Consider the following 57671-nt stretch of genomic DNA (forward strand, 5'->3'; position numbering starts at 1 on the left):
CGCCTCGCCGTCGCCGAGCACCACCGCGTCGAGGAAGTCGGCGATGGGTTCGGGGTTGAACGCCGAGTGGCCGCCGGCGAGGACGACCGGGTGGTCCGCCCCGCGGTCGGCGGAGCGCAGCGGGATGCCCGCGAGGTCGAGGGCCGTGAGCATGTTGGTGTAGCCCATCTCGCTGGCGAAGCTCAGCCCCAGCACGTCGAAGGCGCCCACGGGGCGGTGGGCGTCGACCGTGAACTGGGGGATCCCGTGCTCGCGCATGATCCGTTCGAGGTCGGACCAGACGGAGTACGTGCGCTCGGCGAGGACCCCCTCGCGCTCGTTCAGCACCTCGTAGAGGATCTGCACGCCCTGGTTGGGCACGCCCACCTCGTAGGCGTCGGGGTACATCAGCGCCCACCGGACCTCGGCGCCGTCCCAGTCCTTGATGACGGAGTTCAACTCGCCGCCCACGTACTGGATGGGCTTCTGCACGCTGGCGAGCAGCGGTTCGAGCCGGGGGAAGACGGATTCGACGGGCATTGGTCGGGCCTTTCGCACGCGGGTCCCCGGACGGCCGGTCTCCGGCGGAGGGCCGGCCCTGCCGCCGATGCGGATCCGGCTCGTCCACGCCGGATCCGCCCAGGCTAGCCGTTCCCACCCCAGGGCTTTCCCACCCTCACTCGAAACCGCGGTCTCGCGCGTGGATGCCCAGGACCAGGCCGACCGCCACCAACTGGGCGATCGCCGCCGTTCCCCCGTAGGACACGAACGGCAGCGGGAGCCCGGTGATCGGCATGATGCCCAGTGTCATCCCGATGTTGATGAAGCTCTGGAAGGTGAGCCACGCGGCGACGCCGACGCACACGAGGCGGCCGTACGGCTGCTCGCACCGCGCCGCGATGCGCAGGACCCGCCAGATGACGGCGCCGAGCAGGCCGATGATGAGGACACCGCCGATGAAGCCCAACTCCTCGCCCGCGACGGTGAAGATGAAGTCGGTGTGCTGCTCGGGCACGAAGCGGCCGCTGGTCTGCTCGCCTTTGAACAGACCGGTGCCGTGCAGGCCGCCGGAGCCGATGGCGATGATGGCCTGGTTGGCGTTGTACCCGGCGCCGCGCGGGTCGGCGGCGGGGTCGATGAAGGTGGCGAACCGCGCGAGCTGGTAGGACTTGAGCAGCCCGAACCACCAGACGCTGCCGGCCGCGAGCAGCCCGCAGCCGATGAGGCCGATCACCCACCGCACCGGGGCGCCCGACAGGGTCAGCATCGACAGGTAGATGACGCCGAGCACCATCGCGGTGCCGAGGTCCGGCTGGGCCAGGATGAGGCCCATGGGCACCGCCAGCGCCACCAGGCTGGCGAGGACGTCGCGGGTCGTGGGCGCGCGCTCGCCGTCGCGCGGTTCGCCCAGGAGCATGCCGACCCCGAGGATCAGCCCGATCTTGGCGACCTCGCCGGGTTGGGCCTGGAAGCCGCCGATGACGATCCAGGAGCGGGAGCCGTTGACGACGGCGCCGAGCGGGGTGAGGACGAGGGCCAGGCCCACCGCGGCGACCACGAACACGATCGGCGCGTAGGCGCGCGGTTTGCGGTAGTCGACCGACGCGACCAGCAGGCAGCCGACGAACCCGATGCCGAGGTTGATCAGGTGCCGTTCGACGAACGTCGCCGCTTCGGCCTGGTCGACGTGGCCGAGTGTGGACGCCCACACCAGCAGCGTCCCGAGCAGCGAGAGTGCGGCGACGGCGAGCAGCAGCACCCAGTCGACGCGGCGCGGCACGCCCGCCGCCATGAGGCGGGCCGCGCGCCCGGGCGCGCGGATCGGCGCCAGGTGCGTGACGGGGTCGACCTGCGCGGGTCCTCCCTTCATCACGGGCGGAACCCTTCGGGGAGGTCGACGCTGCCGTCGGGTTTCACGGCGGGCAGCTCCTTCGGCGGTGCGCCGTCGGGCATGGCCGGTTCGGTCTTGCCCTTCTTGGGTTTCGCCCCCTTGGCGCCCTCGGCGTCGTCGGTCTTCGGGGCGAAGCCGTAGATGCCGTCGTAGATCTTGCGGACGACGGGGGCGGCGTTGGTGCCGCCGGTACCGGACTGGGAGAGCAGCGCCACGACGGCGAACTGCGGGTCGTCGGCAGGGGCGTAGGACGCGAACCAGGCCGAGGACTCCTTCCCGTTGCTGGAGGCCGAACCCGTCTTGCCGGCGATCGGCACCTGGTCGAGCGGGAAGTCCGTGAACGCCCCGCGGGCGGTCCCGCTCTTGGGCACGTCGCGCAGCGCGGTCTGGAGGTACTTCAGCGTCTCGTCGCTGATCGGGAGCTTGCCGGCCTTGACGGGTTCGACGGGGTCGACCGTCTTGCCGTCGGCCGAGACGAACGCCTTGGCGACCCGGGGCTCGTACAGTGTCCCGCCGTTGGCGATGGCGGCGTAGGCGCGCGCCAACTGCAACGGGGTCACCAGCACGTCGCCCTGGCCGATGGCGAAGTTCGCCGCGTCGCCGGCCCGGTACACCCAGCCGTCCTTGCACTGCTCCTTGGCGACCTGGAGCAGGTAGCCGTCCTGGGCGCCGCCTTCGCCCCGGCCGCCCTTGGCGAGCTTGCAGTTCGCCTCCCTGGTGGTCTCCCAGTAGTCCTTCTTCCACTCGCGCGAGGGGATGCGGCCGGCCGACTCGTGCGGCAGGTCGATCCCCGTCGGCGCGCCGAACCCGTAGCCCTTCGCCATGCGGGACATGGAGTCCTTGGGGTTCTTGGGCTTCATGCCGCCGTCCTGCTTCCACATGTCGTACGCGAGCTGGTAGAAGACGGTGTTGCAGGAGACCTCGATGGCCTTGCGCAGGCTGATGGAGCCGTGCGCGCCGCCCTCGTAGTTCTCGAAGGACCGGTTGCCCACCATCACCGAGCTGGGGCAGTTGTAGATGCCGTCGCGCGACGACCCGTTCTCGACCGCCGCGGACAGGGTCGACACCTTGAACGTCGACGCCGGGGGGAACTCGCCCTGGACCGCGCGGGAGGTCAGCGGCTGCCCGGCGTCCTTGCTCAGCAGGTCGTTGTAGGTCTTCTGGTCGATGCCGCCCTCCCAGACCTTGGGGTCGTAGGTGGGCACGCTCGCCATGGCGACGACGCGCCCGGTGCGCACGTCGAGCACGACGCTCGCGCCGGAGTCGGCGGGTTTGCCCTCGGCGCGGGCCTTGTCGAGCCCTTCGGCGAGCGCCTCCTCGGTGATCTTCTGGACCTTGGCGTCCATCCCCGTCACCAGGTGCTGGCCGGGTTCGGGCGCGGTCTCCTTGACCATTCCGGTGACGTTGCCCTTGCTGTCGACGGCGAGCTTGCGCAGGCCCGCTTCGCCGCGCAGCCGCTGGTCGTAGACTGCTTCGAGGCCGTCGCGGCCCACCTGGTCGACACCGCTGAACTGGGTGCGCAGCTTGTGCCGCTTCTCCAGCTCGTCCTGGGTGACGGGCTGGAGGTAGCCGAGCACCTGCGCTGCGGCCTTGCCGCCGGGGTATTCGCGCTGCGCGTGCTGCTGGGCCGAGATTCCCGGGAACTCCTCCTGCCGCTCCATGATCTGGAGGGCGACCTTGGGTTCCACGTCCTCGGCGAGGGTGATGGGCTGGTAGGGCGACCCCGGCCAGCAGGGCCGCGACACTGTGGGGCCGCAGAGGCGGGTGCGGCCGCGCAGCTCCTTGTAGTCGGTGTCGAGCACCTCGGCGAGCCGGGTGAGGACGCCGGCGCCGCCGTCCTCCTGCTGCGCCAGCGCGTGGAAGTCGGCGGAGACCACGAGTTCGGTGTTGTTGCGCACGAGCGGGCGGCCGGCGGCGTCCAGGATCTGCCCCCGCGTCGCGGGGACCATCAGGTCCTGGGTGCGGTTCTCCTCGGCTGCCTGCTGGTAGTACGACGCCATGGGGACCTGGAGGTACCAGAGGCGGCCCGCCAGGACGACGAGCATCGCCACGATCAGTACCTGCGCGATGACCAGGCCGATGGTGCCGGGCGCGCCGCGGCGCGCCGGTGCGGTGGCGCGGTCGGGCAGGGTCGCGGAACGGCGCCGCGACGAGGCGCGTCGGAACGGTCTCACCGGGCGACCCCCCTGCTCAGCCAGGGCGCGTCGCCGATGGCGGCGAACTCGTCGTGGTCCATCCTGCGCAGCAGCCACAGCGCCGGGTACAGCACGAACGGGCTGAGGACCATGGTCATCAGCAGCGTGGCCGGGACGACGACGGCGACCGCTCCCAGTCCGACGCGCGGGTCGCCCAGCACCATGCCGATGAAGGCGAACCCCAGGCACACGGCGAGCGTGGCCCCGGCGGCGACGCCGAGCGGCCACAGCCACGAGCGCCCATTCGACTCGCGCAGGCTGCCGACTGCGTAGCCGGCCAGGCACAGCAGCAGCGCGTAGCGGCCGATCTCATGGTCGGCCGGCGGCAGGACGTCGACGGCGAGCCCGCCGCAGAACCCCGCGAACGCCCCTGCGGCGCTGGTGCCGCTCAGGGCGATCGCGACCACGACGAGGATCACCAGGTCGGGCGCCACCCCCCAGGGCAGCGGCAGCCGGTCGACCAGTGCCGTCTGGACCAGTACGGCCGCGATCAGCAGTCCGATCGCGGCGAATCCCCGTTTCACCGGTCCTCCCCTGAGCCGTCCGGGTCGCGCGGCCGGTCGGATTCGGCGTCGGCCGCCGGTCCGTCCTCGGCCGGGGCGTCCTCCTCGGACGCCTTCTTCCTGTCGGCCGCGGCCTTCTTCTCCGCCGCGGTCTGCTTCTTGCCGGCCTTCTCCTTCCCGTCCTTCTCCTTCGGGTCGCCGGGCTTGGGCGGCAGGACGGCGTCGCGCGGGTCCTCCTTCGGACCGGCGACGACCACGCCGACGATGTCCAGCGCGCTGACGTCCACGACCGGGGCGACCTGCGCGGTGCGGCTGAGCGCGCCGGGCGTGTCCTCGACCTTCTCGACCGTGCCGACGGGCACCCCCGGAACGAACGGCGCGCCGCCGTGCGACCCGAGGGTGACGATCCGCTCCCCCTTGCCGACCTTCGCCGAGGCGTCGAGCAGCTCGAAGCGCAGCGGGGCGGTCTCGGCGATGGAGCGCGACGCCCCGCTGATGGTGCCGATCTCCTCGGACCCCTCCAGCCGGGCGCCGACGGTGGACGCCCCGTCGGTGAGCAGCAGCACCGTCGAGGTGTCGGTCCCGGCGCGGACGACCCGGCCCACGAGTCCGTCGCCGTTGACGACGGTCTGGTCGCGGCGCACGCCGTCGCGGGTGCCGACATCGAGGGTCACCGTGTCGGCGTAGCCCTGCGGGGTCAGGTGGGTCACGGCGTTGGCGCCGACGATCTCGTAGCCGCCGAGGCCGGACAGGTTCAGCAGGCGTTCCAGCTCGCCCGAGCGGCCTTCGTCGCGCTCCTGGGCGCCGATCTGCCGGGTGAGTTCGGAGTTGCGCGCCTTGAGGTCCTCGATCTCCTCGCGTGCTCCGGGCGCCGCGAGCGCGGCGCGGTAGGTGTCGGATACCGGGCCGGTGACGGTGGTCACCGCTGCGGACACGGGCCCGAACACCGCGGCGCCCGCTGTGCGGGCGCCCTTGGTGACGGGGTCGCCGCCGCCGCGCGCGTCGAGCACGAGCAGCACGACGCAGGCGGTGAGCAGGACGCCGAGGACGACCCGCGACCGGGAGGCGTCGCGCATGTCAGGCGGCACCTCCCCTGGGCGCGCCGCCGAGGCGGCGGGGCGGGCTCCCCGCGCGCCGCGGCGCCATCAGCGCCGCCTTTCCGGGACGAGCACCTGGTTGAGGCGTTCGTAGTTCTCGACGCAGGTGCCGGTGCCGACCGCGACGGAGTCGAGGGCGTTCTCGGCGACGTGGATGGGCATCCCCGTCTCGTGCCGGAGCCGTTCGTCCAGGCCGCGCAGCAGCGCGCCGCCGCCGGTGACGGCGACCCCCCGGTCCATGATGTCGCCGGAGAGCTCCGGCGGGCATTTGTCCAGCGAGGTGCGGACCGCGTCGATGACGGCGGTGACCGGTTCCTCTATCGCGTGGCGGACGTCGGCGGCCGACATCACCACCGTCTTCGGGAGCCCGCTGATGAGGTCGCGGCCGCGCACCTCGGCGTGCAGCTCCTCGGAGCCGGTGGGGTACGCCGACCCGATGGCGACCTTCAGCTCCTCGGCGGTGCGCTCCCCGATCATCAGGGAGTACTCCTTCTTGACGTAGGTCATGATCGCCTGGTCGAGCTCGTCGCCGCCCACTCGGATCGACTGCGAGGTGACGATCCCGCCCATGGAGATGACGGCGACCTCGGTGGTGCCGCCGCCGATGTCGACGACCATGTTCCCGGTGGGCTCGTGGACCGGCAGCCCGGCGCCGATCGCGGCCGCCATGGGCTCTTCGATGATGTAGACCCGGCGGGCGCCGGCCTGGTACCCGGCCTCCTTGACCGCGCGGTGCTCGACCGAGGTGATCCCGCTGGGCACCGCGACGATGATGCGGGGCTTGGCGAAATGGCGGCGGCGGTGGATCTTCTGGATGAAGTAGCGGAGCATCCGCTCGGTGATCTCGAAGTCGGCGATGACGCCGTCCTTCAGCGGCCGCACCGCGTGGATGTTGGTGGGCGTGCGGCCGATCATCTGCTTGGCCTCGATGCCGACCGCGACGATGCGGCCGGTCGAGGTGTTCAGGGCGACGACCGAGGGTTCGTTGAGCACGATCCCGCGGCCCCGCACGTACACGAGGGTGTTGGCGGTACCGAGGTCGACCGCCATGTCGCGGCCGAGAAAGGAAAGGTTATTGGTCATGAATCGTCCTCAGCGGCACCAATCGGGTGCATCGCACACGGAGCGGTCAATACGGCGGCGATCCCACCTGGATGTGGATCCAGTACTCGCAATCGTAACGGTCCGGAGTTGAACGGTTACGCAAACACACCGAATTGTTGTCGTCGCCGAGGACGAAAAAGTGCCGGAGGCTACCCCTCCGGCACCGACCCCACCTGGGCGATCAGCCCAGGTCGGGGAAGAACAGCTTGATCTCGCGCTCGGCCGAATACGTGGAATCGGAACCGTGCACCAGGTTCGCCTGCACCTCCAGGGCGAAGTCGCCGCGGATCGTGCCGGGACCGGCCGCGACGGGGTCGGTGGCGCCGGCCAGCGCGCGGAACGCCTCGACCGAGCGCTCGCCCTCCAGGACCATGGCGATCAGCGGGCCGCTGGTGATGAACTCGACCAGGGAGGGGAAGAACGGACGGGAGGCGTGCTCCTCGTAGTGCGTCTTGGCGGTGCCCTCGTCCAGGGTGCGCAGTTCCATGGCGACGATCCGCAGGCCCTTGCGCTCGATCCGGGTGAGGATCTCGCCGACGAGGTTGCGGGCCACGCCATCGGGCTTGATCAGGACAAGGGTGCGCTCCACGGCAGATCTCTCCTCGGCTTCGAGCGGGTTTCGGTCATACGGGCCCCAAGATCCGGCGGTGTACCGGATGGGGTACTTCTGGTCGGCGCGCACCGGGCGGTGCCGGGCCGGCCCGCGGCGCGGCTCGGCGCGCGGGTGCCGGAACGCCCCGCGCCATGCACGGCGGGCGGCCGAGGAAACCCTACCGGTTCGGCCGCCCCCATCGGGTGCCGCGCCGAACACCCGCCGCGGGACCCACGGCACGGCGTCCCACGGACACCGCCTGGGCACTCACCGCCGCGTTGGCCACGGAACGGCATCACGGACACCGCCTCGCCCCCTACTCCCCTGCGAGGGCCACCGCAGCGCTCACGGCGTCCCACGGACACCGCCGCGGCACTCACTCCGCTGCGGGGACCGCCTCCGCGCGCTGCCGTTCGATCGCGTCGGTACTGCGGCCCAGCATGAACCCCGTGACCCACAGTCCCGCGAAGATGGCGGCGACGATCCACAGCATCGGCACGGCGAAGCTGCTCACCAGGAACGCGGCCTGGAGCACCCAGCCGCCCGCGTGCGCCCAGCCGTGCTTGCGCTGCAAACCGGCGAGCAGCACCGCGGCGACCGCCATCCCGCCCCAGACCAGGCCCGCGACGCCGGGCGCGACACCGCCCTGCATGATGGCGACCGGGATGGCGAGGCCGATGGCGACGGACTCCAGCACGAGCACGACAGCACAGATGGTGCGCACGGTCGGTCACTCCCCTTTCAGCAGGTGCACGGCGTCGCCCGCGGTGACGACGGATCCGGTGATCAGCACGCCCGTCCCGGTGGGCTCGCCGCCCTCCTCCGCCAGCGCGAGCGCCGCGTCGATGGCGTCGTCGAGCCGGGAAGCGGTGTGCACACGATCGGCCCCGAACACCGAAGCGGCGCGCTCGGCGAGTTCCCCGGCGCCGAGGCTGCGCGCCGCGGAGTTGCGGGTCGCCACGATCTCGCTGAGGACGGGTTCGAGCGCTTCGAGCATGCCGTCGACGTCCTTGTCGCCCATGATCGCGACCACGCCGACGAGCCGGGTGAAGGAGAACTCCTCCTGCACGGTTTCGACCACCGCCGCCATACCGGCGGGGTTGTGCGCCGCGTCGACCAGGATCGTTGGGCTGCTGCGCAGGACCTGCATGCGGCCCGGCGACTCGACCGCGGCGAACGCCGCCCGCACCAGCTCGCCGTCGAGGGCGTCGTCGCCCTCGGCGGGCGCCGCGAACGCCTCGACGGCGGCCAGCGCCACCGCGGCGTTGCCGGCCTGGTGCGCGCCGAACAGCGGCAGGAAGACGTCGTCGTAGCCGCCGCGCAGGCCCTTGAGCGAGAGCCGCTGTCCGCCCACGGCGACGTCGCGCTCGGCCACCCCGAATTCGAGGCCCTCACGCGCGACGGTCGCGCCGATCTCGGCGCAGTGCTCCATCAGCACCTCGGCCGCAGCCAGCGGCTGCTGGGCGAGCACGGCCACCGACCCCGGCTTGATGATCCCGGCCTTCTCCCCGGCGATGCCCTCGACGGTGTCGGGCAGGAACTCGGTGTGGTCGATGCCGATGGGCGTGACCACGGCGACGTCGGCGTCGGCGACGTTGGTGGCGTCCCAGGACCCGCCTATGCCGACCTCGATCACCGCGACGTCGACGGGGGCGTCGGCGAACGCCGCGTACGCCATGACGGTGAGCACCTCGAAGAACGACATGGCGACGTCGTTGCCGGAATCGACCATCTGCACGTACGGGATGACGTCCGCATAGGTCGCGACGAACGCCTCTTCGCTGATGGGCTCGCCGTCGATGACGATGCGCTCGCGCATGGTCCGCAGATGCGGGCTGGTGTAGCGCCCCACCCGCAACCGCCGCTCCCGCAGCAGGCCGTCGACCATCCGCGCGGTGGAGGTCTTACCGTTCGTCCCGGTCAAATGCACGACCCGGAAGTTGCGCTGCGGATCCCCCAGCAGATCCAGCGCCGCCCGCACCCGATCCAACGTCGGATCGATATCGGTCTCGACGGCCCGGGCCAGGATGGCGGCCTCAACAGCACGGTAATCGGGTATGGAGGTCACAGTCTTCCGAAGGTCAGGGTGGGTACGGCTGCCCCAAGTCTAATCCGCCCCCACCACCCGCCCCACGCACCCACCCCTCGTGCCATGAGCGCTGGCGGAACACACGAGGCTCAGTCCGGGGAGCCAACACCGCCGAGTTCGGCCAGGTTTCGCCGTGTCAGGACGGTATCGGGGTGGCTGTCTCCGAGAAGCCGCTCCTGATCTCCGAGCACGCTGCGGAGCCGTGCCTCGGCTTCCGCGCGAGCCCCGAGGCGACCTGCGATCCACGCGGTCGCATGGCGGGCACGAAGGGTATCCGGGTGCGTGGAGCCCAGCGAATGCTCGCGCGAGTGCAGGATGCGTTCATAAAGCGCCGCCGCTTCCGGGAGGTCTCCCTGCCGTTGCGCAATCCAGGCGAGGGCGAGGAGGGTCGAAAGGGTATCCCTGTGCTCCGAGCCAAGCATGCGCATCCGCATCTCGTACACTTCGCCGAATTCGGCTCTGGCCCGATCGAGTTCGCCGCGTTGTGCCGATATCCACGCCAGTCCCTGGCGGGCACGCATTGCCCCCGCGTGTTGCTGCTCGTTCCTCTTCGCGTGCAGTCGAAGCGCCAGTCGGTACTCGGCTTCTGCCGAATCGTGGTCGCCCATCTCTGCCAACAGCCATGCGAGCCCGCGATGGGCGGTGACCGTGTCGCCGTCCTCCTCTCCCAGGACACGGCGGCGGGCTTCGAGGATCGCGACGTACTCCGGATGTGCACGCTCCAACTCCCCGCGGCGAACCAGCGCAAACGCCAGACGGTGCCGGGTTCGCAGTGTGTCGGGGTGGTCGTCCCCCAACACGATGGACTGCACTTCGAGACCTGCGCCGTAGGCGCTCTCCTCCATCACCAGATCGCGGCCCTCGTCCATGTGGACGAGTTCGAAGGCGGCCGCCACGACAGCGATGGCCTGGTCGCCGAATTGCCGACGCGTCGTCTCTGCGACTACGGGATGCATCCCGACGGTCGGTTCGCCGTTGACCGAACTCATATCGATCAGGCTGCGCGAGGCGAGTTCCATCAACGCTCGATCGACGTCGGCGGCTGTCAGCGCTTCCGTACCGATATCCACGATGGATCCGGCAAGCCGCTCGGCCGCGAGCCGTCGGACGGGGACCCTGGCTCCTCGATGGCCGAGGAGCGCCAGGATCGAGAGCAGGGGGCGTGCATGCGAATGCTCCGGAATGAACGATGTCACCGAAAAATCCCAAACTCGTGTCAGTAGCGATTGCTGCTCGTCCGCTGTCGAACTCTCCGCACCTGAGGGAGTATCCGCATGTATCGATACCTGAAGGTGGGCCAGTGCCCCTTCGTATCCGTCAATCGCCAGCGGATGCTCTCGTATCAGCCTGCCGACGAGGCGGAGTGCCAGCCCGACGCCGCCCAGGAGTTCCGCAAGATCCCAGGCGGCCCTGGGAATCGGGGTTTCCGCATCCTGAGCGGCGACTGCCGCATGGTCCCGCAGGACGAGCACTGAATCAGTGACAGGCAACGGATCCACTGCGTGCATGCGGGCGGGGCGCCACACATCGTGCCGACCGACCCTGGAGGTCACCAGCGTCGTCCCCGCCATGCTCCCGCGAATCCAGCCCCTGCTTCCTCCGGGCACACCACCATCAGCGATATCGGCGACGTGATCAAGACTGTCGAATACCAGCAGCCACGGCTCAGGACTCGCATGCAGCCACTGCCAGGCCCAACGGCAGGCGCGCTGGGGCAAGCCCGAATAGTGGATCGCATCGGTCATGGAGCCGCCGAGTTCCACGGCAACCCAGAGCATCGACGCCATCATCTGCTCCGGATGCACCCAGAACACCGGAATACCCTGGCTTTCCGCCTGCTCGGCGAGTGCCTGCGCGACCGTGGTCTTGCCACAACCGCCGAGACCGTGCAGCACCCGCGGTACACCATCGGGTTCCGAGAGCAGTGCAGTCAGCTCGGCCATGATTTCGCGGCGGTCGCGAAGCGGACCTTCCAAATTAGGCGGGTCGAGGCTGACGTCATCAAGCCTGCCCGGCCCGGAGCCAAGGGGATCGCCCGCGGACGCAGCGTAGATGTGCACTCCGCCACGGATGCTTCCTGCCTGCACGAGATGGCCGCTGACGTTTCCGTGTGAGGCGTTCTCGGTCACGGTTCAGGTCACTCCCGCGCATCAATCCATGGATATGTCCATGATGACTCACCGCCGCTGACATGCCGACCTCGCCCGGCGCACCGCGGTTCCCCGACCCACTGGGCAGGGGAACAGCGGGCGGCCCACCGACCCGGTGGGGTGGTGGGCCGCTGCTGCTGTACCGGTCGGGGTCAGTAGGTGGGCTGGTTCTGCGGGTTGAGTTCGTCGTATTCGACGTCCTCGGCCTTCTTGAGGCGGCGGTCGTTGAGCTTCAGGACGTCGAAGCCCATGCGCATCTCGTTGGAGTAGACGTGGCCGTTGTAGTAGTACGCCGACCACGTTCCGCCGCCGAGGCCCTCAGGGTGCGGGCCGCGGTCGAAGTAGCCGATCTCCTTCGGCCGGGACGGGTTGTTGAAGTCGATGATCGACACGCCGCCCTGGTACCAGGACTGCACGAAGTAGTCCTTGCCCTTGACCGGGATCAGCGAGCCGTTGTGGGCGACGCAGTTCTCGGTGTCGGTCTGGTGGCGGGGCAGCTTGAAGTAGCTCGCGAACTTCAGCTCGGGGCCCTTGCCCTTTCCGACGTCGCCCTTGAGCCGGTAGATGGCGTCGGCGCCGCGCTCGGGGCCGACCTCCTCGTTGCAGGTGGCCGCGCCGCCGCCGCCGAGTTCGTCGGTGAAAAGGACGGCCTTGGCGTCGTTGGTGAAGGTCGCCGAGTGCCAGAACGCGAAGTTCTCGTCCTGGATCTGCTCGATGACCTTGGGTTCGGTGCGGTCGCTGATGTCCATCAGCACACCGTCGCCCATGCACGCGCCGGCGGCGATGTCCTTCTCGGCGAAGACCGTGATGTCGTGGCAGCCCTCGGTGGGCCGCAGCAGGCCGGGCTGGTCGTGGTTGCCGCCCTCGGGGAAGAGCACCGGGGTACTGACGATGTCGGCCGAGGCCGGGTCGTCCTTGGGGACCTCGATGATCGAGATCTTGTCGTGGGGCGGCTTGCAATTGGGGAACTTCTCGGAGGGGCCGTAGGACGACACGTAGATGTAGTCGGTGTCCTTGTCGCCCGGCACCAGGGTGTTGGTGTGGGAGCCGCAGTCGGTGCGCACCGCCGACACGTACTCCGGGTTCTTCTTGTCGGAGATGTCGAAGATGCGCATGCCCTCGAACGCGCCGGGGTCCTCGGCGGTGGCCTCGGGCGCGCCGCAGTCCTCGCCCTTGCGCGGGTAGTCGACCGAGAAGTACAGCAGGTCGCCGCTGACCGACACGTCGCCCTGGCCGCCCTCGCACAGCACGGTGCTGACGATCTCGGGCTCGGCCGGCGTGGAGATGTCGTAGATGACGAAACCGTCGTAGTTGCCGCCGATGGCGTAGTCACCGGTGAACGCGAGGTCGGAGTTGGTGTTGTCGACGGGTGCCGGCTTGCGGATGTTGGCGAGGTGCTCCACGTTGTCGCTGGAGTCGATCTCGCCCGCTCCGGGGGCGTCGGCCGACGCCGCCGAGGGGATCAGTGCCGCCCCCAGGGCCAGTGCCGCCGCGGCGGCCAGGGCGGTGGCCCTGCGCCAGGGGCGTGGCGCCCGTAAGGGGGTGGGGGGTGACGCCATGCGGACTCCTCATGGTCAGGACGGACACTTCACGGCAGCAGAAAAATACCGACAGTTGACCCTATTTGTACAGATCGCATAAGCTACCAAATGAGTAGGTTTATGCGCTGAGGTCGCATGGTCGCGGCGCCTGTCCGCATCCGGCCTCTGGACACCGGCCCCTCCGGTGCCCGACGATGCGTGCATCGCCCGGGCCCACCCCCCGGGTCCGATCCGGCGGACGGGAGCCCTCACAGTGCGGCGTTGGCACATGGTTGCGGCGGCGGCCGCCCTGGTCCTGGCGGCGGGGTGCGCCGAGGAGCCCGCCCCGGTCCTGGCCCCCAAGGGGCCCGGCGAAGGCAACGCCACCGTCACGGACGAACGCACGGCGACCGCCGGCGGCGCGAAGCGCAACGACGCCGACACCGCCTACGTCCGGAAGATGATCCACCACCACCGCCAGGCCGTCGTGATGACCGACCTGGTGCCCGACCGCGCGCACCGCGGCGGCATCGAGAAGATCGCCGACCGCATGTCCGTCGCGCAGGGCACCGAGATCGACGCCATGGAGCAGTGGCTCGACAAGGGCGAGTGCAAGGCGAAGGCCGAGGAGCCCGGGCACGACCACGGCGGCTCCGACAACGCCGCGTGCCCCCCGATCGACCACGACTCCATGCCGGGCATGGCGTCGAAAGCGCAGCTGGCCGACTTGAAGGACGCCGAGGGCAAGGAGTTCGACACCCTGTTCGTCGACCTGATGACGACCCACCACGAGGGGGCCATCACCATGGCGGAGGACGTCGTCAAGAACGGCAAGGACACCATGATCAGGTCGATGGCCAACGACGTCATCGTCGAACAGCGCACCGAGATCGACCGGATGGACTCGGTCCTCGACGGCTAGATCGTTGATGGGCGGGCGTCGTGGCGCCGGAAATCGCGTCGCGCACCGGCGTCGGTGAACAGGTGACCAGGGACGCGTCCGGGCCGGTGCCGCAGCACCACGCGGGTCCGGGTGGGGGCCGGCCGATGGCAGACTCCAGGCCATGACAGAACGGGAGACTCCCGGTGCGCCGCCATCGCGGAGGCGGCGGAGGTGGGCGGCAGCGGGCATCGTCCTGCTGCTCGTCGCCGGTGGCGTATGGGCGAACAACACGTCGCTCTTCGGCTCCACGGCAGGCAAGGCGCCCCGGGTGCTGGCGCACCGCGGGCTGAGCCAGACCTTCGACGCATCAGGGGTCGGGAACGACACCTGCACGGCCGAGCGCATCCACCCTCCCGAGCACGACCACCTGGAGAACACCCTCTCCGGGATGCGGGCCGCCTTCGACGCGGGGGCCGACGCCGTCGAACTCGATGTCCACATCACCGCCGATGGCGACTTCGCGGTGTTCCATGACTGGGAGGTCGGCTGCCGGACCGATGGCAGCGGCACCACCAGGGATCACACCATGGCCGAGCTCAAGGAGCTCGACATCGGCTACGGGTACACGCCCGATGGCGGTAGGACCCATCCATTCCGGGGCCAGGGCAAGGGCGCGCTGCCGTCCCTGGGCGAGGTGTTGGCGGAGTTCCCCACAGAGCCCCTGCTCATCCACGTCAAGAGCGACGACCCCGCCGAAGGCGAGGCGCTGGCGGACCGCCTGGCCCGGTTGCCCGACCGGCGCCTCGGCGAGGTGACCGTCTACGGCGGGGACGCGCCGGTGGCCGCGTTGCGCGATCGGATGCCGGGACTCCGGGTGATGTCCAAGGAGATCATGCTCGACTGCCTGCTGGCCTACGAGGCCGTGGGCTGGACCGGCCACGTCCCCGCAGCCTGCTCCGGCGTGCAGTTGCACATCCCCGAGGGCTACGCGCCGTGGCTGTGGGGGTGGCCCTCGACGTTCGTCGCGCGGATGGAGGCGGTGGACACGCGGGTGGTGCTGGTCGCGGGGTCCGGCGGGTTCTCCGAAGGGTTCGACACCCGTGAATCACTGGAGCGCGTTCCCGACGGCTTCACCGGGACCATTTGGACCAACCGGGCCGACCGGATCGCACCGCTGGTCCGGTGACGGCGGGCCGACGGTTCGGAACGCCAGGTGCACGGGAATGCCTCCGGGCCGGTCGCCACCCGCCGACCTTCGACGCCCTTCGCCGTGTGCGCAGCGGGTTTCAGCACACCCCCATCAACGATCCCGACCGGGAGGGTCAGTCCCCTTTCCGGTCGGGCAGCAGCTCCGGTGCGCCCTTGGCGCAGGTGATCCGCATGTCGACGTCGTTCTCGCCGTGCTCGAACTCCACCGACACGTCGTCGTCGGGGCCCGGCTCGACGTCGTCGACCGAGTAGCCCTGCGCGGGGGTCCACCACGCCAGGACCGCGCGGTCGCCGGCGCAGTACGCCGCGACCGAACCGCCGTCGCTCTGGAGGACCTTGGTGGGCCCCTTCCGCGCATCGGGGTTGGTCTGGGCGCCGTCGGGCGGCGCGGGCTCCTGCGAGGGCGAGGACGAAGGCGCCGACGCGCCGGGCGACACCGGCGGCGTGCGCTGCGCCGCGCGGTCGGAGTCGAGCTCGCGCTGCGCGCTCTCCTGGCTCACCGGCTCGACGGAGTCTGAGGTGATACCGGTGCCGAGCAGGGTGACGGCGGTGACCCCGACCGCCACCGCGACCACCGCCGCGACACACCACCCGGCGATCGCGAGCACGGACTGGCGTTTCATGGCTCCCACAGTGGCAGGCGTGTTCCTAACCGCAGGTTAACGCGGGACTATCGCGGCGCTGCGCCGCCCCCGCTCCCCCGCCCCGTTGGTTACGGTGCAGGCGTGGCCCAGTTACTGCTGATCGAAGACGACCCCACCATCCGCTCCTCACTGAGCCGTGCCCTGGGCGAGCGCGGGCACGCCGTCACATCGGCGCCCACGGCGATGGCCGGCCTGCGCGACGCCGTCGACGCCCGCCCCGACCTCGTCGTCCTCGACCTCGGGCTGCCCGACCTCGACGGCCTGGAGATGCTGCGGATGCTGCGCGCCGTCTCGCGCGTGCCGGTCATCGTCGCCACCGCCCGCGACGACGAGCGCGAGATCGTGCGCGCCCTGGACGCCGGCGGCGACGACTACGTCGTCAAGCCGTTCAGCGCGGCCCAGCTCGACGCCCGCATCCGGGCGGTCCTGCGCCGGTTCGGCACCGCCGACGCCGGCGAGGAGACCGCCGTCGGCGTCGGCGGCCTGCGCGTCGACTCCGCCACCCGCGAGGCGTCCCTCGACGGCACCGCGCTGGACCTCACCCCCAAGGAGTTCGACCTGCTGCACTACCTCGCCGCCCGCTCGGGCCAGGTGGTGTCGAAGAAGGAGCTGCTGACCGAGGTGTGGCAGGTGCCCTACGGCGGCGCCGACAAGTCCGTCGACGTGCACCTGTCATGGCTGCGCCGCAAGCTCGGGGAGACGGCGCAGTCGCCCCGCTACCTCCAGACCGTGCGCGGCGTCGGGGTCAAGCTCACGGCGCCCCCGGACGCCGCCGGCGGCGGGACCGGCGACCCCGCATGAGGCGCCGCCTGATGCTGCTGGTCCTGGCGACCAGCTCCCTCGTCCTCGTGGCGTTCCTCGTGCCGCTGGCCGTCCTGGTGGGCGACGTCGCCCACGACCGCGCCATCAGCAGCGCGTCGCTGGAGGCCCGCACCCTGAGCGTCGTCGCGACCGGCGACGAGGCGGCGCTGCGCTCCGCCGTCCAGCGCATCAACACCGGCGAGCAGTTCCCCGTGACGGTGTTCCGCCCCGACGGCGCCGAACTCGGCGCGGCCGCCGAGCGGAGCCCCGCGGTCCAACTCGCCCGCTCCACCAGCCGGACCCTCAGCGCCGAGCTGCCCGACGGCGGCATCGAGGTGTTGACCAGCGTCGGAGCGTCCGAGGGCACCACGGTCATCCGGGTGTACGTGAGCCAGGAGCAGCTGACCGCCGGCGTCTACCGGGCGTGGATCATCCTCGCCCTCCTCGGCCTGGCCCTGCTGGCACTGAGCATGCTCGTCGCGGAGCGCCTCGGCCGGTCGCTGGTGGGCTCGATCGGCGAACTGGCGGTCACCTCGCGCCGCCTCGCGGGCGGCGACCTCACCGCGCAGGCGCGGCCGAACGGCCCGGCCGAGATCGAGGCGGTCGCGGCGACCCTCAACACCCTGGCCGCGCGCATCACCGAACTGCTGGTGGCCGAGCGCGAGCGGGTCGCCGACCTGTCGCACCGGGTGCGCACACCGCTGACGGCGCTCAAGCTCGACGCGGAGTCCGTGCGCGACCCGCAGGACCGCGAGCGGCTGGAGACGTCCATCGCCGCACTGGAGCGGGCGGTCACCCAGACCATCAACGAGGCCCGCGAACCCGCCGGCGAGGGCGGCGCGTGCGACGCCACCCGGGTGGTAAGGGAGCGCGTGGAGTTCTGGAGCGTGCTCGCCGAGGACCAGGAGCGCCCGTTCTCGGCCCTGCTGCCCGACGGCCCGCTGCTGGTGCGGATCTCCGAGGCCGAACTGGCGCCCGCGGTCGACGCGCTGCTGGGAAACGTGTTCGCGCACACCCCCGAAGGGACGGCGTTCTCGGTGCGGCTCACCGCCGACGCGGGCGGCGGCGCGGTGCTCCAGGTGCGCGACGAGGGCCCCGGGCTGCCGAGGTCGGCCGCCCAGCGGGGCCGCAGCGGGGCGGGGTCGAGCGGGCTGGGCCTCGACATCGCCCGCCGCGCGGCCGAGAGCTCCGGCGGCTCCTGGGCCACCGATTCGCCCGGCGGGGCGCGGATCACCCTGCGGCTGGGCCCGCCCGACGGAGCGGCGGCGGGCTGAGCGCGCGGCTCAGGCGGTCTTCTCCTCGGGGGGCTCCTCGGCGCCCTTGAGCTTGGTGCGCGGCACGATCGTGGGGTTCACGTGCTCCAGCACCGCCTCGCGGGTGATGATGACCTGCCCGACGTCCTCGCGGCTGGGGACCTCGTACATCACCGAGAGCAGGACCTCCTCGATGATGGCGCGCAGGCCCCGCGCGCCCGTGCCGCGGATGATGGCCTGCTCGGCGATGGCGTCGAGGGCGTCGTCGGAGAACTCCAGCTCGACGTTGTCGAGCTCGAACAGCCGCTGGTACTGCTTGACCAGCGCGTTCTTCGGCTCGGTGAGGATCTGCACGAGCGCGGGGCGGTCGAGGTTGTGCACGCTGGTGATGACCGGCAGCCGCCCCACGAACTCCGGGATCATGCCGAACTTCAGCAGGTCCTCGGGCATGATCTCGGCGAAGTGGTCGGCGGCCCCGACCGCCTTCGACGGACGCAGGGTGGCGTTGAAGCCCATGCCCTGCTTGCCCACCCGCTGCTCGATGATCTGCTCCAGGCCGGCGAACGCCCCACCGACGATGAACAGCACGTTGGTGGTGTCGATCTGGATGAACTCCTGGTGCGGGTGCTTGCGCCCGCCCTGGGGCGGCACACTCGCCGTGGTGCCCTCGAGGATCTTCAGCAGCGCCTGCTGCACGCCCTCGCCCGACACGTCGCGGGTGATCGACGGGTTCTCGCTCTTGCGCGCGACCTTGTCGACCTCGTCGATGTAGATGATGCCGGTCTCGGCCTTCTTGACGTCGTAGTCGGCGGCCTGGATCAGCTTCAGCAGGATGTTCTCGACGTCCTCGCCGACGTACCCGGCCTCGGTGAGGGCCGTGGCGTCGGCGATGGCGAACGGGACGTTCAGGATGCGGGCGAGGGTCTGCGCAAGCAGGGTCTTGCCCGACCCGGTGGGGCCCAGCAGCAGGATGTTGGACTTGGCGATCTCGATGTCGGCCTCGCGCGCGGCGGACTCGCCCTCGGACTGCACGCGCTTGTAGTGGTTGTACACCGCGACCGACAGCGACTTCTTGGCCTGGTCCTGGCCCACCACGTAGGAGTCGAGGAACTCGTAGATCTCCCGCGGTTTGGGCAGGCGGTCCCACTTCATCTCGGTGGTGTCGGCGAGCTCTTCCTCGATGATCTCGTTGCAGAGGTCGATGCACTCATCGCAGATGTACACACCGGGGCCGGCAATGAGCTTCTTCACCTGCTTCTGGCTCTTGCCGCAGAACGAGCACTTCAGCAGGTCTCCACCGTCGCCGATGCGTGCCACCCAGCCACTCCTTAAAACGTCGGCCGCCCCAACGGCGTGCCTACCGCGGCACGCCCCCGGCCTCGAAGAACGTTGCGACCATCACCTGCCGGCAGCACGGACCATGCGCTGGAGCACGGCGCCGCTTTATCCACCGCTTATCAGGATAAGCGCTCTCCTCGGAGCCGGTAACAGGGCGATCTGTGCGTCGTTCCCCCGAGCCTAAGCCAAGAAGCGGGCCGGACACACCGCACGCCGATCTCGGCGTGTGGGCGCCGGCCCGGTTCGCGAACAGCCGATCCCCGCCGAAATGCCCCTATTGCAGGGAACTCTTCCGGTACGGCATCACTTCGTCGACGATGCCGTAGTCCTTTGCTTCCTGCGCGGTGAGGATCTTGTCGCGCTCGATGTCGCGGGAGACATCCTCCGGCGTCTTGTCGGTGTGCCGGGCCAGGGTCTTCTCCATCTGCTCACGGATCCGCATGATCTCGTTCGCCTGGATCTCGATGTCGGCCGCAGCGCCGTAGCTGCCCTCCATGGCGGGCTGGTGGATCATCACCCGCGCGTTGGGCAGCGCGGCCCGCTTGCCCTTGGTGCCGCCGGCGAGGAGGACGGCCGCGGCCGACGCCGCCTGGCCGATGCAGACCGTGGCGATGTCGGGGCGCACGAACTGCATGGTGTCGTAGATGGCCATCAGTGCCGTGAACGACCCGCCGGGCGAGTTGATGTACAGCGTGATGTCGCGCTCGGAGTCCATGTGCTCCAGCGTGATGAGCTGGGCCATGATGTCGTTCGCCGACACGTCGTCGATCTGCGAGCCGACGAAGATGATGCGGTCCTCGAAGAGCTTGTTGTACGGGTTCATCTCCTTGACGCCGTACGACGTGCGCTCGACGAAGGAGGGCAGGATGTAGCGGCTCTGCGGAGAGTCGGGCGCCATCCCGCCGCCGTAGAGGTTGGGGTTGAACTGGGTCATTTCCTGGCCTTCCACACTGCGGGTCGCGACTGCTGCCTAGAGGTGTCCGCCGGTCACAACGTCGACGGTCCCTTCGAGGACCTCGTCGATGAACCCGTAGTCCTTGCCCTCCTGGGCGGTGAACCAGCGGTCGCGGTCGGCGTCCTTCTCCAACTGCTCCTTGGTCTGCCCGGTGTGCAGCGCCGTACGCTCGAAGAACATGCGCTTCACGTACAGCAGCTGGTCGGCGAGGATGCGGATGTCCGACGCCGTGCCGCCGATCCCGCCCGAGGGCTGGTGCATCATGATGCGGGTGTGCGGCAGGGCGTAACGCTTGCCGGGGGCGCCCGCGCAGAGCAGCATCTGCCCCATGGAGGCGGCCATGCCCATGCCCACGGTGCGGACGTCGTTGGGGATGTACTGCATGACGTCGTAGATTGCCATGCCCGCGGTGACCGACCCGCCGGGCGAGTTGATGTACAGCGTGATGTCCCGCTGGCGGTCCTCGGCCGACAGCAGCAGCAGCTCGCCGACAAGGCGGTTGGCGATCTCGTCGTCGACCTGCTGGCCGAGGAAGATGATGCGCTCGCGAAGCAGGCGCTGCGGGGTCTGATCGAACATCGAGGGAAGCGGCGACTCGTTGGTTCGGGCGTCGATTCGCATTGACTCGTTACTGGTCGGAGGCACTCTCGTCACCTGCTCCGGAATCGAAACTGTTGCGACGCTTGCGACACTAACGCTCTTCACACAGCCGCTTAGACGATTCGTGGCCCTGTTCGCTTTTAGCGCAGGTGCCAGCCGCGGCGACCTGCGAATTGAGCGCAGGGCGAACGTTGCCGGGTGACACCAGGGCCCCGCGCCGACTGCTCGGCGCGGGGCCCTGGTGCGGTGCCCGTACGGGACTGCCGGACGGGACTACGCGGGTTGCCGCGCGGGCTACTTGGACTCGGCCGGCGCCGCGTCCTCGGCGGTGTCGGCCGCAGCCTCGGCCGGCCGGTCGCCGGCCTCGGCGGACGCGTCCGCGGACTCGTCGGCCGGGTCCTCTGCGGCCTCGTCGTCGTTGGCCGCCTCGGCGGTCTCGCCCTGCGGGGTGTCCTGCTCGACGGTGTTGCCCGACTCGTCGGTGATGACGGCGGACCCCATGACCAGGTTCATCGCCTTGGAGCGGACGACCTCGGTGTAGGCGACCCGGATCTGGTTCGACTCGACCAGGTGCTGCACCAGCTGGTCCGGCGAGACGCCCATGCGCTGCGCCTGCTCGGTGATGAACTGGCCGAGCTCGTCGTTGTCTGCTGCAATGTCGTTCTGGAGCGCGAGCTGGTCGAGGACGAACCCGGACTTCACCGCGGCGCGGGCGCCCTTTGTGAGCTCCTCCTCGAACTCCTCCTCGGTCTGCTCCTGGGACTCGAAGTAGCCCTCCTTGGTCAGCCCGCTCTGCGTGAGCTGCTGCTCGAGGCTCTCGCGGCGCCGGGTGACCTCCTCCTCGACGATGCTGTCGGGAAGGGGGAGGTCGATGGAGTCGACCAGCTGCTCCAGGGCGCGGTCGCGGCCCTGGGAGACCTGCTGCACCCGGCGGACCTGCTCCATGCGGCCGCGGACGTCGTCGCGCAGCTCAGCGATGGTGTCGAACTCGCTCGCCATCTGGGCGAACTCGTCGTCGAGCTCGGGGAGCTCCTTCACCTTGACGCTGTGCACGGTGACGGTGACGTCGGCTTCCTTGCCCTCGTGCTCGCCGCCGACGAGCTTGGTGGAGAAGGTCGAGGACGCGCCCTCGGCCATGCCCACCAGGGCTTCGTCGAGCCCGTCGAGCATGGTGTTGGTGCCGATCTCGTACGAGATGCCGGACGCCTGGACGTCCTCCAGCTTCTCGCCGTCGATGGCGGCGGAGAGGTCGATGGAGAGGTGGTCGCCGGTCTCGGCGGGGCGGTCGGCGCCGACGAGGGTGCCGAACCGCTCGCGGAGGTTGGCGACCTGGTCGTCGACCTGCTCGTCGGTCAGTTCGGCGTCATCGACGGTGACCTCGATGCCTTCGTAGCCGGTGACCTCGAACTTCGGCCGGACGTCGACCTCGGCGGTGAAGGACAGCTCGTCGTTGTCCTCCAGCTTGGTGATCTCCACCTCGGGCTGGCCGAGCGCGAAGATCTCCTCCTTCTGGACGGCCTCGTTGTACAGCTCCGGAACGGCGTGGTTCACCGCTTCGCTGATCACCGCGCCCCGCCCGACGTAACGGTCGATCAGCCGTGCCGGGGCCTTGCCCGGGCGGAAGCCCTTGATCCGGACCTGCTTGGCGAGCGACTTGTATGTCACGTCGAAGGCGTGGTCGAGTTCCTTGAAGGGAACTTCGATGGTCAGCTTGACCCGGGTCGGGCTCAGCTCCTCGACATCGGTCTTCACGGGGCGGTACTCCTAGATTTCCGGCTGTTTTCCGGTACGACCCGGCACTTGACGGCACGGCTCACTTACAACGACGCTTCCGTGCGGCGGACGGCCGGCGCTCACCGCGGGCGTCCCGGACGACTTGGCTCGTTGCGCGATTATCCTGCTGATCACGCCAAGTCTAGGACAGGTGTGCGGGCGCTCAGGGACATCGCGGAAGCAGTGCGGGAATCCCCGGAGCCGTTTTCTCGTCGGGGAGGCGGGATTCGAACCCGCGGCCTCATGCTCCCAAAGCATGCGCGCTAACCAAGCTGCGCTACTCCCCGTGACCGACGCGCCAGAGCACCGCGCGGCGCGGTAATCCGTGCGCGGTCGGCGCCTGAGAGACTGTAGTCTGTCCTCGTCGGCCTCACGAGTCTAGAGGAGATTCGCGCAGCCGAGGACACGCGGGCGTAGTTCAATGGTAGAACTCCAGCCTTCCAAGCTGGCCATGCCGGTTCGATCCCGGTCGCCCGCTCTGCACCGCCCGAAGGCCAGGTCAGCCGGTATCAATCCGTGACCTGGCCTTCGCGCTGTCCGGCCCCGATCCCGGGTCCGCCGCACCGCGCCCGGGGCGGCTGGCGCCCGGATCGCGCGCCTGGGAGCATCGGTGCTGCCGGCGGGCTGCGGGAATAGCGGAACCCGCGATCCTCGTTGCCGGTTCCAGTGCGCCCGGTGCCTTTGCAGAGAGGTGCCCTTGCACGGAATCCCCGCGGCCGGTGCTTATGACGACCTGTTTGGACGGAACCCGAAGATGGCGAGTAGCGATCCCGAAGGCGACGACGCGGCCGCGCTCGCGCTCCGCTGGTACGCGGGGCCGCCCGCCGAGCGGCCCGTCGCGGTGGTGACCGGCGCCTTCGACGTGCTGCACGTGGGCCACGTGCGCTTCCTCTCCGCTGTCCGCGAGAGGGGGTTCCCGCTGGTCGTCGGGGTCGAGGACGACGCACGGGTGCGTTCCTGGAAGGGCACCGGGCGGCCGGTCCACGCCGAGGCCGATCGCGCCGAGATGCTCGCCGCGCTGCGCTGCGTCGACGGCGTGTTCACCGTCTCCGGTCCGCCGGAGACGGTCGGGTGGCAGGCCTACGCCGCGCTGCTGGCCCCGCTGGACCCCGCTGCCCTCGCGTACACGGCGGGCGATCCGCACTCCGCGGCGAAGCGGCTGGGCGCCGAGGCGCTCGGCGCGCACGCGTGGGAGCTGCCGTTCACGGCCGGGCGCTCGACGAGCGCGACCCTGGGGCGGCTGGCCGGATCGCTGTAGCCCGGCCCGGGCCCGCTACAGCCACTTGCTCCGCTTGAACCCCACGAACAGGGCGATGCACGCCCCCGCGATGAAGATCATCGCCGAGGGGTAGCCCCACACCGACTTGAGCTCCGGCATGTGGGTGAAGTTCATCCCGTAGACCCCGGCGACCATGGTCGGCACCGCCATGATGGCGGCCCACGCGGTGATGCGCCGGCCGTCGTCGTTCTGCTGCACGCTCACCTGGGCGAGGTAGGCCGACATCACCTGGGGCAGCAGTTCGTTGATCGAGGCGACCTTGCCGTTGACCTGCATGACGTGGTCGGCGACGTCGCGGAAGAACGGCATCGCGCCGGCGGTCACCCGGACGGTGTCGCCCGCGACGATCGCGTTCATCACCGGCACCAGGGGCTGGATGGCGTTGTGCATTTGCAGGACCTCGCGCTTGAGGGCGTAGATCTCGCTCGCGAGGGTCCCCTTGAGGCTGAGGAACACCCGCTCCTCCAGCTCGGTGACCGCGTCCTGCACCTGGTCGGCGATCTCCACGTACTCGTCGACGATGGCGTCGAGGACGCCGTAGAGCACCACCGGGGCGCCGAACTCCAGCAGCTCGGGGTCGCCGTCGAGGCGGTGGCGCACCGGGCCCAGCGGGTCGATGTCGCCGTGCCGGACGGTCACGACGTAGTTGCGGCCGAGGAAGACCAGCACCTCGCCGGACTCGACGTCGCGGGTGTCGGGATCGTAGGTGAGCGCCTTGAGCACCACGAGCACGACCTTGCCGTAGCGCTCCAGTTTCGGGCGCTGGTGCGGGCTCAGGGCGTCCTCGACGGCGAGGGGGTGGAGCTCCAGCTCCTTCGCCGCCAGCTCGAACTCCTCGGCGGTGGGCTCGTGGAGGTCGATCCAGCAGAAGGCGTTGTCGTCTTTGCGCAGAGCCTCGTCAAGGGCGTCGCTGATGTCGCCGTCGACGAGCTCGCGTCCATTCGCGCGGTAGATCGCGCATTCCGTCATCACGGCGGACCATTATTGCCAGTGGATCCGAGGAGCAGAACCTCCGCGTCTCAACGTTTGAGACATAACAGGAGTTCCCGGCCCTCATGACCGGAAGCGGACACGATCGCGGCCCTGGTGATGCCCCACCAGCACCAGGCGAATCCGCGGGGAGCGGGCCGCGCCCCTCCCCGCGGGACCGGTTACCGGCGAGCCGCCGCGCGCCGCTCCTGGGCCTCCTGCGGGGCGAACTGGGTGCGGTACAGCGACCGGTACAGCCCGTCCTGCGCGAGCAGCTCCTCGTGGGTGCCGCGCTCCAGGATCCGGCCGTCCTCCAGCACCAGGATCTGGTCGGCGTCGCGCACCGTCGCCAGCCGGTGGGCGATCACGAGGGAGGTGCGGCCCTCCAGCGCGGTGGTCAGCGCCTCCTGGACGGCGGCCTCCGACTCGGAGTCCAGGTGCGCGGTCGCCTCGTCCAGCACCACCACCGACGGCGCCTTGAGCAGCAGCCGGGCGATGGCGAGGCGCTGCTTCTCGCCGCCGGACAGCCGGTACCCGCGGTCGCCCACCATGGTGTCGAGGCCGTCGGGGAGCGCGTCGAGCAGGGTGCCGAGCTGGGCGGCGCGCATCGCCTCGGCGAGTTCGGCCTCGGTGGCGTCGGGGCGCGCGTAGCGCAGGTTCGCGCCCACGGTGTCGTGGAAGAGCTGGGTGTCCTGGGTGACCACGCCGACGGCGTCGCGCAGCGACTGGATCCGGGCGTCGCGCAGGTCGAGCCCGCCGATGCGCACCGCGCCCGCCGTCGGGTCGTACAGCCGCGACACCAGGTGCGTGAGCGTCGACTTGCCCGCGCCCGACGGCCCGACCAGCGCCACCAGCGTGCCGGGCTCGGCGGTGAAGGACACTTCGCTGAGGACCTGGGTGTCGTCGATCGACTCGGTGTGCGGGACGACCTCCAGCGACTCCAGCGACGTCTCGGCCGCGTTGGGGTAGCTGAAGGACACCCGGTCGAACTCCACCGGCAGCGGGCCGTCGGAAAGATCGCGCGCGTCGGGCTTCTCGTCGATCATCGGCTTCATGTCGAGGACCTCGAACACGCGGTCGAAGCTGACCAGCGCCATCATGACGTCGACGTGCACGTTCGACAGCGCGGTGATGGGCCCGTACAGGCGCACCAGCAGAGTCGTCAGTGCGACGAGGGTGCCCAGGTCGAACGCGCCGCCGACCACCAGGGTGCCGCCTACCCCGTAGACGACCGCGGTCGCCAGCGAGGTGATCAGGCCGATCATCGTGAACAGCAGGCCGCCGATCACGGTGCGCTTGACCCCGATGTCGCGCACGCGGGCGGCCTTGTCGGAGAACACGCCGCTCTCCTCGTGCGGGCGCCCGTACAGCTTCACCAGCATGGCGCCGCCGACGTTGAAGCGCTCGGTCATCAGCGAGTTCATCTCGGCGTTGAGGTCCATGCCGTCGCGTGCGACCCCTGCCAACCGGCGGCCGAGCAGTTTGGCGGGCAGGATGAACAGCGGGACCAGCAGCAGCGCGATGATGGTGATCTGCCACGACAGCACCAGCATCGTGGTGAGTACGGCTGCCACGCTGATCAGGTTCGACACCACCTGCTGGAGGACGGAGGTGATGGCCTGCTGGGCACCGACGACATCGGTGTTCAGCCGGTTGGTCAGCGACCCGGTCTGGGTGCGGGTGAAGAACGCCAGTGGCATGCGCTGCACATGCGTGAACACCTGGGTACGCAGCAGGTAGATCACGCCCTCGCCGATGCGCGCCGACAGCCAGCGCCCGGCCAGTCCGAGGACGGACTCGACCAGCGCGAGACCGCCGACGCCCAGCGCCAGCACGGTGACGAGCGTGGAGTCGCCCTTGCCGATCCCGTCGTCGATGATCGCCTTCAGCAGCAGCGGGTTCGCGACGACGATCCCCGAACTGACCGAGGTCAGCAGCAGGAACACCACGATGGAGCGCCAGTGCGGGCGCGCGTAGCCCCAGATGCGGCCGAGTGTGCCCGGGGTGAGGCTGGGTTTGTCGGTCACACCTTCGTTTACAAGAGAGCGGTAGGCGGGCGGACCGCCCATCATCATTGACATCTGCGACCTCTACGTTCCACACGGCGGGGAGACCGTCCGTGTCGCATGGGCAAACACCCGCGGGGCGGGATTGATTTCCACGCGCTCCGGCCCGTGCTCCCGCGGCGCGGAGCCGGACCGGGCGCGGCGGGCCGGTCGCGGCAACGGGGGTGTGCCGCGGCCGGCGGGGCCGCCGGTCAGGCCGACGCGTCCGCCTTCTCCTCCGACGCGATACCGGGCTCGGTCCCCAGCGGCTTCTCCTTGATCAGGAAGGTCAGGGCGAATCCGATGAGCGCGATGGGCGCCATGTACAGGAAGACGGGCGGCAGCGCATCAGCGAACGCGTGCACGACGAAGTCGCGCGCCTGCGGCGGCAGCGCCTGGAGCATCTCGGGGGTCAGGGAGCTGACACCGCCCTCGCCGCCGGTCGCTCCGCCCAGCTTCGCCTCGGCCTGCGGCGGGAGGGACGACATCTGGTCGGTCAGCCGGTGCACGAAGATCGACCCGCCGACGGCGATCCCGAACGACGCCCCGATCTGGCGGAAGTAGTTGGTCGCCGAGGTCGCGGTGCCGAGGAGCTTGCGTGGGGCGGAGTTCTGCACGATGAGCACCAGGTTCTGCATGACCGACCCCACACCGAGGCCGATCACCAGCATCGCCAGCGCGTTGTAGGCGTAGGGGGTGTCGGCGTCCATGCGCGACAGCAGCACCAGGCCGACGGTCATGACCGCGGTCCCGACCATCGGGAAGATCTTGTAGCGGCCGGTGGAGCTGATGATGCGGCCCGAACTGATGGTGGCCGTGAGCATGCCGACGACCATGGGGATCATCATGAGCCCCGACTCGGTGGCGCTCGCGCCGTTGACCATTTGCAGGAAGGTCGGCAGGTAGGCCACCGTCGAGAACATCGCGATGCCGACCGTGATGCCGATGAGCGATGCGAGCACGAAGTCGCGGTCGCGGAACAGCGACAGCGGGATGATCGGGTCGCTGGCGTAGGTCTCCGCTATCACGAACAGTACGGCGAACACCACGGTGCCGATGCCGAGCCCGATGATGACCGGGCTGGTCCAGTCGTACTGGTTGCCGGCCCAACTGGTGAACAGCACGACGCAGGCGCTGGCAGCCGCCAGCAGGATGGTGCCGATGTAGTCGAGCTTGGGTTTCGGGCCGGTGACCTTCGGCAGGTGCAGCACCACGGCGATGGTGAACAGCGCGATCAAGCCGAGCGGCAGGTTGATGTAGAAGATCCAGCGCCAGTTGAGCTGGTCGGTGAACACGCCGCCGAGCAGCGGGCCCGCTACCGAGGAGAGCCCGAACACGCCGCCCATGAGGCCCATGTACTTGCCGCGCTCGCGGGGCGAGACGAGGTCGCCGATGACGGCCTGCGCGCAGATCATGAGCCCGCCGCCGCCGATGCCCTGGATCGCGCGGAACAGGATGAGCTGCGTCATGTCCTGGGCGATGCCGCAGAGCATCGAACCGATCAGGAAGGTCACGATCGCGAACTGGAAGACCATTTTGCGGCCGAACAGGTCGCCGGCCTTGCCGTAGATGGGCATGCCGATGGTCGCCGCGAGGATGTAGGCGGTGACCACCCAGGACAGGTGCTCCAGCCCGTGCAGCTCGCCGACGATGGTCGGCAGGGCCGTCGACACGATGGTCTGGTCGAGGGCTGCCAGCAGCATCGCCAGCATGATGCCGACGAACACCCAGCCGAGCTGCCGCTTCGATAACGGTGCGGACGGTGTGGGCGCGGGCGCGGATTCCGCGCTGGTGGAGGCCATGATCGGAGTGCTCCTGTGTCGTTCGGGCGGCGTGCCCTGGTTCGGCATGGTCGTCCCTGCCGCTGGCGGGGTGGTGCTGGAGGCCGGGCGGTGCGGGCCGCCCTACCGGGGTTCCGTGCGGGTCAGAGCCCCTGCTTCAGCACGTCGAACGTCTCGTTGAGGATGCTGTGCGCGTCCTGGGCGCCTTCGGTCGCGACCCACCTGCGCATGGCGAACCGGACAGCGGTGGTCGCGACGGCCGCGACGATCTGCGGGTGCAGCTCTTCGGGATCGGTGTGGTCGCGGGCGGCGATCGCCGTGACCAGTTCGCGCTCGGTCTCGTGGAAGACGGCCATGAACCGCGGCGCCAGCTGCGGTTCGCGCACGAACAGGCTCTTGCGCTGCCGCATCTCCTCGACGGAGGGGACGGCGTCGCCGGTCGGCACCGCCGAGGCGAGCAGCGCCTTCAGGTCGTCGATGCGGTCGCCGGTGGGCCCGCCCGCCGTGTAGACCGCGAGCGCCGCCGCTGTCGGGCGGGGCGGGCCGTCGCCGACGACGGCGTCCTCTTTGGACGGAAAGTAGTTGAAGAAGGTCCTGGTGGAGACTCCGGCCGCCGCGGCGATGTCCTCGACCGTGACGCTGTCCAACCCGTGTTCGACGGTCAGCCGGACGGCCGCGCGCAGCAGCGCCCGCCGCGTCTCGCGCTTCTTCCGCTCGCGCAGGCCGATCGGGTCCCCTGAAGTCATGGCCATATTTTTGCAGATCATGAAAAATTGCGCAACATGAATTTTTGCGTGACATGCATCTCAGCTCGGACACCCGGCCTCCCCCGCCGTGCCGCTCCCCCGCGCAGACCGTGCCGGCGCGTTCCGGGACCACCTGCCCCGCCGCGCCCGGGGCTAACGGTGCCGACCGGCGCCCCCGCCGCGGCCGGACGGCGCGCCGCGCGAGTACGGTGGGCTGGTCACAGCCGCGCAGCGGCCTCCGGGCGCCGCCGCGCACGGTGGCCGACGACAGGGAGGGACGCACACCACGTGACGGCACCGGACACAACGGCAGCGGACACGGCAGAGCCGTCCGGCCGCCCCGTCGTCGCCGCCGACGGGGTCGACCTCGTCCGCAACAGGCGCGCACTGCTCGACCAGGTGAGCATGGTGGTGCGCCCCGGCGAGCACTGGGCGCTGATCGGCCCCAACGGGGCGGGCAAGTCCACCCTCGTCTCCCTGCTCTCCGCACAGCAGCACCCCACCCGCGGCAGCGTCGAGGTACTCGGCCGCCTGCTGGGCCGCACGGACATGCGGGAGCTGCGCCGCCACATCGGGCACGTCAACCCCCGCCACGACCTGCGCTCGGCGCTGCCGGGGCGTGCGATCGTCCTCACCGGCGCAACGGGCAGCATAGAGATCCCGCCCCGCTGGGAGCCCAGCGCCGCGGAGTCGGAGCGGGCCGAGTACCTGATGGACCTGCTCGGCGTCACCGCGCAGCGCGACGCACTGTGGCCCACACTGTCGCAGGGCGAACGGGGCCGCATCCTCATCGCCCGCGCGCTCATGCCCACCCCGCGCCTGCTGCTGCTCGACGAACCCGCCACCGGCCTGGACGTCGCGGCCCGCGAGCAACTGCTGGCCAGTATCGACCAGCTCCGCCGCGAGCACCCCGGCCTGGCGACCGTCCTGGTGACCCACCACCTGGAGGAGCTCCCCGAGAGCACCACCCACGCCATGCTGCTGCGGTCGGCCCAGGTGGTCGCCTCCGGCGCGGTGGGCGACGTGCTCACCACCAAGCTCGTGAGCACCTGCTTCGACCACCCCATCGAGATCGAGCGCAGGGACGGCCGGTGGAGTGCGCGCGCGGCCCGGACCGCGCCGGGGCCCGCCGGACTGTAGCCGCGGCGGCCACGGCTCAGGCCCGGAACGGCCGCCGGCTCTCCGGCTCAGACCCGGAATGGCCGCCAGCTCTCCGGTACTCCGTCGCGCAGGCGGCCGTCGACAGCGGCGCCGTCCCACCGGAACGGCAGCCCGGCGGCGAACAGCGGCCACCGGTGGTCCATGAGCTGGAAGTGGACGAGCGGTTCGGTCAGCGCGCCGGAGCTGCCGCACCGCGCCACCGGGTCCCCGGCGCGGACCGCCATGCCGGGGCTGACCACGGCCGAACCGCGCTTCAGGTGCGCGAGCAGCGCGTAGCCCGTGCCGTCCAGCTCGATGACCACGTGGTTGCCGAGCAGGCCCGCGGGGCCGCGCAGCTCGCGCAGCGAGGTCTCCGCGATCAGCCCCAGCAGCATCGGCCAGGAGTTGCGGCTCCGGTGGTCGCCCGACCGGTCGTGGACGCGGACGACCCTGCCGTCCGCGGGCGCGTACACGGGGGCGCCGAACCCGGGGAAGTCCTCGGGCGGCCGCGTCAGCGGCCGCCAACCGATGTCGGGCCGCTCCCGGCCCTCGTCCGCCGGGGGTTCGGCGACGAGCAGCAGCGCGTAGGTCTGGCCGTAGGCGTGCGTGCCCTGGCTGGGCACGCCGTCGGCAGGGCTGCCCAGCGCCATCCAGCGCCCGCGCACCGGCGGCGCCACCGTGCGCGGCTCCGCCGCCACGCGGCCCACCCGCAGGTACACGGCGAGACCGGGCAGGAACAGCAGGATGCGCGCCCACCACGGGAGCCCGGCCCACCCGCCCAGGACCAGCGCCAGCGTGCCGGCCCACATGAGCGGCATCCGCAACCGGGCGAGGACGACGGGCAGCCGCGGCGGCGGCGCGAGAACGGAGGCGGGCATCCCCCAATGATGGCCGACCGCCCCAGCCCTGCCCCGCCCAGGTCCTGTGTCCCCTGGGCGGCCTTCTCGCCGGGCGGGTGCGGGTTGTCTTCGGTCAAGAGCAGCACCGAGGGCGGCGGAGGGCCGGGGCGGGCGATCGTATCCAGGGTCTCCGGGTGGGAAACAGCAGTACCAACGGCGGCGGGCGGCCGGGGCGGGCGGTCATCGGTGGCGCGGCGACGAACCGCGTTCATCGGGACACGGCCGCGATGTCCGTTTCGGGTGGACTGTCGGCTTTTCCGGAAGCCTCCGTGAAGTATTTTCCACTCCACCACGGGTGGATTCAGCCGGTGGGTGCAACACCGGGTGGATCATCAGATTGGTCGTAGAGTAGCTTGCCGAGGACCTCGGCCGGTGTCCGCCAGGCGAAGCGTTTGCGGGGCCGGTTGTTGAGCTCGGCAGCGACCTGGTCGAGATAGCCCGGGCCCCACGTGGACAGGTCGGTGCCCTTGGGGAAGTACTGGCGCAGCAGCCCGTTGGTGTTCTCGTTGGAGCCGCGCTGCCAGGGTGAGTGCGGGTCGCAGAAGTAGATCGCCAGCCCGGTGGCCCGGGCAATGCGCAGGTGCCCGCTCATCTCACGGCCCTGGTCCCAGGTCAGCGAACGGCGCAGATGCCGGGGCAGTTCGCTCATCGTGGCGGTCATCGCTCGGGCGACCTGCGCGCTCCCGTGGCCGCGGGGCAGGTGAAGCAGCATCACGAAGCCGCTGGCGCGTTCGACCAGGGTGCCGATCGCCGAGGCCGATGCCACCGACCCGAGGATCAGATCGCCTTCCCAGTCGCCGGGCACGGCACGGTCCTCGACCTCCTCGGGCCGCTGGGCGATGTTGACCATGTCCGGGATCCGGCCGCGCCGCTCCTGGGGCTGCCGGCGCGGCTTGCGCAGGGCCCGGCCGGTGCGCAGGTGCCTGACCAGTTCGCGGTTCAACGCGCCGCGGCCCTGCACGTACACCGCCTGGTAGATCGTCTCGTGCGACACCCGCATCTCCCTATCACCGGGATAGTCCGCGCGGAGCCGGCCGGCGATCTGCTCCGGGCTGTGATTGTCCCGCAGCCGGTGCTGGACCGCGCGGCGCAGTCGCAGGTTCGCTGCCAGTTTCGCGGTCTTGGGCCGCCGGGCCCGCTCATCGGCGGCGGCCTGGGCCGTGGAGGCCCGGTAGCGGGGCCCGCGCCGCCGCGGGTCGGGCGGCGCCCGACGCAGCTCGCGACTGATCGTTGCCGGGTTGCGGCCCAGGCGGCGCGCGATCTCCCGGACGCCTGACTTCTGCGCCCGCAGCAGGGCGATGTCCTCGCGTTCGGCGAAGCTCAGCGACCGTTTGCCCGGGCCCGCAGTGGTTGATGGCATCACACCGCCACGATGGGCGAACCACTGCGTGCCGTGCCGGGGCGACACGCCCGCGGCTGCCGCGGAATCGGCGATGCTCTGCCCTTGCCTCAGCGCCCTCCAGAACTCGTACTCGCGCTCGACCGGCAGTCGGGGACGTCCAGAACGGGCACCCATCACAACACCCCTTCAACAGGCCGGTGTTGCACTCACCCTTTGAACCCGCCGCGCCCGTAGTGGAAAATACTTCACGGAGGCCGGTCGCTGGGGTGAATGAAGGCGCCGGCACCGTCCGGTCGACCGCCGACCGGGCCCCACCGCCACCTTTGGTGCCGCTTTTTCCACCGCACACCCAATGCACTCCCGCCAGGATCGGCTCCCCGCCGCCCTTGGTGCTGCTCTTGACCGAAGATCACCCGCATGCGGCACTGCGGCAAGGCCCCCGCCGGCGGGCCGAACCCGAAAAGCCGACGTGCAATTGAGTGAACACTCTCGTCAAGGTCGGCAGGGGCCCGACCCGCAAGCGCAACGAAGTACCACTTCTAGCGGACTTGGAGGGCGCTGAAGTGGTCCTCTCTGGTCATCCGCCACACGACCTCGACGCCGTCCTCGCCAGCGGTGACCGGGCTCTGCGGCGGGCTGCGGCGGGCGACCTCGGTGAACGCGAGGCGCCGCGGGACTCCGCTGCTGGCGGCGTTGGCGCGGTCGTGCACGATGTCGACCCAGCGGACACCGGGGAGCTGGAACGCCGCGTCGACGACCGACGCGGCGGCGAGGGTCGCCAGTCCGCGTCCGGTGGCATCGGGCCGCAGCCAGTACCCGACCTCGGCGCCGCGGTGCGCCTCGCCGGGGCCGCGGCCGGCGGCGGGGCTCCGGGCGAGCGAGACCGCCCCGAGGACGACGGACGGTTCGCGCGGGCCGCCGATGTCGCTGATGGCGTAGTCGAAGGACTCGCCGCGGTCCCACCTGCCGACGGCGTCGACCAGGAACGCCGCGGCGTGCCGGGGCCCGTAGCCGTCGACCCAGTGCAGCCACGGACGGAGATGGCGGGACGACTCACTGACGGCGCGGTACAGCGCGTCGGCGTCGCGCACGCGCCACCGCCGCAGCACCGCGACGATGCCGCTTGCCCGGAGCGGTATGGATTCCGGAAGGCGGTCCATAACTGGATCGTCCCAGCGCACAGCCTGTTCGGCAAGGTGCACAAAAGGGCGCGACAGCACGGACCACCCGCCATTCGGGGCGATTCGCACGCGCCGCACCGGTGAGAGCACCGGAGCGGCCGGAGCCGGTCAGTTGCGGCGCCCGCCGCTTCTCAGCAGTCGGCGCAGGGTTCCCACGATGCCGCGGCCCCCGTGCGGGGCGCCGCGGCCCGGACGGCGCGGCGGCCCGCCGACAGGACGGCGGGGACGGCGGGGCGGCCCGCCGTACGGACGGCGGCCGGGACGGTGCGCCCTGCCGCCTCTGAGCGAGCGCAGGACCTGGCCGACGATGCGGTCGAGGGCGGACATCGCGTTCCTTCCGGTTGAGGGGCGATCGTGTGCCCACTGCCCCGTTCGCGGCGACCTACGCGTCGGAGCCCGCCCGGCGCCCCGGGCGTGCACCGGTGCCGGTGGGCCTGGGGCACGCGGCGGCGGCGCCTAACGGCGGTCGTCGTAGCCGTCGGGCCGGTGCTTCGGCGGGCCCCCGCCGTACCCGCCGCGGTCGTGGCGCCGATCGCGGCCGCCCTGCCTGCCGAGGTACTTCGCCGCCATGCCGGTGGCCTTGTCGATGTGGCGGTCGTACTTGCCGCCGGTGCGCCGCTTGACGGTCTCGCCCGCGGTGCGCAGGTGCCGGTTCGCCTTGTCGGGGTTCTTCCGGACGAAGCCCAGTACCTGCCGGAGCAGGCGCTGCCAATTCGCCATGGTGCTCTCACCTCGTGTGGTGTCCGGACGGGGCGGCCGCAGGGGGCCGCCCCGACGCGATATGTCGCGTCACCACCGAGAGTAGGCAGTCTTGCCTTAACGGGGAGTTAAATACCGCAGTGTGTCGGGACGGAATCGGCGGCAGCGCCGCGGGCCCGCTCCCCTACCGCCTCAGATGCCGAGGACGACCCCCGCGATCGAGAAGTAGATGAGCAGCCCGGTCGCGTCGACCAGGGTCGAGACCATCGGCGCCGAGACCACGGCGGGGTCGACCCCCACCTTGCGCGCCAGCAGCGGCATGGTGCTGCCGATGATCGCCGCCCACGTGCAGATGGCGATCACCGACAAGGCGACCGCCGCCGCCACCGCCACCCCGACGAGCAGCGACGCGATCGTCATGGCGACCAGGGCGAGCATCATGCCGAGCAGGAAGCCCACCCGCGACTCCTTCCACGCCACACCGGGCAGGTCGCGCATGCGCACCTCGCCGACGGCGAGGGCGCGCACGATCGCCGTCGCCGACTGGGAGCCGACGTTGCCGCCGGTGCCGATCAGCATGGGCATGAACAGCGCGAGCGCCGTCACCTTCTCCAGGCTCCCCTCGAACCCCTGGGTGACGTTGATGGTGAGCGTGGAGGCGACGATGAGCAGCAGCAGCCACACCGCCCGCGACCGGGCCAGTTTCAGCACACCCACGGCGACGTAGTGCCCCGCGACGGGGCTGGCGCCCGACTGGCGGGCGAAGTCCTCCGAATCGGCCTCCTCGATCAGCTCCAGGGCGTCGTCGAAGGTCAGCAGCCCGACGAACCGCTCCTCCGAGTCGACCACCGGCAGCGCGACGAGGTTCGCCTCCTGCATGAGGCGGGCCGCCTTCTCCGCGGGCTCCACGGCCGAGGCGCGCGGCACGAGCACGTCCACGACGTCCTTGATGAGGGTGCCCGGGTCGCTGACGACGAGGTCGCCGAGCCCGACCATTCCGGCGAGCCGGCGGCCGTCGTCGACCACGGGCAGGCTGTAGACGGTCTCGGCCTCGGCGCCCTTCGCCCGCAGCACCTCAAGAGCGCGGCCCACGGTGAGGTCGCGGTGCAGGATGACGGTCTCCGGTGTCATGGAGCGGCCCACGGAGTCCTCGGGGTAGCCGAGGAGGGCCGCGGTCATGCGCCGCTCCGCCGGGCTGAGCCCCGCCAGCGCGCGGGTCGCGATCTTCGCCGGCACCTCGCCGATCAGCCGCGCGCGGTCGTCGGGGTCCATCTCCTCCAGCAGCTCGCGGAACGCGCTGTCGCGCAGGCCGCCGAGGATCTCCTGCTGGTGGACGGGGTCGAGCTCCTCGAAGACCTCCAGCTCGCGGTCGCGGTCGAGCAGCCGGAACGGGATGATCGCCAGGTGGCTGTCCATCCGCGCGAGTTCGTCGGCGATCTCGTAGGGTTGGTGTTCGGCGAGCCAGAGCCGCATCCCGGTGAGATCGTTCGCCTCGACCAGATCGGTGAGCTGTTCCCGGCCATCGTCGTCGGCCATACCGAGCACCCCCTCGTCGTCCACCGCCGCCCGCGGCACGCGCGGAGCGGGTGTCCACAGTTCTCATGGGCCCGGGTCGCGGACGCGCGCGGCAGACCGCGAGCTGAGGGATGATCGGGCGGCGCGGCCCGCGCAGCGGGTCGGCCCCGGTCGTTCGGCTGGAGCGGCGCGCGCCCGGAGCGACGGCCGCGGCACGGCAGCGGGCGCCGCGGAACCGCCGGCGCCTGCCACTCCCCCGGGAACCCCACCGACCCTACCGGTCACGGGGGTCGGCGGGGCACCCGGCGGGCCCGGCCTCAGGACCGCCAGATCACGACGAGGGCGCAGTCGTCGTTCTTGTCCTTGCTCAATGTGTCGACGAGCGCGGGCGCGCCGGCGCCGAACCCCGTGCCGACGAGGTTCTCGGCGGCCCCGAGCAGCCGGTCGACCCCGGCGTCGAGGTCCTCGCCGGGGGTCTCGATGAGGCCGTCGGTGTAGAGGAGGATGGCGTCGCCGCTGCGCAGCCGCCCCGACGTCGGCACGTAGCCGGTCTCGGGGATGACGCCGAGCACCACGCCCTTGGCGTCGGCCGGCAGCCACGCGCCCGTGCCGCTGTCGAAGTGGACGGCGGGCGGGTGGCCGGCGGAGGCGACGGTGTACTCGCCGGTCGTGAGATCGATGCTGAGGTGCACCGCCGTCACGAAGCCCTCGCCGTCGGCGGTGCGGATGAGGAAGTCGTTGCAGTGGGCGAGGAACTCGCTGCTGGGGACCGCGCTCACCAGTCCGCCGAACGCGCCCGAGAGCAGCAGCGCGCGGGTGCCGGCGTCGACGCCCTTCCCCGACACGTCCACGACGGCGACCTCCAGCCGGTCGCCGTGGCGCATGGACACCACGAAGTCGCCGCCGAAAGACGACCCGCCCGCCTGGCGCAGTACGGCCTTGCGGCCCCACCCCTTGGGCAGGTCGGGCAGCCGGCCCTGGGCGCGCAGCCGGTCGCGCAGTTCGAGCAGCATCTTCTCGCCGCTGAGGCCCTGCACACCGAGGCGCTCGCGCACACCGGACAGCAGGTAGGCGAGCACGGCGGTGACCCCGATGGTGACGAGCAGGCCGGGGCCGACCTGCTCGAACCCCAGCGCGTACGCGGTCGCCAGCAGCACCGCCGCGACCACGGCCAGCAGGAACGCGAGGCTCTTGCGTTTGAGGAGCAGCCCCCCGGCGAGGACGGTGAGGATGACGGCGCTCGGCGGGAACCACGCCGTCGGCCCCCAGACCGAGCCGATGCCGATACCGACCGCGATGGTGACGAGCGTGATGAGGACCAGCCGGTAGCGGAACAGCACCTTGCGCCGCAGCAGGGCCAGCGCCCGTTGCACCAGCGACCGTGCCTGGCGGGCGATGCGCGCAGTGGGGGTTGGCCGGTTCATGTCGGCCGCACTGTAGCGCGGGCGGCGGGCACGCGCGCACACGCCTCGCGGCACGACCGCCGCGAAATCAGGCTGCGCCGAAACTGGGCGCGTGGGCACGCCGGAACATCCGCGAATCCGCTCATGATCCAGTATGGGCCGGGCGATGCCGCCGCGTCAGCTCTCGGCCGAGGTTCTCCTTCCCGCCGGTGTGAATTCGCTTACCGGGCGCCGGACGCCGCTCCCCGGCGCCTCCTGCCGCGGGGCCGCTGCGGGCGGCGCCGCCCCGCGGACAATCGGGTGGCGCGGCGCCCGGGGCCGGTGATACGACGTGGGCCATGCCCCTCTCCCGAGAAACCACCGGCACCTCCGTGCCGCACCGCGTGATCCGCCCCGCCGAGGAGGCCGACTTCCCGGCGTTCACCCGTCTTGGGCGCGAGGCGATGCTCTCCGTCCTCGATCCCGAGGCCGCGATCGAACACCGCCGCCTCGTCGTCGAGCTCGACCGGTCGCTCGGCATGTTCGACGGCCCCGAACTGGTCGGCACCACGGCGGCGTACTCCCTCACCATGACCATGCCGGGCGGGCCCCGCCCCGTCGCCGGGGTCACCGCGGTGGGCGTCAGCCCGGCGCACCGCCGCACGGGCGTGGTCGGCGCGCTCCTGCGCCGCCAGCTCCGCGACATCCGCGAACTCGGACGGGAGTCCGTCGCCGCCCTGTGGGCCACCGAGGGCGGCATCTACGGCCGGTTCGGCTACGGCGCGGCGAGCGGCAAGGGCGCGGTGCGGCTGCACCGCGGCGAGGGGGCGCTGCGCCCCGACGTCCCGCAGAACCCCGCGCTGCGCCTGCGCACCGGTGCCGCCGCCGAGTTCACCGCGGAGATCGCGGCGGTCCACGAGCGCTGCGCGATGCGGCGCGTCGGCGAGTTCCGGCGCGACGACCGGTGGTGGCGGTTCCTGATGCACGACCCCGCCGGCGCCCGCGACGGGTTCAGCCCGCGCCGCTGCGCGCTGGTCGAGGACGGCGGCGGCCCGCTGGGCTACGCCCTGTACCGGGTCAAGCAGCAGTGGGACGACTTCGGCAACGCCGACGGGCGGCTCGCCGTCTCGGAGGTCGCCGTCAGCGACCCGGCCGCCCGGGTGCTGCTCTGGCGGCACGTGCTCGACCGCGACCTCGTCGCCACCGTCGACATCGAGTCGCTGCCGCTCGACGACGCGCTCTACCACCTGCTGGCCGACCGCTACCGGGCGCGCACCCGCGTCCACGACTCACTGTGGATCCGGCTGGTCGACCTCCCGCGCGCCATGGCCGAGCGGTCCTACGCCGCACCGGTCGACCTGGTGCTGGAGGTCCGCGACACCGACTGCCCCTGGAACCAGGGCCGGTGGCGGCTCACCGCCGGTGCCGGAGAGGCGCGCTGCGACGCCACCGGCGAAGCGCCCGACCTGCGCCTCGACGTCTCCCACCTCGGCAGCGCCTACCTCGGCGCGGCGCGGGTCGGCGCGATGGCGGCGGCCGGGATGGTCGAGGAGGCGACCGAGGGCGCGGCGGCGCGCCTCGACGCCGCAATGGGCGCGTCGGTCCTGCCCTTCACCAGCGTGATCTTCTAGGAGGCCGCGGGGACGGCGGCCCGCCGTCCGCGCGGCACGCCTCAGGGCAGCGGGGGCAGTTCGCCGCTGCGCTCGTAGTCGGCGAGCATCCGGATCCGGCGCGAGTGCCGCTCCTCACCGCTGTAGCCGGTGGCGAGGAAGGTCTCCACGAACCCGGCGGCGTCCTCGGCCGAGTGCATGCGGGCGCCGATGCTCATGACGTTGGCGTCGTTGTGCTCGCGGGCGAGCTCCGCCGTCGCCGCGCTCCACACGAGGGCGCAGCGGACCCCGGCGACCTTGTTCGCCGCCATCTGCTCGCCGTTGCCGGAGCCGCCGATCACGATGCCCAGCGCCCCCTCGTCGCGCGCGACGCCCTCAGCGGCGCGCAGCACGAACGGGGGGTAGTCGTCGGCGGCGTCGTAGCCGAGGGGCCCGGCGTCGACGACCTCGTGGCCCAGCGCCCTGAGCCGCCCGACGATGTGTTCCTTGAGTTCATAGCCCGCGTGATCCGAGCCCACATGAATACGCACGCGCACCAGTGTGGCAGGTCAGCGCGCGACCGCCCCCGGCGCCATACGCCGGGAGCGGTGTCGGGCCGACCGGATGCGGCTCAGATGAACGACGCGCCGGTGGCGGCGTGCGCGACCGCCATGCCGAGCACCGCGAACACGGCCATCGCGGCGATCGCGGCCACGTTCGAGAACACGATGATCTTGAGGTCCTTGCCGATCGGGCTGGCCTTCGACTCCGACTTACTCAACTTCCACCTCGGCCTGGGGATTCGTGGGGTACAGCGCGCGGGGACGGCCCCCGCCGCGCCACGCGAGGGGCCCCGGATCCGGAACGACGCGCCCGCGCACACCGGATCTTCCCACAGCACTCGGTGACCTGCCGCGACACCCCCACCGGACGGCTCACCCCCAGTGCGGGGGGCGGTCCGCCAGCAGCCGCGCGGTGTCGTCGGAATCGGTGTCGGCCGCCCGGTCGCCCCAGCCGCCGTCGCGCTCATCGGCGGTGGTGTCGGGCAGGATGTCGAGGTCGTCGTCGAACATGCCGACGGGACGCTCATCGTCAGGTGCGCTCATCGCTCGGGGTCCCCCAGTCGGGTCGCGCCCGCCCCCGCCGTCGGGGCGGGCGCGCGGCGTATCGGGATCAGTCGAAGATCGGGGCGCGGGTCCGGCTGCGCTTCAGCTCGAAGAAGCCGTCGGTGCCGGCGACCAGCAGCACGCCGTCCCACAGCCGGCCGGCCGCCTCGCCCTTGGGAGCCGGGGAGACCACGGGGCCGAAGAAGGACACCCCGGAGACCGAGATGACCGGGGTGCCGACCTCCTGGCCGACCCGGTCGATGCCGTCCGCGTGCGAGGCGCGCACCGCCTCATCGTATTCGGTCGACTCCGCGGCGTCGGCGAGGTCCGCCGGCAGGCCGGCGTCGGCGAGAGCGGCGCGCAGCAGCTCCGGCGAGACCGCCTCCTTGCGGTTGTGGATCCTGGTCCCCAGCGCCGTGTACAGCGGGCCGAGGACGTCGTTGCCGTAGCGCTGCTCGGCGGCGATGCACACGCGCACCGGGCCCATCCCGCCGGCCAGAGCCCGGCGGTAGTCGGCGTCGATGTCCTTGTCCTCGTTGAGCACGACCAGGCTCATGACGTGGAAGCGCGGCTCGATCGCGCGCACCTCGGCGACCTCAAGGAGCCAGCGGGACGTCATCCACGCCCAGGGGCATTTCGCGTCGAACCACAGATCGACTGCGGTGGCCTGAACGCTCACGTTCGTCTCCTCATCGGCATCGGTTCACGCAATGGCGCGCCCGCCGCGGATCGGCGGGCGCCTCCGCCAAGGGCAACCCGCGGAATCGGTTCAGCATTCCGCGGCGATGCGTGGCAGGATCGGACCCGGAAATCCCCGGGAGCACCGCAGGCCGCCCAGGTCCGCGCGGCCGGGACCAACCGAAACCGGTCGCCGCCAACGACGGCGGCAGCGAAGGGAGCGGGACGTGGCGGGCAACCTGACGCGCGACGAAGCAAGGGAACGGGCGCGGATCCTGGACGTCGCCTCCTACAACGTGACGCTCGACCTCACCACCGGCGACCAGACCTTCGCCTCCACGACGGTGGTCCGGTTCGACTGCGCCGAGCCCGGGGCCGCCACCTTCATCGACCTGGTGGCGCCGTCCGTCCACCGGGCCACGCTGAACGGCGTCGACCTCGACCCCGCCGAGGTGTTCGACGGCGGCCGCATCACGCTGCCCGGCCTCGCGGCCCAGAACGAGCTGACGGTGGTCGCCGACGCCGCCTACATGCGCACCGGCGAGGGCCTGCACCGCTTCGTCGACCCGGTCGACGCCAAGACCTACCTGTACACGCAGTTCGAGACCTCCGACGCGCACCGCATGTACACCTGCTTCGACCAGCCCGACCTGAAGGCCGAGTTCGAGCTGACCGTGCTCGCGCCCGCCGACTACGAGGTGGTGTCGAACAACGCCCCCGACGTCGAACGCGCCGCCACCGACGGCGAAGGGGTCCGCTGGCACTTCCCGCCGACCAAGGTGCTGTCGACCTACATCACGGCGCTCATCGCCGGCCCGTACCACGTGGTGCGCGACGAGCACGACGGCATCCCGCTCGGCCTGTACTGCCGGGCGTCCCTCGCGGAGCACCTCGACGCCGACGCCCTGTTCGAGCTCACCAAGCAGGGCTTCGACTTCTACCACGGGCTGTTCGACCTGGATTACCCGTTCGGCAAGTACGACCAGCTCTTCGTGCCGGAGTTCAACGCCGGGGCCATGGAGAACGCCGGAGCGGTCACCTTCCTGGAGGACTACGTCTTCCGCTCGCGGGTCACCGACGCGCACTACGAGCGCCGCGCCGAGACCATCCTGCACGAGATGGCGCACATGTGGTTCGGCGACCTCGTCACCATGCGCTGGTGGGACGACCTCTGGCTGAACGAGTCGTTCGCCACCTACGCCAGCGTGTACTGCCAGGCCAACGCCACCAAGTGGACCGACGCCTGGACCACCTTCGCCAACGTCGAGAAGGCGTGGGCGCTGCGCCAGGACCAGCTGCCGTCCACGCACCCCATCGCCGCCGACATCCCCGACATGCAGGCGGTCGAGGTCAACTTCGACGGCATCACCTACGCCAAGGGCGCCTCGGTCCTCAAGCAGCTCGTCGCCTACGTCGGCACCGACGCCTTCTTCGCGGGGGTCCGCGAGTACTTCAAGAAGCACGCCTACGGCAACACCGAGCTGCGCGACCTGCTCGTGGAGCTGGAGGCCGCCTCGGGCCGCGACCTCGCGCCCTGGTCGCGCGAGTGGCTGGAGACCGCCGGCATGAACACCATGCGGGCCGACTTCGAGGTCGACGCCGAGGGCGCCTTCACCTCGTTCCGCATCCGGCAGGAGGCGGCGGCCGACCACCCCACCCTGCGCTCGCACCGGCTCGCCATCGGCCTGTACGACCGCACAGACAGCGGCATCCAGCGGCGGGAGCGCGTCGAGCTCGACGTCACCGGCGAGTCCACCGACGTACCGCAGCTCGTCGGCACGGCACGGCCCGACCTCGTGCTCATCAACGACGACGACCTCACCTTCACCAAGATCCGGCTCGACGAGCGCAGCCTGCGCACCGTCGTCGACGGCGTCGGCGAGATCTCCGCGTCGCTGCCGCGCGCGCTGTGCTTCTCCGCCGCGTGGGACATGACCCGCGACGCCGAGATGACGGCCCGCGACTACGTCCGGCTGGTCGCCTCCGGCATCGGCGGGGTCAGCGACGTCTCGGTGGCGCAGACGCTGCTGCGCCAGGCGGTGTCCGCGCTCTACAACTACGCCGACCCCGAGTGGCGCCCGACCGGGTTCGCGCTGCTCGCCGACCGCCTGCGCGACCTGCTCACCGCCGCCGAGCCGGGCGGCGACCTGCAACTCGCCTACGCACAGGCGTTCGCGGGCGCGGCGGTGTCCGGCGAGCACCTGTCGCTGGTGCAGGGCCTGCTCGACGGCGCGCTCACCGTCGACGGCCTGGAGATCGACACCGACCTCCGCTGGACGCTGCTGCGCCGCCTCGTGGCGCAGGGCCAGGCGGGCGAGAAGGAGATCACCGCCGAGCTGGCGGCCGACCCCACCGCCACCGGCGAGCGCGCGGCAGCGGGCTGCCGCGCCGCCGTCCCCACCGCCGAGGCCAAGGCGTGGACCTGGGACCGCATCCAGTCCGCGAAGGAGATGGCCAACGCCGAGTTCCGCGCCACCCTCGTCGGCTTCGTCGAGCCGGCGCACAGCGAGCTGCTGCGGCCCTATGTCGACCCGTACTTCGCCCTGCTGGGCGAGGCGTGGCAGAACTGGACCGGGGAGTTCGCGCAGACCCTCGCCGAGGTCGCCTACCCGTCGACCCTCATCGAGGAGGAGACGCTGCGGCGCACCGACGCCTACATCGAGGCCGAGAACCCGCCGCCGGCGCTGCGCCGCCTCCTCGTCGAGGGCAGGGCCGGCGTGGAGCGCGCCCTCAAGGCCCGCACAAAGGACGCCGAAGCGGCCGACTAGCTACCGCGCCCGGCGGCCGCCACCCGCTCCATGCGGTAGGGCGCCCGCCGGGCACCCCGAAGACCGGCGACGACACGGCGAACCAAGGAGTGCCCGTGGCGATCCGCTTTCCCGACCGCCCTGTCCGGCCCGGTGTGCTCCGCCGCCTGGTCGGGCAGGCTCCCGATCCCAAGGGTTTCCGGGTCGAGATCATCAGGGGCCGCATCGTGCTGTCGCCGACTCCGTCGTTCAAGCACAGCGGAATCGTCCAGCGTGTGGCGGGGCGGATCCGGGGCGGCCTGGAGCAGGGGCGCGGCGCTCTCCAGCGGCATTCGATCGCCTCTCCGCACGATCCCGACGACTACTGCACACCGGACCTCGTCGTGGTCCCCGCCGCGATCGAGGACGAGGACGGGTGGCTGCTCGACGCCGACACCGTCGATCTCGCCGTCGAGGTGCTCTCCCCGGGCAATGCGCCCAGCGACGTCCTCGCCAAATTGGAGGAGTACGCCGCCTGGCATATCCCGGTGTACCTGTTCATCGACCCCCGCGACGGCACCGCCGTCGTCTACTCCGAGCCCTCTGATGGCAAGTACCGCACCGTTCACTAGGCCCGTTTCGGCGAGACCGTGCGGCTGCCCGGTCCGCTCGCGGGGATCGACGTCGACACCGCCGGTTTCCCGCGGTACACCGGCCGGGCACCCCGCTGACCGCGGGTCAGCGGGGTTGCTTCGGGACTGCGGCGAGGGGGCCCAGGGCGCGGCGGACCCGTTCGGTGAGGCGGGGGTCGGCCACCAGCTCGTCCAGCAGGACCGGCCCGCCCTCGGCGTCGGTGAGCGGGATGCGCCAGTTCGGGTACTCGGTGCTGGTGCCCGGCTGGTTCTGCATGCGCCGCTCGCCGACCGCGTCGGCGAGCGACACGCCCACCAGCTCCGCGGGGGTGCGCGCGAGGTAGCCGTGCAGCGCGGCGACGACCGGCGCGGGGGCTGACAGCGGATCGACGTCCGGTGCGAGCAGGCCGAGTTCGACCAGCATCGCGCACCAGGACGCCACCAGCCCCTGCGCCTCGGCCCTCTCCTCCTCGACGGGGCGGGTGAGCAGCCCGAGCCGGTCGCGCAGGTCCACGTGCTCCGCCGAGAGGTAGGAGGCGACCGGCGGGAGGTCGTGGGTGGCGACCGTCGCCAGCGCGCCGCCGCGCCACTCCTCGGGCGGCTTGGGCCGGCCCTTGCCGTCGCGCTCGAACCACAGCACCGAGGTGCCGAGCACGCCCCGGTCGGCGAGGTGATCGCGCACCCACGGCTCGACCGTGCCCAGGTCCTCGCCGACCACGGCCGCTCCCGCCTCGTGGGCGGCGAGCACCAGCGCGCCCACCATCCCCTCGTGGTCGTAGCGGACGTAGGTGCCCTGGTCGGGCGGTGCCCCTTCGGGGATCCACCACAGCCGGAACAGGCCCATGATGTGGTCGACCCGGATCCCGCCGGCGTTGCGCATGGCCTGGCGGAGCTGCTGGAGCAGGGGGTCGTAGCCCTGCTCGGCGAGCCCGACCGGGTGCCATGGGGGCTGCGCCCAGTCCTGGCCCTGCTGGTTGAACTCGTCGGGCGGCGCGCCCACGGTCACCCCGTCGGCCAGCGCGCCGCGGTACATCCACGCGTCGGCGCCGCCGGCCTGGACCCCGACGGCGAGGTCGTGCACGATGCCGAGCGGCATGCCCGCTGCGCAGGCGCTCGCCTGGGCGGCGGCGAGCTGCTCGTCGAGGATCCACTGCGTCCAGCGGTGGAAGTCGACGTTGGGCCAGCGGTGCAGCGCCTCGGCGCCCACGGTGCGGTCGGCGACGTCGCGCAGCTCGGCCGGCCACAACCGGAAGTCGGTGCCGTTCTCCTCGGCGATGGCGCACCAGGTGGCGTACTCCACCAGTGGCGTGCCCTCGCGTTCGAGGTAGGTCTGGTAGGCGAAGTCCCTGGCCGGGGAGCGGGGCGCGGCGAAGAGGACCTCCAGTGCCGCGCGCTTCGCGTTCCAGACGGCGTCGCGGTCGAGGAGGTCGGCCGTCCGGTCGCGCTCGCGCAGCGGGCGGGCCGCGCGCTGGATGCGCTCGCGCCCGGCGGGCCCGAGGCGCGCGTACTCCGGGACGTCCTCGATGCGGATGTAGAGCGGGCTCGCGTAGCGCCGGCCCACCGGCAGGTACGGGGAGGGTTCGAGCGGGGTGCGGGGCTCGGTGGCGTGGATCGGGTTGATCAGCACGAAGGACGCCCCGAGGTCGCGCGCGCCCCAGTCGGCCAGCTCGGCGAGGTCGCGAAGGTCGCCGAGCCCCCAGGAGGAGCGGGAGCGCAGCGAGTACAGCTGGGTCATCAGACCCCATGGGCGGCCGGGCCCGCCGGGCGCCGCGGGCGGGGGCAGCCGGTCGGGCACCACCAGCATCGGCGCTTGCTGGCGGACGCCGCCGTTCTCGACGTGCAGCAGGTGCGCGCCGGGCGGCAGGTCCGGCCCGGCATCGGCCCATCCGCCGCTGTCGAGCTCGACCCAGGCCCGGGTGCCCGGCGGCAGCGGCACCTGGAGGCCGTGCCCGGCCCTGGCGACCACGGCCGGCGGCAGCAGCCGGGCCGCCTGGCGGGCCCAGTGTTCGCGCAGCGCGGCGCGGGGGTCGGCGACGTCCAGGCCGAGAGCGGTCAGCACGTGGCGCAGCGTGTCGACGGACACGCCGCCGCGGCGGCCGCGCCAGTCGACGTAGGTGGTCGCGACGCCGTGTTCCTCGGCGAGCCGGGCGAGATCCGCATCAGTCACAGCACCTGATGATGCCCTAACGAGGCGCCGCCCGCCCTTTCCGACGCACATCCGGTCCGGCCCCGGTGCCGCCCGCGACCGCGACCGCGCGGAGCCGGGCCCGCACCCGGGGCCGCCGGGGCCGCGCCGCGCGTTCCCTGTGGCGCGACCGTCCCGCCTCAGCGGGATAATCCTTGCCATGCTGCGGTCCTATCGTCGGATCTTCGAGGTTCCCGACCTTCTCCCCATCCTCATCTGGTCGATGCTGGCGCGGCTGCACCTGCCCGGCATGCCCATCGCCCTCACGTTCCTGGTGGCCGACTGGACCGGCTCCTACGGCCTGGCGGGTATCGCGGTGGGCGCGCTCACCCTCGGCAACGCGATCGCCGGGCCGCTGCGCGGCCGCATGGCCGACCGCGGCGCGACCGACCGGATCATGGTCCTGTGCGGGCTTGTGTTCGCGTCGGGGCTGACCGTCATCGCGCTGCTGCCCGCCGCACTGTGGTGGGCGTCCGTGCCGCTGGCGCTCGCCACCGGGCTGTTCCAGCCGCCCGCCGGGCAGGTGGCGCGCGCACTGTGGCCGCGGCTCACCACCGGGTCCGTCCGCCAGACCATGTACGCGACCGAGTCCACCGTCCAGGAGCTGCTGTTCGTCGTCGGCCCGCTGCTGGCGGCCGCCATGGTGGCGGTCTCGGGCGGCCGGGTGGCGGTGCTGGTGCTCGCCGGGGTGTCCCTGAGCAGCTCCATCGCCTTCGCCCTCGTCCTGCGCCGCACCGGGCACGCCGGGGCCGTGGTGCCGGAAGGCGGCCCCCAGTCCGGTCCGCGGCGGTCGCTGCTGCGCAGCCGCTCGCTGATCCTGCTCTTCGCGCTCATGCTGCTGCTGGTGGCGGGGCTGGGAGCGGTCGACCTGGTCATCGTCGCGTGGGGCCGCGAGCTCGGGTCACCCGGTGTCACGGGCGGGCTCGCCGCCATCTGGGCGCTGGGGTCGGCCGTGGGCGGCTTCGTCGCGGGCGCGCTGACCCGCCCGCCGCGGCTCGCGCGGCGCGCCGCTGCCGCGGCGCTGGGGGTCGCGGTGCTGGTCCCGCTGCTGCCACCGTTCACGTCGCTGTCGCCGTGGCTCATCTCGCCGGTGCTGTTCGCCGCGGGTCTCGCCATCGCGCCGACGCTCGCCGCCGCCACGTCCCTGATCGGCGAGATCGCCCCGGAGGAGCGGCGGGCCGAGGCGTTCGGCTGGCTGAACACCGCGGTCGCCACGGGCCTGGCCGGGTCGGCACCCGTGGCCGGGTGGCTCCTCGATGTCGCCGGGGTCGCCGCGGGGGTCGGTGCCGCGGCCGTCGCCATGGCGCTGGCAGCGGTGCTGAGCCTGCTGGTGCCCGGCCCGCCCGGTGCGGCCGGGGCCGCCGCCGCTCCCGAGCCCGACCGCGCGGCCTGACCCCGCCCTACTCGTTCCTACTCGTCCCAGATGGGCGGCTTGCGGTCGGCCCAGGGCCGGGCCGCCTCCAGCTGCGCCGACAGCGCGATCAGGGTCGGCTCGCCGCCCATGCGCCCGGCGAGTTGCACGCCGATGGGCAGCCCCGCCTCGTTGACGTGCAGGGGGAGGCTCACCGCCGGCTGCCCGGTGATGTTGAAGACCGTCGTGTAGGGGGTGAACTCCGCCATGCGGCGGAACTCCGCCTCGGGGTCGCCGTCGGCGTCGAAGTGGCCGACGGGCACCGGCGGGAGCGCGACGGTCGGGGTGAGGACGGCGTCGAAGCGCTGCAACGCCGCCAGCGCGGCGCGCACCGCCTGCTGGAGGGCCGAGGTGGCGTCGAGGTACTCGGCGATGGAGTGGCGCCCGGCCCGTTCGCGCAGCCAGCGCGTGATGGGGCGGAGCCGCGGCTCGTCTGCCGGCGCCACCGGGTACCGGGTCGCCATGGCGGCCCACACCAGTTCGAACCGGTCGAGCATCGCCGGGTCGAACGGCGCCTCGATCTCCTCGACCTCGTGGCCCAGGTCGCCGAGCAGCGCAAGGGTCGACCGGTAGGCGGCGAGGACGTCGGGGTGCGCCTCGGCGCCGCGCACGGGCGGGGCGCTGAACGCGGCGATCCGCAGCCGCCCGGGGTCGCGCGTGGCGTGTTCGAGGAAGGTGCTGTCGGGGTCGAGCGGCGGGGCGGTGTAGTAGTCGCCCGGCCGGTTGACGGCGAGCACGTCGAGCAGCATCGCCGCGTCGGCGACGGTGCGGGCGAGCGGGCCGGTGGCGGCGAGCCCGATGAGGTCGGGGCGGACGGGGGCGGCGGTGACCCGCCCGCGCGTGGGCTTGATGCCGTACAGCCCGCACACGCTCGCGGGGATGCGGATGGACCCGCCGCCGTCGCTGCCCTGGGCGACCGGCGCGAGCCCCGCCGCCACCGCGGCGGCGGCCCCGCCGCTGGAGCCCCCGGCGGACAGGGCGAGGTCCCACGGGGTCCGGGCGGGCGGCGCGACGGCGTTCTCGGTGTAGCAGGTGAGGCCGAACTCCGGGGTGTTGGTCTTGCCCGGGATGACGGCCCCCGCGGCACGCAGCTCCGCCACGTACTCCTCGTCGATCCGGGCGACCTGGTCGCGGTAGGGCTCGGCGCCCCAGGTCCACCGTTCGCCCGCGACCATGTCGAGGTCCTTGACGGGCACGCAGAGGCCGGACAGCGGCGGCGTGGCGGAGGGCGCGCCGGCGTCCGCGTCGGCGCGGATCCGCCGCTCGGCATTGCGGGCTTGCTCACGCGCCGTTTCTTGAGCGACCGAAACAAAGGCGCCGATTCGTTCGCCGTGGCGTTCGATTCGCGCGAGGTAGTGGTCGGTGACCTCGACGGGGGAAAGCTCCCGGCGGCGGATCTGGTCGACCTGCTCAACGGCCGTCAAGTCGTGGATCTGGGGCATGTCCGCCAGTGTAGGCGCCGGGGCGCATGAGGCAGCGGGGACGGGATCTGCTGCTGTTAGGGTTCTCTAGAGAAGATGGGGAAGAGCAATTATTCCCTGCGAATCACCGCCGGACACGTGACAAAGCCTCACTCCATGGGCAATCCCTAGGCAAGGCAAGTGTGAGTCCAGATGTACTGGGTCTCGCATACGTATCGAACTAACCTCGGAACCGTGGAATCAGCAACCAGCACAAAGAACACGGACCAAGCGTCCGACGCCCGACGTCGCGCGTCCGACAGTTCAACGTCACCTTTCGTCGCTGCCAAGGGCAAGAGTTCCCGTGATTCCCAGGGCTCCAAAGACGCGGCCCGCACGACCTACAGTGACCTGCTGGCATCCGGTGCGTTACGCCGCAACGTGCTCCGCGCCGCTGCGGCCGTCGCCGCAGGGGCCGCCGCCGGCGTGCTCACCGCCGACTGGCGCATCGGTGCGACGATCGGCATCGCCGCCGCCATCGCCTTCGCGGTGCACACCTCGCGCCGCACCTCCGAAGTCCCGCGCTGGCGCCGCCCGTCGGCGGCACAGCGCCGCACCGAAGCCCAGTTGAAGGTCATGAAGCGCCTGGGCTACCAGGTGCTGCACGCCAGGGGCATCCCCGGCGGCAACGGCCAGATCGACCACTTCATCGTCGGCCGCCGCGGCGCGTTCGCCATCGACTCCGAGTCGTGGGACAAGCGGCTGCCCCTGCACAACAAGCTGGAGAAGCTCTACCACGGCCGCTTCTCCAAGAACGAGCGCATCGACGAGGCCCTGGAGGAGGCGCGCGAGGCCCAGCGGCTGGTCAGTGAGGAACTCGGCCGGTCCGTCAGCGTCCGCGCCGCACTCGCCATCTACGGCCCGACCATGCCGTGGGACCACCACAACCTGCGCCGTGTCGACATCATCGCGGGCACCAAGGTCCGCAAGTGGCTGCGCACCGGCAAGGACCGGCTCACCGACAAGGAGATCAACGAGATCCACCAGGCGGCCGAGCGGGCCCTTCCGCCGCGCCACTGAGCGCGCCGCGCACGGCACCGCGAGCAGACCCGACCGGGCGGCATCCGCCGTCCGGTCTCACAATGCGAGAAATCGGATCTTCCAACCCGAGACGCGGCGGCTCCGCGGCAGGGCTACCATCGAGCAGAACAGCCGTTCACCTCGATCCCGGGAGATCACCCCATGCCCGCGCTCCGCTCTCGTACGGTCACTCATGGCAGGAACATGGCCGGCGCGCGCGCACTTCTGCGCGCCACCGGTGTGGAACGTGCGGACTTCGGCAAGCCCATCGTCGCCATCGCGAACAGCTTCACGGAGTTCGTCCCCGGCCACGTCCACCTCCGCGAGGTCGCCGACGTCGTCGCGGGCGCCGTGCGCGAGGCGGGTGCCATCCCCCGCGAGTTCAACACCATCGCCGTCGACGACGGCATCGCCATGGGCCACAGCGGCATGCTGTACTCGCTGCCGAGCCGCGAGCACATCGCCGACGCCGTCGAGTACATGGTCAACGCCCACTGCGCCGACGCGCTGGTGTGCGTGTCGAACTGCGACAAGATCACCCCGGGCATGCTGCTCGCCGCAATGCGGCTGAACATCCCGACCGTGTTCGTCTCGGGCGGCCCCATGGAGGCGGGCAAGGTCACCGTCGTCAACGGCACCGCCACAACGGTCAAGAAGCTCGACCTGATCAACCCCATGATCGCCGCGGCCGACGAGAGCGTCTCCCAGGACGAACTCGACGAGATGGAGGAGAACGCCTGCCCCACCTGCGGCTCCTGCTCGGGCATGTTCACGGCCAACTCCATGAACTGCCTGACCGAGGCGATCGGGCTGGCCCTGCCCGGCAACGGCACCGTCCTCGCCACGCACACCGCGCGCAAGAAGCTGTACGAGGACGCCGGCCGCCTGGTGGTCGAGGCCGCGCAGCGCTACTACCGCGACGACGACCCGTCGGTGCTCCCGCTGTCGATCGCGACCCCGGCGGCGTTCGCCAACGCCATGGCGCTCGACGTCGCCATGGGCGGCTCCACCAACACCATCCTGCACCTGCTCGCCGCCGCCACCGAGGCCGACGTCAAGTTCGGGCTGCCCGAGATCGACGAGCTGTCGCGGCGGGTGCCCTGCCTGTGCAAGGTCGCGCCGAACACCGACAAGTACCACGTCGAGGACGTCCACCGCGCCGGCGGCATCCCGGCGATCCTGGGCGAACTGGCGCGCGGCGGGCTGCTCGACACCTCACTGCCGACCGTGCACGGCAAGACCGTCGCGGAGTACCTGTCCGAGTGGGACATCACCTCGCCCGACGTCCTGCCCGAGGCCGAGGAGCTGTTCCACGCCGCGCCGGGCGGCGTGCGCACCACCAAGGCGTACTCGCAGTCGGTCCGGTGGGACACGCTCGACCTCGACCGCGAGAACGGGTGCATCCGCTCCGTCGGGCACGCCTACACCGCCGACGGCGGCCTGGCCGTGCTCACCGGCAACCTCGCCCCCGACGGCGCCATCGTCAAGACCGCGGGCGTCGAAGAGGAGCTGTGGACGTTCCGCGGCCCGGCGCGGGTCTTCGAGAGCCAGGAGGACGCGGTCGACGGCATCCTCGCCAAGCGGGTGCAGCCCGGCGACGTCGTGGTCATCCGCTACGAGGGGCCCAAGGGCGGGCCCGGCATGCAGGAGATGCTGTACCCGACCAGCTTCCTCAAGGGCCGCGGGCTCGGCAAGGCGTGCGCGCTCATCACCGACGGCCGGTTCTCCGGCGGCACATCGGGGCTGTCCATCGGCCATGCCTCGCCCGAGGCCGCCTCGGGCGGCGACATCGCCCTGGTCCGCGACGGCGACACCATCACCATCGACATCCCCGAGCGTGTGCTGCGCCTGGAGGTCGGCGACGACGAACTCGCCGAACGCCGCGCGGCGCTGGTGCGCGAACTGGGCGGCTTCCGGCCCAAGGACCGGGTGCGCCCGGTCTCGGCGGCCCTGCGCGCCTACGCGGCGCTCGCGACCTCGGCGTCGACCGGCGCGGCCCGCGACGTCGGCCAGGTCGAGAAGGGCTGAGGACCCCGGCGCCGCCGCGCAACGCGGCGGCGCGCGGGCAGTCCCACGCGGGCCGTCACGCGCGGGTCAGCCGCAGCACCCGCCGCCGCAGCACCCCCCGCTCTGCGGGGGTGCCGCGGTGCCGCCCACGGCGGCGGCCGACAGGAGCTTCACGGTGTCGTCGTGCCCGTTGGGGCAGGCGGCGGGGGCCGCCGACTCGGCCATGGGGCGCGCGATTTCGAAGGTCGCGCCGCAGGACCGGCAGCGGTAGTCGTATCGGGGCATGGGGCCAGCATAGGGAAGCGGGCGCACCGGCGCGCGGCAAGGTTGCGACCGGCCGGCGCGCCGCGAAGGCCCGCCCGGGAACGGTCGGGACCGTGGACTCCGGTCCCGGGCGGAAACGGCGGTCAGGCGATCACGCCGCGACGCGGGGCATGTACTGCGCCCACTGGGGGTCGCCGTGGTTCTCGCCGTTGATGAGCCGCCAGTGCAGACCCTTGGGAACGGTCGGGGTGACGTTCAGTTCCCAGCCGATCTCGTCGAGCAGGTGGTCGGCCTTGCGGTGGTTGCAGGTCTTGCACGAGGCCACGACGTTCTCCCACACGTGCGCGCCGCCGCGGCTGCGCGGGATGACGTGGTCGATGGTCTCGGCGCGCCGCTCGCAGTACGCGCAGTGGAAGCTGTCGCGCCGCATGAGCGCCACCCGCGTGAGCGGGACCCTGCGCCGGTAGGGCACCCGGATGTAGCGCCGCAGCCGGATGACCGAGGGGACCGACAGCGCCGCGCTCGCGGAGTGCAGGACGGCGCCGGCGGTGTCGCCGTGCACCACATCGGCTTTTTCCCGCAACACCAGCAACACGGCTCGGCGCAGCGGTACGGTCGTCAGCGGTTCGTAACTCGCGTTGAGCAGCAGTACGTGGCGGCTGATCACCGGTCCGCCCTCCGTACCGCGCCGCGCGCTCATGCCGCCTCCAAGGGCGGCGTCCCGACCGCCTGTGTCTCAATCCCGGCGAGGCGGTAAGCCAGCCAGGAGACCTCCTCGTACACCGGCCAGACGACCGGCTGTCTTCGCGTTGCCACACGGACCTCCGTGGGGTGCCAAGTAACGTCCCACGTTCAGTGTGCTTGCTCCAAGTGCGTCACCGCCACCCCATTTCACCGTGGTGTCCAGAAAAAACGGCGCGGGTGACGAGGAGTTCCGGGCCGCGGCCCGACCCCGGCCGCATCACCCTCGCGAACACCAGAAAACCCAGGCGATCAGGTCGATAGAGTGCATGACATGCCAGAACGCCGTTATCCCATTGCCGAGCGCATCGATCGCACCGACGTCCTGCACGGCCGCACGGTCGCCGACCCCTACCGGTGGTTGGAGGACGCCCATTCCGCCTCCGTGAAGGAGTGGTCGGCCGCCGAGGACGCGCTCTTCACCGAGTCAGCGGCCGACTTCGTCGGCCGCACGTGGTTCGCCGAACAGGTCCAGGCGCTGCTCGGCGCTGGTTTCGTGAGCCCGCCGGTATGGCGGGGAGAGCGGCACTTCACCACGCGCCGCACCGCCGGCCAGGAGCACGGCGTACTGTACGTCGCCGGCCCGGGGCCCGAACGGGTCCTCATCGACCCCGGTGCCGCCGACCCGAGCGGGCTCACCACGCTCGACTCCTGGCGCCCCGACCTCGAGGGGCGGCGGCTCGCCTACCAGCTCTCCGAGTCGGGCAGCGAGGAGTCCCTGCTGCGGATCATCGACATCGACAGCGGCGAGCTCGTCGACGGCCCCATCGACCGCTGCCGCTACTCCCCCATCGCGTGGCTGCCCGGCGGCGCGGCCTTCTACTACGAGCGTCGGCTCCCGGCCGACGAGGTGCCGCCCGGCGAGGAGCAGTACCACCGTCGCGTCTACCTGCACCGGGTCGGCACGCCCACAGAGGACGACGTCCTGATCTTCGGCGCCGGCCGCGACAAGACCGAGTACCACGGCATCGCCGTCAGCCGCGACGGCCGGTGGCTGACCCTCACCGCCGCGAAGGGCACCTCGTCGTGCAACGACGCGTGGATCGCCGACATCGGCGGCGGCGCCGCGAGCACCCCCGAGGCGCCGCTGTTCACCCCCGTCCAGGTCGGCATCGACGCCGAGGTCTCCCCGCACGTCGGCCGCGACGGGCGGCTGTACCTGTTCACCGACCGCGACGCGCCCCGCGGCAGGCTGTGCGTCGCCGACCCCGCCGCGCCGGACGCCGCCGACTGGCGGGTGCTGATCGCCGAGGACCCCGAGGCGGTGCTCGCCGACTTCGCGGTGCTCGACGGCCCCGAACTCGACACCCCCGTCCTGCTGGCCTCGTGGCGCAGGCACGCCATCAGCGAGCTCACAGTGCACGACCTCGGCACCGGCGAGCGGACGGGCCGCATCGACCTGGGCGGGGTCGGCTCCGCCGGGGGGCTCATCGAACGCCCCGAGGGCGGCCACGAGGCGTGGTTCGGCTACACCGACCACACGACGCCCACCTGCGTGTACCACTACGACGCCCGCACCGGTGAGCTCACCACCTGGGCCACGGCGCCCGGCACGCCCGAGACCCCCGACGTGCACACCGAGCAGGTCACCTACACCTCCCACGACGGCACACCGGTGCGGATGGTCGTGGTGTCCCCCCGCGGGGCCGACGGCCCCCTGCCCACCATCCTGTACGGCTACGGCGGGTTCTCGATCTCGCTCAGCCCCAGCTACTCCGCGTCCATCCTCGCCTGGGTGAAGGCCGGGGGGCGCTACGCGGTCGCGAACCTGCGCGGCGGACTCGAAGAGGGCGAGGAGTGGCACCGGGCGGGGATGCTCGGGCGCAAGCAGAACGTCTTCGACGACTGCGCCGCGGCGGCCGAGCACCTGATCTCCAGCGGGCTCAGCAGCGCCGACCGGCTCGCCGTCATGGGCGGCAGCAACGGCGGGCTGCTGGTGGGCGCCGCCATCACGCAGCGGCCGGACCTGTACGCCGCGGCCGTCTGCTCCGCCCCGCTGCTCGACATGGTGCGCTACGAGCACTTCGGCCTGGGCCAACTGTGGAACGTCGAGTTCGGCAGCGCCGCCGACCCGGAGGCGCTCGACTGGCTGCTCGCCTACTCCCCGTACCACAACGTGGCCGAGGGCACCCGCTACCCCGCCACACTGTTCACCGTCTTCGACAACGACACCCGGGTCGATCCGCTCCACGCGCGCAAGATGTGCGCCGCGTTGCAGCACGCGACGTCGGCCGACCCCGCGCAGCGCCCCATCCTGCTGCGACGCGAGGCCGAGGTGGGCCACAGCACCCGATCGGTCAGCCGCAGCGTGCGGCTGGGCGCCGACCAGTTGGCGTTCCTGGCCCGCTACACCGGGCTCGCCGTCCCCGAGGCGCCGCCCGAGCAGCCGACCCGGCACGTGCACCACGTCCAGATCCGCTTCGCCGACCTCGACCCGCTGAACCACGTCAACAACGTGCGGATGCTCACCTACCTGGAGGACGCCCGCATCGCGCTGCTGCGCTGGGACGGGCGCGGCGACGGTTCGCTGCGGTTCAACGGGCTGGTGGTCGCCCGGCACGAGGTCGACTACGTCGCCCCGCTGCAACTGCGGCGCACCCCTGTCCGGGTCGAGACGTGGGTGACGGAGTTGAAGAACGCGAGCTTCACACTGCGCTACGAGATCCGCGACGACGACCGGGTCTACGCGCGGGCGATGTCGGTCCTCGTGGGCTTCGACATCGACACCCAGGAGATCCGTCGGCTCGACGACTCCGAGCGGTCCTACCTGGAGCGGTTCCGGTAGCGGCGGTGGCTGTAGCGGCGGTTCCGGTAGCCGCGGTTCCGGTCCGGTGGCAGCGGTTCCGGTAGCGGCGGTGGCGGGCCCCGGCGCGGGGCCCGCCACCGCAAAAGGGCGGCTCAGGTGCCGACGGCGGAGCGGCGCTGCGACAGGTGCCGCAGGTACTCCTCCCTGTCGAGCGGGTTCCCGTCGGTGCGCGGCCGCTCCGGCGCCCGCCCCGCGACGGCCCGATCGGCCGACGCGCGGGACCACCAGACCCCCTCTCCGTGCGAAAGGCCGGGCAGGCGCCGTTCGACCTCGGCGACCAGGCGGGCCGGGATCGCGCCGCGGAGCACGGCGGTCTCCGCGTCGCCCGCCGACTCGCCGATGCCGACCCCCAGCGCGCCGAACTGCGCGGCGACCGCGCTCAGTGCGCCGGCCGGGACCTCGGCCTCGTACTCGTGGTACGGCTCGTACACCCGGGTCCCCGCCTCTGCGAGGGCGCGCATCAGCACCAGCGGCGCGAGTTCGCGGAAGTCGGCGGCGGTGCTGACCGGGCTCGCATAGCCCGACCGGGTCAGCGTCACCGAGCACCCGGTGACCGGCCACCCGTGCAGGCCCTGGCCGAGCGTGCGGACGACGGCCTCCTCGATCGCCCGGTGGAAGGCGCGCGGCAGCGAACCGTCCTCGACCGCCACCCCGTAGGCGTTTCCGGTGTCCCCCGCTGGGGCGGGCGCCACCCGCAGCCCGATCGTCGCGTAGAAGCGGGGCCGCGGCTGCCGGTCGTACGCCTCGAACGCCTCGCCGGTTCCCGTCGGCCGCTCCGAGTAGACGACCCGGCTGGGCGCGAACACCGCCTCGACATCGAACTCGGCCGCCAGCGTCGCCGCGATGATCTCCTTCTGGACCTCGCCGTAGAGCAGCACCGATGTCCCCTCGCCCGGCGCGCTCCGCGTGCTGATCCACGGGTCCTGGTCGGCGAGCGCGACGAGGGCGGCGTGCAGGCGCGCCGCGTCCCCGCTCCGGCGCGGCCGGACCAGGGTCTCCAGGCTGGGGCGGGTGAACCGCTGCTGCTCGGCGGGCGCCTCGGCCGCGCCGATCCGGTCGCCGACCCGGACGCCGGGCAGGCCGCGGACCTTGGCGAGGTTGCCCGCCGTCAGCGGTTCGCGCGCGTCGGCCGGGGCGCCGATGACCTGGAGCCCGGTGATCCGCGCGCTGACGGTCTCCGCCGCGCCGTCGGGCCCGCTCCGGTGGACGGCGACGCGCTGGCGCACGCGCAGCCGCCCCGCGTCGAGCCGCAGGTAGCCGGTTGCCTCGCCCGCGCGGCCGCGCTCAACCGCGAAGACGGTGCCGCGCGCCGCACCGTCGGTGTCGGCCGCCGCAGTGGGCAGCAGCCGGGCCACGCCCTCGACAAGGGCGGCGACCCCCGTCCCGCTCAGGGCGGAGCCGAAGAACAGCGGGTGGACCGTCCCGGCCGCGGTCTGCGCCGCCAGCCGCTCCTCGATCTCCGCCCCGGTGGGCGCCGGCCCGGAGACGAGGG

The 57671-nt window shown here is 71.7% G+C and carries 47 protein-coding genes, 2 tRNA genes and 2 pseudogenes (2 of these 51 only partly in view); 15 read left to right on the forward strand and 36 right to left on the reverse strand.

Annotated features, from left to right (window positions below; genetic code table 11):
- The 11 genes and pseudogenes from CLV63_RS01285 to CLV63_RS01335 all read right to left on the reverse strand — a co-directional run.
- Positions 1 to 519, reverse strand: partial view of a TIGR03960 family B12-binding radical SAM protein gene (locus CLV63_RS01285; RefSeq protein ID WP_106580967.1) — the start only. The gene continues 1416 nt to the left of window position 1, outside the view; 519 of the gene's 1935 nt are visible here — the first part of the coding sequence; the start codon lies at positions 517 to 519; its stop codon lies beyond the left edge, outside the window.
- 136 nt (positions 520 to 655) lie between these two features.
- Positions 656 to 1849, reverse strand: a complete 1194-nt coding sequence (gene rodA, locus CLV63_RS01290) for a rod shape-determining protein RodA (RefSeq protein ID WP_106580968.1) — start codon at positions 1847 to 1849, stop codon at positions 656 to 658.
- Positions 1849 to 4044: a penicillin-binding protein 2 gene (gene mrdA / locus CLV63_RS01295; protein WP_394339726.1), complete on the reverse strand. Its 2196-nt coding sequence runs from the start codon at positions 4042 to 4044 to the stop codon at positions 1849 to 1851. Before mrdA ends, rodA begins: the two co-directional genes overlap by 1 nt.
- On the reverse strand, positions 4041 to 4589 hold the full coding sequence (gene mreD / locus CLV63_RS01300; RefSeq protein ID WP_106580969.1) for a rod shape-determining protein MreD: 549 nt from the start codon (positions 4587 to 4589) through the stop codon (positions 4041 to 4043). Before mreD ends, mrdA begins: the two co-directional genes overlap by 4 nt.
- A gap of 179 nt (positions 4590 to 4768) precedes the next feature.
- A pseudogene (gene mreC / locus CLV63_RS01305) lies at positions 4769 to 5644 on the reverse strand (rod shape-determining protein MreC); the annotation flags it as partial.
- A gap of 69 nt (positions 5645 to 5713) precedes the next feature.
- Positions 5714 to 6748, reverse strand: coding sequence for a rod shape-determining protein (mreB, locus tag CLV63_RS01310; protein WP_106580971.1), 1035 nt, complete (start codon positions 6746 to 6748; stop codon positions 5714 to 5716).
- A gap of 202 nt (positions 6749 to 6950) precedes the next feature.
- Positions 6951 to 7358: a nucleoside-diphosphate kinase gene (gene ndk, locus CLV63_RS01315; protein ID WP_106580972.1), complete on the reverse strand. Its 408-nt coding sequence runs from the start codon at positions 7356 to 7358 to the stop codon at positions 6951 to 6953.
- 379 nt (positions 7359 to 7737) lie between these two features.
- On the reverse strand, positions 7738 to 8085 hold the full coding sequence (locus tag CLV63_RS01320; RefSeq protein WP_106580973.1) for a DUF4233 domain-containing protein: 348 nt from the start codon (positions 8083 to 8085) through the stop codon (positions 7738 to 7740).
- 6 nt (positions 8086 to 8091) lie between these two features.
- Positions 8092 to 9429, reverse strand: coding sequence for a bifunctional folylpolyglutamate synthase/dihydrofolate synthase (locus CLV63_RS01325; RefSeq protein ID WP_106580974.1), 1338 nt, complete (start codon positions 9427 to 9429; stop codon positions 8092 to 8094).
- 110 nt (positions 9430 to 9539) lie between these two features.
- Complete coding sequence (locus CLV63_RS01330; RefSeq protein WP_146165498.1) at positions 9540 to 11579, reverse strand: tetratricopeptide repeat protein; 2040 nt, start codon at positions 11577 to 11579, stop codon at positions 9540 to 9542.
- A 173-nt stretch (positions 11580 to 11752) separates the two neighbouring features.
- Positions 11753 to 13159: an LVIVD repeat-containing protein gene (locus CLV63_RS01335; RefSeq protein ID WP_106580976.1), complete on the reverse strand. Its 1407-nt coding sequence runs from the start codon at positions 13157 to 13159 to the stop codon at positions 11753 to 11755.
- A gap of 250 nt (positions 13160 to 13409) precedes the next feature.
- Between CLV63_RS01335 and CLV63_RS01340 the strand changes: the two genes are divergently transcribed.
- Both CLV63_RS01340 and CLV63_RS01345 read left to right on the forward strand, forming a co-directional pair.
- Positions 13410 to 14042, forward strand: a complete 633-nt coding sequence (locus CLV63_RS01340) for a DUF305 domain-containing protein (protein ID WP_245928510.1) — start codon at positions 13410 to 13412, stop codon at positions 14040 to 14042.
- Between the two features lie 142 nt (positions 14043 to 14184).
- Positions 14185 to 15189: a glycerophosphodiester phosphodiesterase family protein gene (locus CLV63_RS01345; RefSeq protein ID WP_106580978.1), complete on the forward strand. Its 1005-nt coding sequence runs from the start codon at positions 14185 to 14187 to the stop codon at positions 15187 to 15189.
- Positions 15190 to 15325: 136 nt separating this feature from the next.
- Here CLV63_RS01345 and CLV63_RS01350 read toward each other — a convergent pair whose 3' ends face one another.
- Complete coding sequence (locus tag CLV63_RS01350) at positions 15326 to 15835, reverse strand: hypothetical protein (RefSeq protein ID WP_106580979.1); 510 nt, start codon at positions 15833 to 15835, stop codon at positions 15326 to 15328.
- A 102-nt stretch (positions 15836 to 15937) separates the two neighbouring features.
- Between CLV63_RS01350 and CLV63_RS01355 the strand changes: the two genes are divergently transcribed.
- Positions 15938 to 16657 carry a response regulator transcription factor gene (locus CLV63_RS01355; protein ID WP_106580980.1) on the forward strand — a complete coding sequence of 240 codons (720 nt, stop codon included), beginning with the start codon at positions 15938 to 15940 and terminating at the stop codon, positions 16655 to 16657.
- 11 nt (positions 16658 to 16668) lie between these two features.
- Positions 16669 to 17931, forward strand: coding sequence for a HAMP domain-containing sensor histidine kinase (locus tag CLV63_RS01360; protein WP_245928511.1), 1263 nt, complete (start codon positions 16669 to 16671; stop codon positions 17929 to 17931).
- Positions 17932 to 17940: 9 nt separating this feature from the next.
- Here CLV63_RS01360 and clpX read toward each other — a convergent pair whose 3' ends face one another.
- The 5 genes from clpX to CLV63_RS01385 all read right to left on the reverse strand — a co-directional run bounded on the left by clpX (position 17941) and on the right by CLV63_RS01385 (position 22863).
- Positions 17941 to 19227 carry an ATP-dependent Clp protease ATP-binding subunit ClpX gene (clpX, locus tag CLV63_RS01365; RefSeq protein WP_106580982.1) on the reverse strand — a complete coding sequence of 429 codons (1287 nt, stop codon included), beginning with the start codon at positions 19225 to 19227 and terminating at the stop codon, positions 17941 to 17943.
- Between the two features lie 295 nt (positions 19228 to 19522).
- Entirely contained in the window at positions 19523 to 20182 is a 660-nt protein-coding gene (locus CLV63_RS01370; protein ID WP_106580983.1) for an ATP-dependent Clp protease proteolytic subunit, read from the reverse strand.
- Between the two features lie 36 nt (positions 20183 to 20218).
- A complete protein-coding gene (locus tag CLV63_RS01375; protein WP_106580984.1) occupies positions 20219 to 20824 on the reverse strand; it encodes a ClpP family protease in 606 nt (201 codons plus the stop codon).
- Positions 20825 to 21097: 273 nt separating this feature from the next.
- Positions 21098 to 22555: a trigger factor gene (gene tig, locus CLV63_RS01380; RefSeq protein ID WP_106580985.1), complete on the reverse strand. Its 1458-nt coding sequence runs from the start codon at positions 22553 to 22555 to the stop codon at positions 21098 to 21100.
- Positions 22556 to 22788: 233 nt separating this feature from the next.
- Positions 22789 to 22863: transfer RNA gene (locus CLV63_RS01385), tRNA-Pro, on the reverse strand.
- A 120-nt stretch (positions 22864 to 22983) separates the two neighbouring features.
- On the opposite strand from CLV63_RS01385, the gene CLV63_RS01390 reads away from it, so the two are divergent.
- Both CLV63_RS01390 and CLV63_RS01395 read left to right on the forward strand, forming a co-directional pair.
- A tRNA-Gly gene (locus CLV63_RS01390) sits at positions 22984 to 23054 on the forward strand.
- Between the two features lie 276 nt (positions 23055 to 23330).
- Complete coding sequence (locus CLV63_RS01395) at positions 23331 to 23834, forward strand: adenylyltransferase/cytidyltransferase family protein (RefSeq protein WP_106580986.1); 504 nt, start codon at positions 23331 to 23333, stop codon at positions 23832 to 23834.
- Between the two features lie 15 nt (positions 23835 to 23849).
- On the opposite strand, the gene corA is transcribed toward CLV63_RS01395, so the two are convergent.
- The 4 genes from corA to CLV63_RS01415 form a co-directional block, all read right to left on the reverse strand.
- Positions 23850 to 24824, reverse strand: a complete 975-nt coding sequence (corA, locus tag CLV63_RS01400) for a magnesium/cobalt transporter CorA (RefSeq protein ID WP_106580987.1) — start codon at positions 24822 to 24824, stop codon at positions 23850 to 23852.
- Between the two features lie 182 nt (positions 24825 to 25006).
- Entirely contained in the window at positions 25007 to 26905 is a 1899-nt protein-coding gene (locus CLV63_RS01405) for an ABC transporter ATP-binding protein (protein ID WP_106580988.1), read from the reverse strand.
- 176 nt (positions 26906 to 27081) lie between these two features.
- On the reverse strand, positions 27082 to 28671 hold the full coding sequence (locus CLV63_RS01410; RefSeq protein WP_106580989.1) for an MDR family MFS transporter: 1590 nt from the start codon (positions 28669 to 28671) through the stop codon (positions 27082 to 27084).
- 122 nt (positions 28672 to 28793) lie between these two features.
- Positions 28794 to 29396 (reverse strand): TetR family transcriptional regulator, encoded by a 603-nt coding sequence (locus CLV63_RS01415; RefSeq protein ID WP_245928513.1) that lies wholly within the window; start codon positions 29394 to 29396, stop codon positions 28794 to 28796.
- A 288-nt stretch (positions 29397 to 29684) separates the two neighbouring features.
- Here CLV63_RS01415 and CLV63_RS01420 point away from each other — a divergent pair, with 288 nt between their 5' ends.
- Positions 29685 to 30536 (forward strand): ABC transporter ATP-binding protein, encoded by an 852-nt coding sequence (locus tag CLV63_RS01420; protein WP_245928514.1) that lies wholly within the window; start codon positions 29685 to 29687, stop codon positions 30534 to 30536.
- Positions 30537 to 30583: 47 nt separating this feature from the next.
- Here the strand turns inward: CLV63_RS01420 and CLV63_RS01425 are convergent, their stop codons facing one another.
- The 6 genes from CLV63_RS01425 to CLV63_RS01450 all read right to left on the reverse strand — a co-directional run bounded on the left by CLV63_RS01425 (position 30584) and on the right by CLV63_RS01450 (position 37596).
- On the reverse strand, positions 30584 to 31414 hold the full coding sequence (locus CLV63_RS01425; protein WP_106580991.1) for a M23 family metallopeptidase: 831 nt from the start codon (positions 31412 to 31414) through the stop codon (positions 30584 to 30586).
- Between the two features lie 322 nt (positions 31415 to 31736).
- The gene (locus CLV63_RS01430; RefSeq protein ID WP_394339727.1) at positions 31737 to 32951 is read right to left on the reverse strand and encodes an IS30 family transposase; all 1215 of its coding nucleotides are present in this window, start codon (positions 32949 to 32951) and stop codon (positions 31737 to 31739) included.
- Positions 32952 to 33316: 365 nt separating this feature from the next.
- Entirely contained in the window at positions 33317 to 33937 is a 621-nt protein-coding gene (locus CLV63_RS01435; RefSeq protein WP_106580993.1) for a GNAT family N-acetyltransferase, read from the reverse strand.
- A gap of 477 nt (positions 33938 to 34414) precedes the next feature.
- The gene (locus tag CLV63_RS01440; RefSeq protein WP_106580994.1) at positions 34415 to 34678 is read right to left on the reverse strand and encodes an antitoxin; all 264 of its coding nucleotides are present in this window, start codon (positions 34676 to 34678) and stop codon (positions 34415 to 34417) included.
- Between the two features lie 171 nt (positions 34679 to 34849).
- Positions 34850 to 36193, reverse strand: coding sequence for a magnesium transporter (gene mgtE / locus CLV63_RS01445; RefSeq protein WP_106581247.1), 1344 nt, complete (start codon positions 36191 to 36193; stop codon positions 34850 to 34852).
- 296 nt (positions 36194 to 36489) lie between these two features.
- The gene (locus CLV63_RS01450; protein WP_106581248.1) at positions 36490 to 37596 is read right to left on the reverse strand and encodes a PP2C family protein-serine/threonine phosphatase; all 1107 of its coding nucleotides are present in this window, start codon (positions 37594 to 37596) and stop codon (positions 36490 to 36492) included.
- A 317-nt stretch (positions 37597 to 37913) separates the two neighbouring features.
- On the opposite strand from CLV63_RS01450, the gene CLV63_RS01455 reads away from it, so the two are divergent.
- Entirely contained in the window at positions 37914 to 39185 is a 1272-nt protein-coding gene (locus CLV63_RS01455; RefSeq protein ID WP_106580995.1) for a GNAT family N-acetyltransferase, read from the forward strand.
- Between the two features lie 41 nt (positions 39186 to 39226).
- Here the strand turns inward: CLV63_RS01455 and CLV63_RS01460 are convergent, their stop codons facing one another.
- The 4 genes from CLV63_RS01460 to CLV63_RS01465 form a co-directional block, all read right to left on the reverse strand.
- Complete coding sequence (locus CLV63_RS01460; RefSeq protein WP_106581249.1) at positions 39227 to 39694, reverse strand: ribose-5-phosphate isomerase; 468 nt, start codon at positions 39692 to 39694, stop codon at positions 39227 to 39229.
- Positions 39695 to 39774: 80 nt separating this feature from the next.
- Positions 39775 to 39924, reverse strand: coding sequence for a hypothetical protein (locus CLV63_RS33395; protein WP_170134110.1), 150 nt, complete (start codon positions 39922 to 39924; stop codon positions 39775 to 39777).
- A 154-nt stretch (positions 39925 to 40078) separates the two neighbouring features.
- A complete protein-coding gene (locus CLV63_RS33400) occupies positions 40079 to 40249 on the reverse strand; it encodes a hypothetical protein (protein WP_170134111.1) in 171 nt (56 codons plus the stop codon).
- Positions 40250 to 40316: 67 nt separating this feature from the next.
- Entirely contained in the window at positions 40317 to 40928 is a 612-nt protein-coding gene (locus tag CLV63_RS01465; protein ID WP_170134112.1) for a mycothiol-dependent nitroreductase Rv2466c family protein, read from the reverse strand.
- A gap of 226 nt (positions 40929 to 41154) precedes the next feature.
- Here CLV63_RS01465 and pepN point away from each other — a divergent pair, with 226 nt between their 5' ends.
- Both pepN and CLV63_RS01475 read left to right on the forward strand, forming a co-directional pair.
- Positions 41155 to 43695 carry an aminopeptidase N gene (pepN, locus tag CLV63_RS01470; RefSeq protein WP_106580996.1) on the forward strand — a complete coding sequence of 847 codons (2541 nt, stop codon included), beginning with the start codon at positions 41155 to 41157 and terminating at the stop codon, positions 43693 to 43695.
- A 95-nt stretch (positions 43696 to 43790) separates the two neighbouring features.
- On the forward strand, positions 43791 to 44285 hold the full coding sequence (locus tag CLV63_RS01475) for a Uma2 family endonuclease (protein WP_170134113.1): 495 nt from the start codon (positions 43791 to 43793) through the stop codon (positions 44283 to 44285).
- A gap of 106 nt (positions 44286 to 44391) precedes the next feature.
- Here CLV63_RS01475 and malQ read toward each other — a convergent pair whose 3' ends face one another.
- Positions 44392 to 46452 carry a 4-alpha-glucanotransferase gene (malQ, locus tag CLV63_RS01480; protein ID WP_106580998.1) on the reverse strand — a complete coding sequence of 687 codons (2061 nt, stop codon included), beginning with the start codon at positions 46450 to 46452 and terminating at the stop codon, positions 44392 to 44394.
- Between the two features lie 178 nt (positions 46453 to 46630).
- Between malQ and CLV63_RS01485 the strand changes: the two genes are divergently transcribed.
- A complete protein-coding gene (locus CLV63_RS01485) occupies positions 46631 to 47863 on the forward strand; it encodes an MFS transporter (protein ID WP_106580999.1) in 1233 nt (410 codons plus the stop codon).
- A gap of 17 nt (positions 47864 to 47880) precedes the next feature.
- Here the strand turns inward: CLV63_RS01485 and CLV63_RS01490 are convergent, their stop codons facing one another.
- On the reverse strand, positions 47881 to 49323 hold the full coding sequence (locus tag CLV63_RS01490) for an amidase (protein ID WP_106581000.1): 1443 nt from the start codon (positions 49321 to 49323) through the stop codon (positions 47881 to 47883).
- Positions 49324 to 49536: 213 nt separating this feature from the next.
- On the opposite strand from CLV63_RS01490, the gene CLV63_RS01495 reads away from it, so the two are divergent.
- Positions 49537 to 50361: an NERD domain-containing protein gene (locus CLV63_RS01495; RefSeq protein ID WP_245928515.1), complete on the forward strand. Its 825-nt coding sequence runs from the start codon at positions 49537 to 49539 to the stop codon at positions 50359 to 50361.
- A gap of 162 nt (positions 50362 to 50523) precedes the next feature.
- Positions 50524 to 52389, forward strand: a complete 1866-nt coding sequence (gene ilvD / locus CLV63_RS01500; protein WP_106581002.1) for a dihydroxy-acid dehydratase — start codon at positions 50524 to 50526, stop codon at positions 52387 to 52389.
- Positions 52390 to 52455: 66 nt separating this feature from the next.
- On the opposite strand, the gene CLV63_RS01505 is transcribed toward ilvD, so the two are convergent.
- Both CLV63_RS01505 and CLV63_RS01510 read right to left on the reverse strand, forming a co-directional pair.
- Positions 52456 to 52653 carry an FmdB family zinc ribbon protein gene (locus tag CLV63_RS01505; protein WP_106581003.1) on the reverse strand — a complete coding sequence of 66 codons (198 nt, stop codon included), beginning with the start codon at positions 52651 to 52653 and terminating at the stop codon, positions 52456 to 52458.
- Between the two features lie 130 nt (positions 52654 to 52783).
- Positions 52784 to 53332 carry an HNH endonuclease gene (locus CLV63_RS01510; RefSeq protein WP_106581004.1) on the reverse strand — a complete coding sequence of 183 codons (549 nt, stop codon included), beginning with the start codon at positions 53330 to 53332 and terminating at the stop codon, positions 52784 to 52786.
- A 315-nt stretch (positions 53333 to 53647) separates the two neighbouring features.
- Between CLV63_RS01510 and CLV63_RS01515 the strand changes: the two are divergent.
- Positions 53648 to 55738, forward strand: a pseudogene (locus tag CLV63_RS01515) (prolyl oligopeptidase family serine peptidase); the annotation flags it as partial.
- Positions 55712 to 56158, forward strand: coding sequence for an acyl-CoA thioesterase (locus CLV63_RS33405; RefSeq protein ID WP_394339733.1), 447 nt, complete (start codon positions 55712 to 55714; stop codon positions 56156 to 56158). The pseudogene CLV63_RS01515 and the gene CLV63_RS33405, both read left to right, overlap by 27 nt.
- Before the next feature lie 113 nt (positions 56159 to 56271).
- On the opposite strand, the gene CLV63_RS01520 is transcribed toward CLV63_RS33405, so the two are convergent.
- Positions 56272 to 57671, reverse strand: partial view of a GTP-binding protein gene (locus CLV63_RS01520; RefSeq protein WP_106581006.1) — the 3' portion only. Its footprint extends 574 nt past the window's final position; only the last 1400 of its 1974 coding nucleotides appear in the window; its start codon lies beyond the right edge, outside the window; its stop codon occupies positions 56272 to 56274.

The sequence above is a fragment of the Murinocardiopsis flavida genome (genome assembly GCF_003014485.1).
In the GTDB taxonomy this organism is placed as follows: domain Bacteria; phylum Actinomycetota; class Actinomycetes; order Streptosporangiales; family Streptosporangiaceae; genus Murinocardiopsis; species Murinocardiopsis flavida.

What these genes read in the sequence shown, in the direction of transcription:
- rodA (WP_106580968.1), bottom strand. Translation starts at nt 1,849, where the DNA reads ATGAAGGGAGGACCCGCGCAGGTCGACCCCGTCACGCACCTGGCGCCG.
- mreB (WP_106580971.1), bottom strand. Translation starts at nt 6,748, where the DNA reads ATGACCAATAACCTTTCCTTTCTCGGCCGCGACATGGCGGTCGACCTC.
- CLV63_RS01335 (WP_106580976.1), bottom strand. Translation starts at nt 13,159, where the DNA reads ATGGCGTCACCCCCCACCCCCTTACGGGCGCCACGCCCCTGGCGCAGG.
- CLV63_RS01340 (WP_245928510.1), top strand. Translation starts at nt 13,410, where the DNA reads ATGGTTGCGGCGGCGGCCGCCCTGGTCCTGGCGGCGGGGTGCGCCGAG.
- CLV63_RS01345 (WP_106580978.1), top strand. Translation starts at nt 14,185, where the DNA reads ATGACAGAACGGGAGACTCCCGGTGCGCCGCCATCGCGGAGGCGGCGG.
- CLV63_RS01350 (WP_106580979.1), bottom strand. Translation starts at nt 15,835, where the DNA reads ATGAAACGCCAGTCCGTGCTCGCGATCGCCGGGTGGTGTGTCGCGGCG.
- CLV63_RS01360 (WP_245928511.1), top strand. Translation starts at nt 16,669, where the DNA reads ATGCTGCTGGTCCTGGCGACCAGCTCCCTCGTCCTCGTGGCGTTCCTC.
- CLV63_RS01370 (WP_106580983.1), bottom strand. Translation starts at nt 20,182, where the DNA reads ATGACCCAGTTCAACCCCAACCTCTACGGCGGCGGGATGGCGCCCGAC.
- CLV63_RS01375 (WP_106580984.1), bottom strand. Translation starts at nt 20,824, where the DNA reads ATGCGAATCGACGCCCGAACCAACGAGTCGCCGCTTCCCTCGATGTTC.
- CLV63_RS01395 (WP_106580986.1), top strand. Translation starts at nt 23,331, where the DNA reads ATGGCGAGTAGCGATCCCGAAGGCGACGACGCGGCCGCGCTCGCGCTC.
- corA (WP_106580987.1), bottom strand. Translation starts at nt 24,824, where the DNA reads ATGACGGAATGCGCGATCTACCGCGCGAATGGACGCGAGCTCGTCGAC.
- CLV63_RS01405 (WP_106580988.1), bottom strand. Translation starts at nt 26,905, where the DNA reads ATGTCAATGATGATGGGCGGTCCGCCCGCCTACCGCTCTCTTGTAAAC.
- CLV63_RS01410 (WP_106580989.1), bottom strand. Translation starts at nt 28,671, where the DNA reads ATGGCCTCCACCAGCGCGGAATCCGCGCCCGCGCCCACACCGTCCGCA.
- CLV63_RS01415 (WP_245928513.1), bottom strand. Translation starts at nt 29,396, where the DNA reads ATGACTTCAGGGGACCCGATCGGCCTGCGCGAGCGGAAGAAGCGCGAG.
- CLV63_RS01425 (WP_106580991.1), bottom strand. Translation starts at nt 31,414, where the DNA reads ATGCCCGCCTCCGTTCTCGCGCCGCCGCCGCGGCTGCCCGTCGTCCTC.
- CLV63_RS01430 (WP_394339727.1), bottom strand. Translation starts at nt 32,951, where the DNA reads ATGGGTGCCCGTTCTGGACGTCCCCGACTGCCGGTCGAGCGCGAGTAC.
- CLV63_RS01435 (WP_106580993.1), bottom strand. Translation starts at nt 33,937, where the DNA reads ATGGACCGCCTTCCGGAATCCATACCGCTCCGGGCAAGCGGCATCGTC.
- CLV63_RS01440 (WP_106580994.1), bottom strand. Translation starts at nt 34,678, where the DNA reads ATGGCGAATTGGCAGCGCCTGCTCCGGCAGGTACTGGGCTTCGTCCGG.
- mgtE (WP_106581247.1), bottom strand. Translation starts at nt 36,193, where the DNA reads ATGGCCGACGACGATGGCCGGGAACAGCTCACCGATCTGGTCGAGGCG.
- CLV63_RS01450 (WP_106581248.1), bottom strand. Translation starts at nt 37,596, where the DNA reads ATGAACCGGCCAACCCCCACTGCGCGCATCGCCCGCCAGGCACGGTCG.
- CLV63_RS01455 (WP_106580995.1), top strand. Translation starts at nt 37,914, where the DNA reads ATGCCCCTCTCCCGAGAAACCACCGGCACCTCCGTGCCGCACCGCGTG.
- CLV63_RS33400 (WP_170134111.1), bottom strand. Translation starts at nt 40,249, where the DNA reads ATGAGCGCACCTGACGATGAGCGTCCCGTCGGCATGTTCGACGACGAC.
- CLV63_RS01485 (WP_106580999.1), top strand. Translation starts at nt 46,631, where the DNA reads ATGCTGCGGTCCTATCGTCGGATCTTCGAGGTTCCCGACCTTCTCCCC.
- CLV63_RS01490 (WP_106581000.1), bottom strand. Translation starts at nt 49,323, where the DNA reads ATGCCCCAGATCCACGACTTGACGGCCGTTGAGCAGGTCGACCAGATC.
- ilvD (WP_106581002.1), top strand. Translation starts at nt 50,524, where the DNA reads ATGCCCGCGCTCCGCTCTCGTACGGTCACTCATGGCAGGAACATGGCC.
- CLV63_RS01505 (WP_106581003.1), bottom strand. Translation starts at nt 52,653, where the DNA reads ATGCCCCGATACGACTACCGCTGCCGGTCCTGCGGCGCGACCTTCGAA.
- CLV63_RS01510 (WP_106581004.1), bottom strand. Translation starts at nt 53,332, where the DNA reads ATGAGCGCGCGGCGCGGTACGGAGGGCGGACCGGTGATCAGCCGCCAC.